Source organism: Phenylobacterium sp. P4_E10 (assembly GCF_056401675.1).
Genome location: NZ_JBFUIW010000002.1, coordinates 323673 through 366240 on the forward strand (window position 1 = coordinate 323673; position 42568 = coordinate 366240).

General features: G+C 68.3%; 41 protein-coding genes and 1 pseudogene (1 of these 42 running past the window's edge). 24 read left to right on the plus strand and 18 right to left on the minus strand.

All coding sequences use genetic code 11. The annotated features are described in order from the left end of the window. Positions 1 to 1204, minus strand: partial view of an ABC transporter transmembrane domain-containing protein gene (locus AC1DQJ_RS03685; RefSeq protein WP_477600376.1) — the 5' portion only. It extends 647 nt beyond the left edge of the window; 1204 of the gene's 1851 nt are visible here — the first part of the coding sequence; the start codon lies at positions 1202 to 1204; its stop codon lies off the left edge, out of view. Between the two features lie 118 nt (positions 1205 to 1322). Between AC1DQJ_RS03685 and rpmE the strand changes: the two genes are divergently transcribed. Further along, positions 1323 to 1547, plus strand: a complete 225-nt coding sequence (gene rpmE / locus AC1DQJ_RS03690) for a 50S ribosomal protein L31 (RefSeq protein ID WP_312160888.1) — start codon at positions 1323 to 1325, stop codon at positions 1545 to 1547. 144 nt (positions 1548 to 1691) lie between these two features. Here the strand turns inward: rpmE and rcdA are convergent, their stop codons facing one another. Together rcdA and AC1DQJ_RS03700 are read right to left on the minus strand one after the other, a co-directional pair. Beyond that, on the minus strand, positions 1692 to 2201 hold the full coding sequence (gene rcdA / locus AC1DQJ_RS03695; RefSeq protein WP_477600378.1) for a protease adaptor protein RcdA: 510 nt from the start codon (positions 2199 to 2201) through the stop codon (positions 1692 to 1694). Between the two features lie 136 nt (positions 2202 to 2337). After that, entirely contained in the window at positions 2338 to 2541 is a 204-nt protein-coding gene (locus tag AC1DQJ_RS03700) for a DUF1192 family protein (protein WP_477600380.1), read from the minus strand. 78 nt (positions 2542 to 2619) lie between these two features. Between AC1DQJ_RS03700 and AC1DQJ_RS03705 the strand changes: the two genes are divergently transcribed. The 6 genes from AC1DQJ_RS03705 (at position 2620) to AC1DQJ_RS03730 (ending at position 10270) form a co-directional block, all read left to right on the plus strand. Further along, on the plus strand, positions 2620 to 3594 hold the full coding sequence (locus AC1DQJ_RS03705) for an NAD(P)H-quinone oxidoreductase (RefSeq protein ID WP_477600382.1): 975 nt from the start codon (positions 2620 to 2622) through the stop codon (positions 3592 to 3594). A 383-nt stretch (positions 3595 to 3977) separates the two neighbouring features. After that, positions 3978 to 5480 carry an MFS transporter gene (locus AC1DQJ_RS03710; RefSeq protein WP_477600384.1) on the plus strand — a complete coding sequence of 501 codons (1503 nt, stop codon included), beginning with the start codon at positions 3978 to 3980 and terminating at the stop codon, positions 5478 to 5480. A 9-nt stretch (positions 5481 to 5489) separates the two neighbouring features. Next, positions 5490 to 7019: an MFS transporter gene (locus AC1DQJ_RS03715; RefSeq protein ID WP_477600386.1), complete on the plus strand. Its 1530-nt coding sequence runs from the start codon at positions 5490 to 5492 to the stop codon at positions 7017 to 7019. 108 nt (positions 7020 to 7127) lie between these two features. Then, entirely contained in the window at positions 7128 to 7253 is a 126-nt protein-coding gene (locus AC1DQJ_RS03720; RefSeq protein ID WP_477600388.1) for a hypothetical protein, read from the plus strand. Next, on the plus strand, positions 7250 to 8725 hold the full coding sequence (locus AC1DQJ_RS03725) for an MFS transporter (RefSeq protein ID WP_477600390.1): 1476 nt from the start codon (positions 7250 to 7252) through the stop codon (positions 8723 to 8725). Before AC1DQJ_RS03720 ends, AC1DQJ_RS03725 begins: the two co-directional genes overlap by 4 nt. A gap of 66 nt (positions 8726 to 8791) precedes the next feature. Beyond that, entirely contained in the window at positions 8792 to 10270 is a 1479-nt protein-coding gene (locus AC1DQJ_RS03730) for an MFS transporter (RefSeq protein WP_477600391.1), read from the plus strand. Between the two features lie 61 nt (positions 10271 to 10331). Here the strand turns inward: AC1DQJ_RS03730 and AC1DQJ_RS03735 are convergent, their stop codons facing one another. The 3 genes from AC1DQJ_RS03735 to AC1DQJ_RS03745 form a co-directional block, all read right to left on the minus strand. After that, positions 10332 to 11960 (minus strand): TadE/TadG family type IV pilus assembly protein, encoded by a 1629-nt coding sequence (locus AC1DQJ_RS03735; RefSeq protein ID WP_477600393.1) that lies wholly within the window; start codon positions 11958 to 11960, stop codon positions 10332 to 10334. 109 nt (positions 11961 to 12069) lie between these two features. After that, positions 12070 to 13869: a M2 family metallopeptidase gene (locus tag AC1DQJ_RS03740; RefSeq protein WP_477600395.1), complete on the minus strand. Its 1800-nt coding sequence runs from the start codon at positions 13867 to 13869 to the stop codon at positions 12070 to 12072. 89 nt (positions 13870 to 13958) lie between these two features. Beyond that, positions 13959 to 14132, minus strand: a complete 174-nt coding sequence (locus AC1DQJ_RS03745) for a hypothetical protein (protein WP_477600397.1) — start codon at positions 14130 to 14132, stop codon at positions 13959 to 13961. 173 nt (positions 14133 to 14305) lie between these two features. Here AC1DQJ_RS03745 and AC1DQJ_RS03750 point away from each other — a divergent pair, with 173 nt between their 5' ends. Then, entirely contained in the window at positions 14306 to 15775 is a 1470-nt protein-coding gene (locus tag AC1DQJ_RS03750) for an NAD-dependent succinate-semialdehyde dehydrogenase (protein WP_477600399.1), read from the plus strand. Here AC1DQJ_RS03750 and AC1DQJ_RS03755 read toward each other — a convergent pair. Both AC1DQJ_RS03755 and AC1DQJ_RS03760 read right to left on the minus strand, forming a co-directional pair. Then, positions 15772 to 16509: a CPBP family intramembrane glutamic endopeptidase gene (locus AC1DQJ_RS03755; RefSeq protein WP_477600401.1), complete on the minus strand. Its 738-nt coding sequence runs from the start codon at positions 16507 to 16509 to the stop codon at positions 15772 to 15774. The genes AC1DQJ_RS03750 and AC1DQJ_RS03755 overlap by 4 nt on opposite strands. An 87-nt stretch (positions 16510 to 16596) precedes the next feature. Then, complete coding sequence (locus AC1DQJ_RS03760; RefSeq protein ID WP_477600403.1) at positions 16597 to 17277, minus strand: DUF2726 domain-containing protein; 681 nt, start codon at positions 17275 to 17277, stop codon at positions 16597 to 16599. A 145-nt stretch (positions 17278 to 17422) separates the two neighbouring features. Here AC1DQJ_RS03760 and AC1DQJ_RS03765 point away from each other — a divergent pair, with 145 nt between their 5' ends. Next, positions 17423 to 17881: a GNAT family N-acetyltransferase gene (locus tag AC1DQJ_RS03765; RefSeq protein WP_477600405.1), complete on the plus strand. Its 459-nt coding sequence runs from the start codon at positions 17423 to 17425 to the stop codon at positions 17879 to 17881. On the opposite strand, the gene AC1DQJ_RS03770 is transcribed toward AC1DQJ_RS03765, so the two are convergent. Further along, positions 17878 to 18906 carry an MBL fold metallo-hydrolase gene (locus AC1DQJ_RS03770; RefSeq protein WP_477600406.1) on the minus strand — a complete coding sequence of 343 codons (1029 nt, stop codon included), beginning with the start codon at positions 18904 to 18906 and terminating at the stop codon, positions 17878 to 17880. The genes AC1DQJ_RS03765 and AC1DQJ_RS03770 overlap by 4 nt on opposite strands. A 191-nt stretch (positions 18907 to 19097) precedes the next feature. On the opposite strand from AC1DQJ_RS03770, the gene AC1DQJ_RS03775 reads away from it, so the two are divergent. Then, on the plus strand, positions 19098 to 20591 hold the full coding sequence (locus tag AC1DQJ_RS03775; RefSeq protein ID WP_477600408.1) for an arylsulfatase: 1494 nt from the start codon (positions 19098 to 19100) through the stop codon (positions 20589 to 20591). On the opposite strand, the gene AC1DQJ_RS03780 is transcribed toward AC1DQJ_RS03775, so the two are convergent. Beyond that, a complete protein-coding gene (locus AC1DQJ_RS03780; protein ID WP_477600410.1) occupies positions 20588 to 20911 on the minus strand; it encodes an ArsR/SmtB family transcription factor in 324 nt (107 codons plus the stop codon). The genes AC1DQJ_RS03775 and AC1DQJ_RS03780 overlap by 4 nt on opposite strands. 46 nt (positions 20912 to 20957) lie before the next feature. On the opposite strand from AC1DQJ_RS03780, the gene AC1DQJ_RS03785 reads away from it, so the two are divergent. From AC1DQJ_RS03785 to pbpC, 4 genes are all read left to right on the plus strand, one after another. Next, positions 20958 to 21407 (plus strand): SRPBCC family protein, encoded by a 450-nt coding sequence (locus AC1DQJ_RS03785; RefSeq protein ID WP_477600412.1) that lies wholly within the window; start codon positions 20958 to 20960, stop codon positions 21405 to 21407. Positions 21408 to 21423: 16 nt separating this feature from the next. Then, a complete protein-coding gene (locus AC1DQJ_RS03790) occupies positions 21424 to 21756 on the plus strand; it encodes a MazG nucleotide pyrophosphohydrolase domain-containing protein (RefSeq protein ID WP_477600414.1) in 333 nt (110 codons plus the stop codon). Positions 21757 to 21837: 81 nt separating this feature from the next. Then, the gene (locus tag AC1DQJ_RS03795; protein WP_477600416.1) at positions 21838 to 26865 is read left to right on the plus strand and encodes an alpha-2-macroglobulin family protein; all 5028 of its coding nucleotides are present in this window, start codon (positions 21838 to 21840) and stop codon (positions 26863 to 26865) included. A 200-nt stretch (positions 26866 to 27065) separates the two neighbouring features. After that, a complete protein-coding gene (gene pbpC, locus AC1DQJ_RS03800) occupies positions 27066 to 29042 on the plus strand; it encodes a penicillin-binding protein 1C (protein WP_477600418.1) in 1977 nt (658 codons plus the stop codon). Positions 29043 to 29202: 160 nt separating this feature from the next. Here the strand turns inward: pbpC and AC1DQJ_RS03805 are convergent, their stop codons facing one another. The 4 genes from AC1DQJ_RS03805 to AC1DQJ_RS03820 all read right to left on the minus strand — a co-directional run bounded on the left by AC1DQJ_RS03805 (position 29203) and on the right by AC1DQJ_RS03820 (position 31801). Continuing rightward, positions 29203 to 29826: a carbonic anhydrase gene (locus AC1DQJ_RS03805; protein ID WP_477600420.1), complete on the minus strand. Its 624-nt coding sequence runs from the start codon at positions 29824 to 29826 to the stop codon at positions 29203 to 29205. Continuing rightward, on the minus strand, positions 29819 to 30463 hold the full coding sequence (maiA, locus tag AC1DQJ_RS03810; RefSeq protein ID WP_477600422.1) for a maleylacetoacetate isomerase: 645 nt from the start codon (positions 30461 to 30463) through the stop codon (positions 29819 to 29821). Before maiA ends, AC1DQJ_RS03805 begins: the two co-directional genes overlap by 8 nt. Continuing rightward, positions 30460 to 31143 (minus strand): fumarylacetoacetate hydrolase family protein, encoded by a 684-nt coding sequence (locus tag AC1DQJ_RS03815; RefSeq protein WP_477600424.1) that lies wholly within the window; start codon positions 31141 to 31143, stop codon positions 30460 to 30462. The genes maiA and AC1DQJ_RS03815 overlap by 4 nt, the downstream gene beginning before the upstream one ends. A gap of 64 nt (positions 31144 to 31207) precedes the next feature. Beyond that, positions 31208 to 31801 (minus strand): DUF4142 domain-containing protein, encoded by a 594-nt coding sequence (locus AC1DQJ_RS03820; protein WP_477600425.1) that lies wholly within the window; start codon positions 31799 to 31801, stop codon positions 31208 to 31210. 104 nt (positions 31802 to 31905) lie between these two features. Here AC1DQJ_RS03820 and AC1DQJ_RS03825 point away from each other — a divergent pair, with 104 nt between their 5' ends. The 3 genes from AC1DQJ_RS03825 (at position 31906) to AC1DQJ_RS03835 (ending at position 35384) form a co-directional block, all read left to right on the plus strand. Next, positions 31906 to 33114 carry a CaiB/BaiF CoA transferase family protein gene (locus tag AC1DQJ_RS03825; RefSeq protein ID WP_477600427.1) on the plus strand — a complete coding sequence of 403 codons (1209 nt, stop codon included), beginning with the start codon at positions 31906 to 31908 and terminating at the stop codon, positions 33112 to 33114. Between the two features lie 2 nt (positions 33115 to 33116). Next, entirely contained in the window at positions 33117 to 33746 is a 630-nt protein-coding gene (locus AC1DQJ_RS03830; protein WP_477600429.1) for a histidine phosphatase family protein, read from the plus strand. A 102-nt stretch (positions 33747 to 33848) separates the two neighbouring features. Next, entirely contained in the window at positions 33849 to 35384 is a 1536-nt protein-coding gene (locus AC1DQJ_RS03835; RefSeq protein WP_477600431.1) for a M20/M25/M40 family metallo-hydrolase, read from the plus strand. Here AC1DQJ_RS03835 and AC1DQJ_RS03840 read toward each other — a convergent pair. Next, on the minus strand, positions 35377 to 35940 hold the full coding sequence (locus tag AC1DQJ_RS03840; protein WP_477600433.1) for a TetR/AcrR family transcriptional regulator: 564 nt from the start codon (positions 35938 to 35940) through the stop codon (positions 35377 to 35379). The genes AC1DQJ_RS03835 and AC1DQJ_RS03840 overlap by 8 nt on opposite strands. Before the next feature lie 79 nt (positions 35941 to 36019). Here AC1DQJ_RS03840 and AC1DQJ_RS03845 point away from each other — a divergent pair, with 79 nt between their 5' ends. Beyond that, entirely contained in the window at positions 36020 to 36451 is a 432-nt protein-coding gene (locus AC1DQJ_RS03845; protein WP_477600435.1) for a PaaI family thioesterase, read from the plus strand. Positions 36452 to 36508: 57 nt separating this feature from the next. Beyond that, positions 36509 to 37306, plus strand: a complete 798-nt coding sequence (locus AC1DQJ_RS03850; protein WP_477600437.1) for an alpha/beta fold hydrolase — start codon at positions 36509 to 36511, stop codon at positions 37304 to 37306. On the opposite strand, the gene AC1DQJ_RS03855 is transcribed toward AC1DQJ_RS03850, so the two are convergent. Beyond that, a complete protein-coding gene (locus AC1DQJ_RS03855; protein ID WP_477600439.1) occupies positions 37303 to 38715 on the minus strand; it encodes an HWE histidine kinase domain-containing protein in 1413 nt (470 codons plus the stop codon). The genes AC1DQJ_RS03850 and AC1DQJ_RS03855 overlap by 4 nt on opposite strands. A 172-nt stretch (positions 38716 to 38887) precedes the next feature. Here AC1DQJ_RS03855 and AC1DQJ_RS03860 point away from each other — a divergent pair, with 172 nt between their 5' ends. From AC1DQJ_RS03860 to AC1DQJ_RS03875, 4 genes are all read left to right on the plus strand, one after another. After that, positions 38888 to 39211, plus strand: coding sequence for a glycine zipper domain-containing protein (locus AC1DQJ_RS03860; RefSeq protein WP_477600441.1), 324 nt, complete (start codon positions 38888 to 38890; stop codon positions 39209 to 39211). Continuing rightward, on the plus strand, positions 39208 to 39597 hold the full coding sequence (locus tag AC1DQJ_RS03865) for a hypothetical protein (protein ID WP_477600443.1): 390 nt from the start codon (positions 39208 to 39210) through the stop codon (positions 39595 to 39597). The genes AC1DQJ_RS03860 and AC1DQJ_RS03865 overlap by 4 nt, the downstream gene beginning before the upstream one ends. A 70-nt stretch (positions 39598 to 39667) precedes the next feature. Then, positions 39668 to 40339, plus strand: a complete 672-nt coding sequence (locus AC1DQJ_RS03870; protein ID WP_477600445.1) for a superoxide dismutase — start codon at positions 39668 to 39670, stop codon at positions 40337 to 40339. A gap of 27 nt (positions 40340 to 40366) precedes the next feature. Next, the gene (locus AC1DQJ_RS03875) at positions 40367 to 40540 is read left to right on the plus strand and encodes a DUF1328 domain-containing protein (protein ID WP_183771352.1); all 174 of its coding nucleotides are present in this window, start codon (positions 40367 to 40369) and stop codon (positions 40538 to 40540) included. Positions 40541 to 40593: 53 nt separating this feature from the next. Here AC1DQJ_RS03875 and AC1DQJ_RS03880 read toward each other — a convergent pair whose 3' ends face one another. Beyond that, positions 40594 to 41376 carry a metallophosphoesterase family protein gene (locus tag AC1DQJ_RS03880; protein WP_477600447.1) on the minus strand — a complete coding sequence of 261 codons (783 nt, stop codon included), beginning with the start codon at positions 41374 to 41376 and terminating at the stop codon, positions 40594 to 40596. Beyond that, positions 41373 to 42254: a diacylglycerol/lipid kinase family protein gene (locus tag AC1DQJ_RS03885; protein WP_477600449.1), complete on the minus strand. Its 882-nt coding sequence runs from the start codon at positions 42252 to 42254 to the stop codon at positions 41373 to 41375. The genes AC1DQJ_RS03880 and AC1DQJ_RS03885 overlap by 4 nt, the downstream gene beginning before the upstream one ends. Before the next feature lie 129 nt (positions 42255 to 42383). On the opposite strand from AC1DQJ_RS03885, the pseudogene AC1DQJ_RS03890 reads away from it, so the two are divergent. Then, positions 42384 to 42568: pseudogene (locus AC1DQJ_RS03890) on the plus strand (hypothetical protein); the annotation flags it as partial.

Below are 42568 nucleotides of genomic sequence, written 5' to 3' on the forward strand. Positions count from 1 at the left end.
CGCCGGGCGCGACGTTCAAGGTCAGGCCGTCGAGGGCCAGCGCTTCGGGCCGACCGGGATAGGCGAAGGACACCGCCTCGAAGGCGACCTCGCCGCGGGCCGGCGTCGGCAGCGGCTTGGGATGCACCGGCGCGGCGATGGTCGGGGTAGCGGCGAACAGCTCGGAGATTCGCTCCATGGCGCCGGCGGCCTTCTGGACGTCGCCCCAGGTCTCGCCGAGCGCCCCGACCGACCCGGCGGCCATCACGGCGAGGAAGGCGAACTGGAACAGCGCGCCCCAGCTCATCTCGCCGCGCAGGCCCGCATGGACGCCCAGCCAGAAGATGAACACCACGCCGCCGAACACCAGGCCGATGACGAGGGCGGTCATGATCGCCCGCGCGGTCATCCGGCGCAGCGAGGTGCGGAACGAGGCCTCCACCGCGTCGCCGAAACGGGCGGCGCCGGCGGCTTCGCGCCCGAAGGCCTGCACGGTCTCCAGGGCGTCCAGAGTCTCGCCGGCATGGCCGACGGCGGCGGCGAACTGGTCCTGGGTCGAGGTGGTCAGCTTGCGCACGCGGCGGCCATATAAGAAGAGCGGCGCCAGCACGAACGGGAACAGCGCCACCACGAGGCCGGTGAGCTTGGGGCTGACGATCGTCAGCAGCACCAGCGCCCCGATCAGGGTCAGCAGGTTGCGCAGGGCGACCGAGATCGAGGTCGAGAGCAGGCTCTCGACGATCTGGATGTCGGTGGTGAGCCGCGAGAGCACCTCGCCGGTGCGGGTCTTCACGAAGAACGGCTGGTCGAGGGTCAGGATGTGGGCGTAGGCCGCCTTGCGCAGATCGGCGGTGATCCGTTCGCCCAGCTTGGTCACGAAGAAGTAGCGCAGGGCGCTGGAGGCGGCGAGCGCCAGGGCCACGCCGCCGATCAGCCAGAAGCGCGGAGCGACGGAGGCGTCGGTCGCGCCGGGCGCGGTCAAATGGTCGACCAGCTGCCGCACGGCGCCGGAGAGTCCGAGGGTCGAGGCCGTCGCGGTGATCAGGAACAGGCCCGCCCAGGCGGTGTCGCCCCAGTGATTGGCGAGGTAGGGGGCCAGACCGCCCAGCGCGCTCACATTGCGGCTGCGGGTCCGCTTCTGAGCGGCCTCGCTCAGATCCTGCGCCAGGGCGGCGCCGGCGCTGGGCCGCCCGTCGACGGGGGCCTCGACGGCCAAATCACTCATAGAAACTAGCGCCCTTGCTCTTACCGCGCCTTTTCCTGTATACGCGCGGCTTCCTTCGCGCCCGCCTCGTGGCTGACGTGAACTTTTCTGCCGCTCCTTTACGTCGGTTACCCTCGCGATGAAACAAGACACCCACCCCGACTACCATTTCATCACGGTCGTCATGACCGACGGTTCGAGCTACCAAACCCGCTCGACCTACGGCAAGGAAGGGGCGACCCTGAACCTGGACATCGACCCGAAGACGCACCCGGCGTGGACGGGCGGCAACCAGACCCTGCTGGACCGCGGCGGCCGCGTGTCGCGCTTCAACGCCAAGTTCGGCGGCTTCACCCGCAAGTAAGACCGCTGGCGCGCGCTGCGCGCCGGCTGGACTTCGCGAGCAGATACGAAAACGCCGCGCTCATCGCGCGGCGTTTTTTGCTGTGCCTGAATGGATGGCCGCCGCCTCCTTCTCCCGCGAGGGGTGAAGGACGGAGGTAGCTCTCTACGCCGTGCCGAACGCGGCCTGCAGGCGGCCGAACTGGGACAGCACCGGGTTGGCGTCTTCCTGCTCGGGATCTTCGATGTACATGCGGCGATCCAGGTGACGAACGCGCTCATAGAGGTGCTCGGACCGATCGAGCAGCATCAGCAGCCCCTCGGGCAGATCCTCGGTGGTGGCGCCGCGGCAGACGTCTTCGGCGCCCAGGCGATAGCGTTCCTCACGGGCGCCCTCAGGCGGCATGTCGCCTTCGCGCACAGCGCGCTGCACCAACAGCCAGGAAGCCACCTGCATCAGACGGGTGGTGAGGCGCATGCTTTCGGCGGCATAGGCCAGGGCCGCGTTGCGCGAGAGCAGCTTGGATTCCTGACGGCCGGAGCCGTCGAGATAGCCGGCGGTTTCCTCGACCAGGTCCATGCCTTCCTGGAAGGTCCGGTCGAACAACTCGGAGCGGGCGAAGTCGGCGATCACATCGGCTCGCCAGGCGCCGATCGGCGCAATTCCATCGATCATGAAACCACTTAGCCTCTAAAATCCTCGCCCGCGGACGGATGCGGTGCTCTGGCCGAAGGACTGCAACCCCCATGCCAGACGTAAGCGTCCGTTATCGATGATCGGCCGTTTACGTTCGGTTATCCGTACGACTCGATCAGCTTGGCCTTGAGAATAGCGCGTCGGCCTGCGCCCGCCCCGCGCGCTTACGCTCAATCTGGGCACGGCAGCGGGCGACTTCCGCTTCCAGCGCCTCGATCCGTTCCTCGAGTTCGGCGACCCCGTAGAGCTCAAGGTCTTCACGCATCGCCTCGGCGAGGCGTTGGCCCCGCAATACCCGGGCTTCTGCCGGTTCATCCATCGAAGGTCCTCCCATTCTCGGGCGCCATGCGGCATCTATCTGGAAGTTTACGCGCAAAAGCTGCCGGAGGGCGCCCCTATGAGCCAGACCATGACCGCGATCGCTGTGGAGGGCGGGCGTGGACCTGCGGAAAACCTGAGGGCGGAATCAATTCCGCGCCCCGATCCCGGTCCGGGCCAGATCCTCATCAAGGTCGAGGCGGCGGGAGTGAACCGTCCCGACCTGGCGCAGCGGATCGGCGCCTATCCGCCGCCGCCCGGCGCGCCGCCGACCATGGGGCTGGAGGTCGCCGGTGAACTGGTCGTTGGATCAGGACGCTGGAAAGCGGGCGACAAGGTCTGCGCGCTGTTGGGCGGCGGCGGCTACGCTCAGTACGCCGTCTGCGACGCACGGCACGCGCTGCCGATCCCCAAGGGCCTCAGCCTGCTGGAGGCCGCGGCCCTGCCTGAAACCGTGTTCACGGTGTTCGCCAACGTGTTCGAGCATGGGAGCCTGAAGGCCGGCGAGACGCTGATGGTGCACGGCGCGACGTCCGGCATCGGGACAACAGCGATCCAGATGGCCAAGGCCGCGGGCGCCAAGGTCATCGCCACCGGCCGGGGCGCCGGCAAGGCCGCAGAAGCGCTGAAGCTGGGCGCCGACGTCAGCGTCGACGTCACGACCCAGGACTTCGCCGAGGTGGCCAAGGCGCACGGCGGCGTCGATGTGATCCTCGACATGGTCGGGGGCGACTACTTCGCCAAGGGGCTGGACAGCATCCGCACCGGCGGGCGCATCGTCTACATCGCCAGCCAGGGCGGGGCCGAGGTTACGCTGCCGATCTTCCGGATCATGATGAAGCGGGCGGTGATCACCGGCTCGACCCTGCGTCCGCGCGATGCCGACGAGAAGGCCCGCCTGGCCGCCGCGGTCGAGGCGACCGTCTGGCCCTGGATCGAGGCCGGCAAGCTGCGGCCGCTGATCGACAAGACCTTCCCTCTGGAAGATGCCGCCCATGCGCACGCCTATCTCGAAGGCGGCGCCCATGTCGGCAAGGTGATGCTGACGGTCTAGCCACAGTTCCAATCCTGCTTCTAGGATTGGGAATGTCGCGGACGGCTCTGTCGGCGAAGTCGCCGGCGGGGCCGACCCGTCCGCAAGGAATGTTTCGAGAACATCGGTCGGAAATACCTGACCACGCCCCAACACCTTACGCAGTAAGGCGTTCATTGTGTCGTGGCTGAAAGACGAAAGCCGTTGACGATGGGGAAGCCGTCCCCCACGATTTGATTAATTGGACGTCGAGCGCCGGACACGCCCTTCAAGGGTGCGGTCTGGCGTCAATCATAATGGCGGCCGCGCAGCATATTCGCGCGGCGGGAGGAACACTTGGCCCGCGGCATTCACTCGCCGGACTGTGAACGAGCTTGCGTGCTTCAGGCCGGGGCGCCGGCCGCATGACCGCCCTGACCCGTCCACCTCTCACCTTCGCGACCAAGCTGCTCTATGCGGTCGGTTCGGTGGCCAACGCCGTCAAGCTCCGCGGCCTCTCGACCTTCCTGATGTTGTTCTACAACCAGGTGGTCGGTTTGCCCCCGCAGACCGTGACCTTCGTCTTGATGATCGCCCTGGTGTTCGACGCCGTCGTCGACCCGATGGTCGGGCAGATCTCCGACAACTTCAAATCGCGCCTCGGCCGCCGGCACCCGTTCATGTTCGCCGCGGCGGTCCCCGTCTCGGTCGCCTTCTTCATGCTCTGGAACCCGCCGCAGGGTTGGAGCGACGGCCAGTTGGTGATCTACCTACTGGCCTGCCTGCTGACCGTGCGCCTGTTCGACACCTTCTTCGAGCTGCCGCACTCGACCCTCGCGCCGGAACTGGCCAAGGACTACCACGAGCGCACCAGCCTGATTTCGCTGCGCATGCTGTTCGCGGTGATCGGCGGACTGGGCATGACGGTGCTGGCCTACCAGGTGTTCCTGAAGGAGAATCCCGACGGAACCGGCGGCGTCCTGGCCCGCGAGGGCTACTTCGCATACGCGCTCACCGCCTCGCTGGTGATCTTCACGGCCATCATCGTGTCGACGACCGGGACGATGAGCCAGATCCCCTATCTGCGTGCGCCGCCAGCCCGCAAGGCGACGTTCAAGGCCATGGCCAAGGAGGTCGCGGCGACCCTGAACAACCGCGCCTTCGTCATCGCCACCATCACCGGCATGTTCATCGCCATCGCCACCGGGGCCCGCAACGCGCTGGAGATCTATTTCGGTCTCTACTTCTGGGGACTGACCCAGGGCCAGCTCGCCGGGCTGGTGACGATCAGCGTGCTGGGCAGCGCAGTCGGGGTGATCGCCGCCCCGCATATCGCCAAGCGGCTGGGCAAGAAGCACGGCGCGCTGCTGCTGTTCACCACCGCCCTGACGATCGGCGTCAGCCCGGTGGTGGCCCGCCTGTTCGGCCTCATGCCGCCCAATGGGACCGGCCTGCTGTACAGCCTGCTGTTGGCCGAGACGGCGATCAACACCGCGCTGGCGGCAGGGACCGGCGTGCTGCTGGTCTCGATGGTCGCCGACGTGATCGAGGACGCCGAGGTCAAGACTGGCCGCCGCTCCGAAGGTCTGCTGATGAGCGCCGACAACCTGTTCAAGAAGATGGTCTCGGGCGTGGGGGTGTTCATCTCCGGCTCGGTGCTGGCCTTCATCCACTTCCCGGAGAACGCCAAGCGCGGCCAGGTCGACCCCGAGGTCATCCAAAACATGGGGCTGATCTACCTGCCGGTAGTCGGCGTGCTGTTCGGCCTGGGCATCATCAGCCTCAGCTTCTTCAACATCGACAAGGCCAAGCACGAGGACAACCTCCGCCGCCTGCGTGAGGCGGCGGAGGATTCCGGAATCATCGAGGAAGCCGGCGCCGCGCCGGGAGTTGCCGGGGGCGCTTCGCCGCTCGGCGTTAAAGCGTAAGAGATCGACATGACCGACGTAGCCGCCGGCCTGCCGCCGCGCCCGCCCATCACCTTCCGGACCAAGACGCTCTATGGTCTCGGGGCCGCGGCCAACATCATCAAGCAGCGGGGCATCACGACCTTCCTGCTGCTGTTCTACAACCAGGTGGTGGGACTGCCGCCGGCCATGGTGTCGACGGCGATCATGTTCGCCCTGATCTTCGACGCTTTCGTCGACCCGCTGGTCGGCCAGATCTCGGACAACACCCGCAGCCGCTGGGGCCGACGCCACCCGTTCATGTACGTGGCGGCCCTGCCGGTCTCGATCGCCTTCTACCTGATCTGGAATCCTCCGATCGGGTGGGAGAACGAGGCGCTGTTCGTCTACATGCTGGTCTGCCTGCTCACCATCCGGCTGTTCGACACCTTCTTCGAGCTGCCGTCATCAGCGCTGCTGGCCGAACTGACCCAGGACTATGACCAGCGCACCAGCATGATCGCCATCCGCTCGTTCTGCGGCGTGGCCGGCGGGCTGGTCATGCAACTGCTGGTCTATCAGGTGTTCCTGAAGAAGAACGCCGACGGCACCGGCGGGCTGCTCGAGCGCCACGGGTGGCAGACCTATTCCATCGTCGCGGCGATCACGATCTTCACGATCATCCTGATCTCCTCGGCCGCCACCCACCACCAGATCCCCTATCTCCGCCAGCCGCCGAAACGGAAGATCACCGTCCCGGCGATGATCAAGGAAGTCGGCGCGACCCTGAACAACCGCTCGTTCGTGGTGCTGACCATCTCGGGCATGTTCATGAACGTGTCGCTGGGCCTCAAGACCGCCCTTGAGCTGTACTTCAACCTCTACTTCTGGGGTCTCGCTCAGTGGCAGCTGGCGATCATGACCGTCACCGGCGTGGTGGCCAGCATCATCGGCGTGACCCTGGCCCCCATCATCGCGGCCAAAATCGGCAAGCGCCATGCAGCCATCATCATGTTCTTCGGCGCCGTCGTGGCCCTGCTGCTGCCGATCGGGCTGCGGATCATGGGCGTTATGCCCGCGAATGGCACCAACCTGCTGTTCGGCATCCTGATCATCGACTTCATGGCCAATGGCATCATGGCGATCATGACCGGGGTGATGCTGCAGTCGATGATCGCCGACGTGGTGGAAGACAGCGAGGTCAAGACCGGCCGCCGCTCCGAGGGCCTGCTGTTCTCGGCGGACAACCTGTTCAAGAAGATCGTGTCGGGGGTCGGGGTGTTCACCTCCGGCCTGCTGCTGGCCTATGTCGCCTTCCCGCAAGGCGCCAAGCCGGGCGATGTCGATCCGGACCTGCTTCGCAACCTGGCGCTCATCTATCTGCCGACCATCGGGGGCTTCTACGCGGTCGCGATCAGCTGCCTGTTCCTCTACCGGATCGACAAGACGACCCATGAGGAGAACCTGCGCAAGCTGCAGGAGGGCGTGCTGGAGACGCGCACCACCGACGCGCAGATCGAAGGCGCGACGCCGGCCGCCACCGGTCCCGCCGGCGACCTGAGCCCCGTTACGCCTCGCTGATGAATCTTCGGTCACGTTGCGCGGAGCGGCTTGCCACGGACGCAATCGTACCAAATATTCGAATCCAACCGCACGGGGCGCAGACCCCGCAAAGGTTGGGAGGACTGCATGGCGCAAGTCGGCGTGCCCGGCGGCATCAGCCGCCGGACGGAGTTGCTCTACGGTTCGGTCGCTGACGGCGTGACGCCGGGCGCCCGACCGGCGTTCGAGATCCCGCCGAGGTTCCGGCCATGACCGGACCTGCCGCCTCCCCGCTCAGCGTCCGCTCCAAGGTGTTCTACGGCTTCGGCTCGGTGGCGTTCGGCGTCGCCACGCTGGGCCTCTCCTCGGCGGTGCTGGCGCCATATCTGAACCGCGTCATCGGGCTGCCGGCGATGTGGGTCGGGACGGCGATCATGGCCACGCTGTTCCTCGACGCCTTCATCGACCCGGCGATCGGCCAGTGGTCGGACAAGCTGCGCACCCGCTGGGGCCGCCGCCATCCGCTGATGTACGCCGCCGCGCCGCTGGTCGCCCTGGCCTGCTATGCGTTCTGGAATTCGCCGGCCGACTGGCCGCCGGAAACGCTCGGCCTCTATCTGATCGGCGCCCTGGTGGCGCTGCGGCTGTGCGTCAGCCTCTATGAGGTGCCCAGCCAGGCGCTGGCGCCGGAACTGACCACCGACTACCACCAGCGCACCAGCCTGTTCAGCTACCGCTTCTTCTTCGGCGTCGTCGGCGGCTTCGGGATGAACGTGGTGCTCTACCAGTTCTTCCTCAGCCCCCAGAACGGCGGGATCCTGAACCGCGAGGCCTATGGCCACTACGGCATTCTGGCCGGGACGGTTATGGCGGTCTCGATCCTGGTCTCGTCAATCGGCACCCACCACCACATCCCGCGCCTGGCCGCGCCGCCGCAGCGCCAGGTCAAGCTCGCCCAGCTGCTGCGCGAGATCGGCGGCACCCTGACCAACCGCTCGCTGGTGGTGGTGATGCTGTCCGGCCTGTGCTCGGGCGTCGCCTCGGGCATGACCTTCGCGCTCAGCCAGTATTTCTACATCGAGCTCTGGGGCCTGACCGCCAGCCACATCTCCTTCCTGGCGCTGGCCTCGGTGCTGGCCTCGGTCTCGGGGGTGGCGATCGTCGGGCCGACCTCGCGGGCCTTTGGCAAGAAGCGCGCGATGCTCGGACTGTTCACCGTCTCGACCCTGACCGGGGCCATGCCGATCCTGCTGAAGCTGCTCGGCCTGATGCCGCCGAACGGATCGCCCTGGGTGTTCCCGATCCTCTGGGTCGACAGTTTCGTGGCCACCACCCTGGCCATTTCCGGCTTCGTCATCATCTCCTCGATGATCGCCGACGTGGTCGAGGACGCGGCCGTGCAAACCGGCGTGCGCTCCGAAGGCCTGCTGTTTGCGGCCAACGGCCTGCTGCCGAAGTTCACCGGCGGCATCGGCGTGTTCCTGAGCGGGGTTCTGCTGACGCTCGTCGCCTTCCCGACCAACGCGCCCGCCGGAACCGTGGCGCCGGAGATCATGCGCCACCTGGCGCTGATCTACCTGCCCGTGACCTTCACGATGAACTCCCTGTCGATCGCAGTCCTCGTCTTCTACCGGATCGACCAGGCGCGGCATGAGCAGAACCTCGCCGCCCTGGGCGATCCAGACCAGGTCGGGGATGAGACCGCCTCGGCCGATCCGGACGCGGTGATCGCCAGCGTCGGTTGAACTCGCCGCTTTCCTCGGGTTCCGGATCGCGTCTACAAATCGCGAAACAATATCGAGGAAAGCGCCGTGGCCGGAAGCGTACCAGAGGCTCAAAGTGATGGACGCCTGAGCGTTCCGACCAAGCTCTTCTATGGCCTCGGCTCGGTCGCTTTCGGGGTCAAGGACCAGGGGTTCTCGTACCTCCTGCTGATCTTCTACAATCAAGTTGTGGGGCTGCCTTCGGCGACGGTGGGCCTGGCGATCATGATCGCCCTGATCGTCGACAGCTTCCTCGACCCGATCATGGGCCAGGTGTCGGACAACTGGCGCTCGCGCTGGGGCCGCCGCCACCCGTTCATGTACGCCTCGGCCCTGCCCGTCGCGCTGTCCTACCTGCTGCTCTGGAACCCGCCCATGCACTGGTCGCATGAGGCGCTGTTCTTCTACCTGATCGGGGTGGCGATCATCATCCGCAGCTTCATCACCATGTACGAGATCCCCTCGGCGGCGCTGGCGGCGGAACTGACCACCAACTACGACGAGCGCACCAAGGTCATGTCCTACCGCTACTTCTTCGCCTGGTGGGGCGGGCTGACCATGACCCTGCTCGCGCTGAAGGTGTTCCTGACACCGGACGCCGAGCACCCGATCGGCCAGCTCAATCCCGCCGGCTATGTCACCTACGGCTATGTGGCCGCCGCGGTGATCTTCGCGGCCATCGTGATCTCGGCCATGGGCACGCACGGCCAGATCCCGCGGCTGCGCATCCCGCCGGCCCGCAAGCTGACCCTCGGTCAACTGGCCAAGGAGATGGTCGGCACCCTCAGCCACAAGTCGTTCATGGTGCTGATGGGCGCTGGCCTGTTCAATGCCATGGCCGGCGGCCTGGTGCTGTCGCTGAACCTCTACTTCAACACCTTCTTCTGGCAGCTGCCGTCGGCGCAGATCGCAATCCTGGCGGCCGCCAACTTCATCTCCGCGGCCCTGGCCTTCGGCTTCGCCGCCCCGCTGGCCAAGCGGCTGGGCAAGAAGCAGGCGGCGCAGATGACCAAGGTGCTGTCGTTCCTCATCGCCATCACCCCGATCACCCTGCGGCTGCTGGGCGTGTTCCCCGAGAACGGCTCGCCGACGATGCTGCCGATCCTGTTCGGCCAGGCGGTGTTCTCCACCGGCTTCTCGATTATCTCTGCGATCCTGATCTCATCGATGATCGCCGACGTGGTCGAGGACAGCGAGCTGCGCACCGGCCGCCGCTCGGAGGGCCTGTTCTTCGCCGCCGCCGCCTTCGTGCAGAAGGCGGTCTCAGGCGTCGGGATCTTCGCCTCCAGCATGATCCTGCTGGCCATCGGCTTCCCGCAGAACGCCAAGCCGGGCCAGGTCGCCGACGGCGTGGTCTCGAACCTCGGCTTCACCTACCTGATGGTCCTGGGCGGGCTCTATGGCGCGGCGATCCTCTGCGTCTCGCTCTACAAGATCACCCGTGAGGGCCACGAGGAGAGCCTGCGCAGGCTGGCGGCCCAGGCCGAGGCGGTGGAAGGCGGCGAAGGCCCCGGGCGGATCGGCTGACAAACGACAACGCGCCGGGCGTTGGCCCGGCGCGTCGCTTGTTCGTTCGTGGTCGCTGCGACTACTTGGAGATCCGCAGCGAGTTGATGTCCTGGGCGATGGCCCGGAAGGCCACCTTCAGCTCCGTGCCGCCCGACGGGGTATAGGCGTACTCCGCCGAGGTCGCGCAGGTCTTCATCATGTTGGTGATGTCGGGGTCGCTGCTGATGTTGAAGCCGACCGTGTAGACGATCACGCCCTTCTTCTTGATGTTCTCGCAGAGCTTGGCCGCCTGGACGAGCGGGTCGCCGTTGATCGAGTTGCAGTTGATGCGGCTGTCGTTGTTGGGCGCTCCGGTGTTGGGGTCGGCGTCCTTGGCGGCGACGCCGCGGCAGTAGGGCGTGTTGAACACGCCGTCGGTCATCAGGATCACGACTTTCAACAGCTGCGGCTTGGCGTAGGCGGCCGGAGCGCTGGTCCCGGTCCACACCGTGTTCCATTCCGGCGAGATCATGTACCAGCCCCAGGCCAGACCGATCTGACCGGCAGTGGAGCCGCTGTCGGTGAGCGTGCCGATGTGGTTCTTCAGCGCGGTTTTGTCGCTCGACAGCGGCATGACCGCCGCCGACGGGCAGGAGCCATAGTGCCATCCGACCTTGGCAACGCCCGGCGCGGCGTCGGTGTAGGCTTCGGTTCCCAGGCGTTCGGTGGCGCACTTGGTCAGGCCGAATGTCGTCACCTTGCTGGAGACGCTCGTAAACACGTGGGAAGCGCAGCCCTCCCCGAGGCACTGGACCGTGCCGCCCGACGTGTAGGGGCTGAAGGCGCCGGTGCCGCTATTGACCGTACCGTCGATATTGGCCGGAGAAGCGGCGTTGCTCTTCAGCTTGAAGGTGTTCTGGGTGACTGAAGTGGCGACATACGTGTTGCTGTTGAGCTGGGTCATCCCCTTGACCCCCGCAATTGTCACCCGCTCGCCCTCATAGAGGCCGTGGTTTGCGGAGGTGATCATGATCGGGTTGGTCTTGGTCGCGGCGGTGATGGCCGTCGTGCCTTTGGTCGTGCCACGCGCGGTCACGTCGTACGAGCCCATGTTCACCCCGACCGAGTACGGCACGATGGCCACCTTGGTGTAGTAGGGGTCCTGGACGTCCTTGACGACCAGGTCGACCAGGTCCTTGGCCGCGGTGCGCAGGTTGGCCATCTGGGCGCTCATCGAGCCGGTGGTGTCGAGCACCAGCGCGACTTCGACGTTGTTGGAGTTGCGCAGCACCTCGGAGTCGGCGGCGATGTCCGCCTGCTGCCACAGCAGCTTCGGGCCGATGCTGGGCGGCGTGACGGTGGCGTGGCCTTTGACCTTGATGCCGTCGAGCACGAAGGTCGAGGAGGTGATCTCCTGGCCTTCCGGCAGCTTGAGGTTGGCGCGCAGCGCCGCGTCCCCGACCACCTGGATCTCGGGGGTGGTCATCTTGTCCGAACGGGCCGCGTAGAGCGTCGCGGTGTCCAGCGCGTCCTGCAGTTGGCCCCGCTGGGTCGTGATCATGTAGATGTCGACCAGACCCATGGTGGCCGGCGCCAGCAACAGCAGCCCCACCGCGAAGAAGATCGCGGTGGCGCCCCGTTGGTCACGCAGTCCCGCCCTAAACCGGCCGCTCATGCGCCCGGCTGCGCCGCAAATACGCCCGGCCACTAGCTTGGTGATCTGTTCCACGCCTGAAGCCCCAGTCAGCTTAAGATTCCAGGGCAATTTCGCAGACCAGAGTAAATGAACGGGCGCCGAAGACGGTTAAGGCGAAGCTATATTTCGGCGCCCTTAACCATCACCAGCCGCAGGTTTCTCCCTTGTTCTGGACGGTGAGCCACGCATTCAGCGGCTTGAAGTAATCGGCCACGGCGCTGGCGTCGCCGGCCTTTTCGCCGGTGAAGGCCGCCATGGCTTCGGGCCACGGCTTGGACGCGCCCATCTCCAGCATGGCGTTGAACTTCTGGCCCATTTCCTTCTCGCCGTAGACCGAGCAGCGGTGCAGCGGACCCTTCCAGCCGATCTGCTGGCAGGCGGCGCGGTGGAACTGGAACTGGTAGATGTGGGCCAGGAAGTAGCGGGTGTAGGGCACGTTGGCCGGCACATGGTACTTGGCCCCCGCATCGAAGGCGTCGGCCGGGCGCGGTCCGGGCGGAGCCAGGCCCTGGTACTTGGTTCGCAGCGCCCACCAGGCGTCATTGTAATGCTCGGGCGTGGTTTCGCCGGAGAACACCTGCCAGCGCCAGCGATCGACCATCAGGCCGAACGGTAGGAAGGCGATCTTGTCGAGCGCCATCTTCAGCAGGAAGGGGATGTCCTCGTCCGCGCCGGGAGCCTTGTCGAGCAGGCCGATCTGCTGGAGGTAGGTCGGGGTCAGGGCCGAGAGGCCGACGAAATCGCCGATCGCCTCGTGGAAGCCGTCGTTCGCCCCGCCCTTGAACAGGAACGGCTGATCCTTGTAGGCGCGCTGGTAGAAGTTGTGCCCGAGCTCATGGTGGATCGTATAGAAGTCCTCGCCATTGACCTTGGTGCACATCTTGATGCGCACGTCGTCGCGGTCGTCGACGTTCCAGGCCGAGGCGTGGCAGACCACTTCACGGTCGCGTGGGCGGGTGATCTGGGAGCGCTGCCAGAAAGTCTCCGGCAGCGGCGACTGGCCGATCGAGGTGTAGAAGCTCTCGCCGGTCTTGACCATTTTCACCGGGTCATAACCCTTATCCACCAATAGCTTATCAAGGCTGTAGCTGGAGGTGGCGGTCTTCGGCTGGACCACGTCGTAGACGTTGCCCCACTGCTGGGCCCACATGTTGCCGAGCAGGTCGGACCGGATCGGGCCCTTACGCGGCTGCACCGCGTCGCCGTACTTGTCGTTCAGGCGCGCGCGCACGTAGCAGTGCAGATTGCGATAGAACGGCTCGACCTGTTTCCACAGACGGTCGGTCTCGGCGGCGAAGGCGTCCGGGTCCATGTCGTAGTTGGACCGCCAGAGCGCGCCGGTGTCCTTGAAGCCCAGGCCGCGGGCCCCTTCGTTGGAAAGCTCGGCCAGCTTGGCGTAGTCGCCGCGCATCTGCGGGGCGACCGAGTGCCAGCCCTCCCAGACCGCCTTCAGCTCGGCCGGATCGCGGCTCGAGGCAAGGACGTCCTCGGCGTCGTTCAGCGTCAGGGTCTTGCCGTTGTGCTGGAACTTGCCGGACGAGAAGGTCGAGTCCAGCCGGGTCGAAATGGTCGCCAGCTCGCCCGCCGCGCCCGGCCGGTCAGGGGCCGGCGAGACCAGGAACAGTTTGAGAAGCTTTAGCTTTCTGGCGGTCACCGGGTCGACGGCGACCCCGTCGAACCTGGCCGCCTCGCGGGCGTAGCGAGCGGTGAGCTCGTTCTGCTCGGCGGAGGCCTTGGCCTCCAGCCACTGAGTGTCTTCGGTGATGAAGGTCGCCCGCACCCAGGACGACTTGGCGACATAGGTATTGAACGCGGCGAGGTCGGCTTCGGCCTTGTCGACGAAGGACTTGGCCTCGGCCGGGGTCGGCCTGGGCGCCTGGGCGGCCGCAGGCGCAAAAGCGAACAGGGCCAGCGCGGTGGCGGCCAGAAGCTGGGATTTCATTCGGTCGGACGTCCCCAATGCGAAAATTGCGGCCTATGGAGCCGCACTATTGGGGAAGGAAACGCCTGCGGCGCCCAGCGTCAAGCAGCTTAGGCGCGCGCTTCCGAAGCGGCCATGCGGATGGCGGTTTCCACCGAGGCTTGGGCGTCGGATTGCGACAAATCCAGGCCCTGGGCGACAGTCTCGCCGTCCTCGTCGAAGATCCGCCAGGCCCAGCCACGCTCGGCGTGGGCGAGGGAGTAGGCGAACGGGGATTCCGTCACACGCGCCTCCAAACCAACTCATGCTGCAACGCAGTATGTCCGCGTAAAGACGACTCCAACGCCCGCCCGAGTCAAGGGTTGCCACGGGTGCGCCGCAACACGAAAAGTTTGACCGGAGCCCAAGAGCGCGCCCCGCGCTTATAGGACCGACGCCCGTGTCCGGAGAGATTTCCATGTCAGATCAACCGCCTGCAGCGCAGCTCAAGGCCAAGGCGGGGGCGCTGATCCGGCAGGCGGCGCTGGTCGCCGGCGCATGGATTCCGGCCGAGGGCGCTGACGTCATCGCGGTCGAAAATCCTGCCGACATGACGATAGTCGGCGCAGTGCCGAAGCTGAGCGCTGCGCAGGTCGATGTCGCGATCGAAGCCGCTGCGGCGGCGTTTCCGGCCTGGGCCGGGCTGAAGGGAAAGGCTCGCGGCGAGATACTTTCGAAGTGGGCTCAAGGGGTTAGGGCGAACGAAGAGGGCCTGGCCGCGATCATCAGCCTGGAAAACGGCAAACCCTGGAAGGAGGCGCTGGGCGAAATCCGCTATGCCAACTCGTTCATCGAGTGGTTCGCCGGCATGGCCGAACGGCTGGATGGAAAGACGATGGAGAGCCCCAACGGGCAGGATTTGATCCTCGCCTTCCAGGAACCTGTCGGTCCGGTGGCGGCGATCACGCCCTGGAACTTCCCCGCCGCGATGATCACCCGCAAGGCGGCGGCCGCGTTCTGCGCCGGATGCCCTGTCGTGCTGAAGCCCGCCTCCTCCACGCCGTTCACCGCGCTGGCTCTCGCCGCCCTGGCGCTGGAGGCCGGCGTGCCGCCCGGCTGCTTCTCGGTGCTGACCGGGGCGCAGGACGTGATCGGCGGGCGGCTGACCCGATCGCCGCTGATCCGCAAGCTGTCGTTCACCGGTTCGACTCAGGTCGGGCGGACGCTGGCCGCCCAGTGCGCCCCCACCCTAAAGAGGCTGTCGATGGAGCTCGGCGGCTCCGCACCGCTGCTGGTGTTCGACGACGCCGACCTGGAGACCGCGGTCGAGGGCACGGTGGCCGGCAAGTTCCGCGCCGGCGGCCAGACCTGCGTCTGCCCGAACCGCGTCTATGTCCAGGCCGGCATCCGTGACGCCTATGTCGAGGCGCTGGTCGCCAGGGTGGCGGCGCTGAAGGTCGGCGATCCCTTCGCACCGGACACGGTGATCGGGCCGCTGATCGACGCAAAAGGCGTGGCCAAGGTCGAGGACCACATCGCCCGCACCCTGGCCGCCGGCGGCAAGCTGCTGACCGGCGGCAAGCGCATCGAGGGCGCCTTCTTCGAGCCCACCGTCACCCTGGGCGGCGACGACGAACTGTTCTGCCACGAGGAGACCTTCGGGCCGCTGGTTCCGGTGTTCGAGTTCGCCAGCGAGGACGAGGCGATCGCGCGGGCCAACGCCTCGGAGTTCGGCCTGGCCGCCTTCGTGTTCAGCGACGACCTGAACCGGGCGATGCGCGTCGGCCGGGCCATCGAGGCCGGGATCGTGGGCGTCAATTCGGGCCTGATCTCCAACGCCGCCAATCCGTTCGGCGGGATCAAGCAGTCCGGCTATGGCCGGGAGGGCTCGGTCTACGGGATCGCCGACTACATGCAGACCAAGGCGCTGACCCTGGCCCTGCGCTAGCCGCCGCCGGCCGCAGCCGCCTGCAGAGCGCTGAGCGCGCCGAGATAGACCGCCGTCAGGCTGATGGTGTCGACCAGGCCGTGCAGCACGATGCAGGCGACGAGGTTCCCGCGCCCGGCGAGGCGGACGGCGCCGAGGACCAGGCCTGCGGCGCTGGTGACGGCGACCCCGGCCACCCCCTGATAGCCGTGACCGAAGCCGAAGATCAGCGCCTGGACGAGGAGCGCGCCGGCCACCGCCGCCCTGGTCCCGCCGAACAGGATTTCGAGCCTCGACTGCACGAAGCCGCGGAACAGCAGCTCTTCGCCGACCGCCGCCGTGGTCCAGGCGATGGCCAGCCAGTAGAGGTATTTCCAGGTGTCGCCTTCCAGCGAGGAGAAGGCCGCCACCGAGGAACCCGGCGCGAAGCCCAGCCTGGGCAGGACAAGCAGGTTCAGCATGGTTCCGACCGCGGCCAGACCCAGGTAGCCGAGCACCACCCGCAGCGCCACGCCGCCGATCGAGGCGGGCCGCGCCAGGCCGACGTCGCGCCAGGTCACGCCGCGCCGCTGCAGCCGCAGGGTCGCCAGCAGCACCAGGCAGAGGATCTTCAGCGGCGCCAGCAGGTAGGAGAGCGGCCCGGTCCCGACCGAGGGCAAAGCGACGATCAGCGCGAACGCCGCCAGCACCATCGTCAGGTCGACGAGCGCTTCCTGCCGTCGCGTCTGCCGCCCGATCGCCAGTTCATCCGCCATCGCCGGTCCCCCGAATGGATCTGCAACTGGTAGGGCGCGCCGCGAAGCTTGGCTAGGCGCGGACTTTTCCGGTCATCCCGGCGAGGGTCAGGGCACCGAAGGCGGCCGCCGGCCTTCGCCGGGATGAGCAGGAGCCGAAGCTGGACCTTGAAGCGGGGCCCCGAGATCGCGAGCGATCCGCGCGATCTCTCGAGCCAGGTCTTCGGCGCCGTGTGTGGGCGTCATCTCGAAGTAACGAACGCCGGCGCGTCGAAGCGCTTCCTTCTTCACGGCGTCGCGGGCGGGCGCCGAGCCCTGGTAGTGGCCGCTGCCCTGATACTCGATTGCGGCAATCGGCTCGCCGGTATTGGCGATCAGCAGTACGTCAACCCGCTTGCTGTTGATCGCGCTGAACGCCCTGGCGTCGGGCGACCACAGGATCTCGCCGAGATTGACCTGGGCCATGACCCGCCAGGGCAGCTTCTGCGCACGGATCGCACTCTCGGCCGTGTAGAAGACATGGGCCTCGGACTTCGACATCAACCGGCGGCGTTCGAAGTCGGCTCCCATCACCACGCGCAACTGCTCGACGGCGTCGGTCGGGTCTGACGTTGCCGGGAGCGCGGAAGGCGGGCGGCGGCGCCGGAACGGCAGAACCTTGGCGCGCCCGCCTCGCTTTGCACGTCGGGCCCGGGCGGCAAACCTGGCTCGCCAGCGCTCGCCGTAGAGGCCCGCCAGGAAGGCGACGCTGACCAAAACGAAGATCATGAACAACAGATCGTTCGACATCCGGAGCCCCCTGCCCGCGCCTGCGTCGACAGCCACGCTGGTGTCACTATAGGTTGATAGTCGGTTGGACGCGCGTCTTCCGCACTCTTCAATCACGAGGGGAAGACGTGACCTTTCCGTCCCGGCCGTCGGTTATCTGCCGACGATGACCACCGCCCGTGTCCTCAGGATCGCCACCGCGGACGACGCCGAAGCGATCGGCGCGTTGACGCGAGAGGCCTACGCCAAGTGGGTGGGCCTGATCGGGCGCGAGCCGCTGCCGATGACGGTCGACTGTGCCCAGGCGCTGACCCGCCACCGCTTTGACCTGCTGTCGGTGGGCGGCGAGCTGGCGGCGCTGATCGAGACGTTGGTCGAGGACGATGGGCTGCTGATCGTCAACATCGCGGTGCGGCCGGGTTTCCAGGGACGCGGCTTTGGCGTGCGGCTGTTGAAACTGGCCGAGGAGCTGGCGCGGGCGGCGGGACTGGAGCGCACGCGGCTCTACACCAACCAGCGCTTCACCGAGAACCTGCGGCTCTACGCTTCGCTGGGCTATCAGGTCGACCGCGAGGAGGCGCTGAACGGCGGGGTGGCGGTGCACATGTCGAAGGCGCTGGCCTAGCTCTCCAGCTCGTACCCCGCCTCGCGCCAGGCCTTGAGGCCGCCGTCGAGCGCGGCGGCGCGGGTGTAGCCGAGCTCGCGCAGGGTGGCGGCGGCCAGGGTGGAGATCTTGCCGAATTCGCAGCAGGCGAGGATGCGAAGGGTGGGGTCGGGCAGCTCGGTATTGACCCGCAACTCCAGCTGGCCGCGCGGCAGGTGGCGGGCGCCGGGGATATGGCCGGCGTCGAAGGCGTCCTTCTCGCGCAGGTCGAGGATCACCAGGTCGCGGCTGTTGCCGCCGATACGGGATTGCAGTTCGGCCAGCGACATGAACGGCACCTTGGCGGCGGCCTCGGCCAGCAGCTGGGCCACGGTCTTGCCGCCGCTCATATTGGTGCGCAGGGCCTCGGTCAGATGGGTCGGAGCCGAGAGGTCGAGGTTCTGCATCATCTCGACAAAGGCCGCACGCTCGGTCTTCTGCAGGCGCGGATTGGTGTCGATCTCGTCGCCGATGGTCGAGTGCGTGCGACCCTTGTAGTCGTGGGCTGGGAAGACCAGGGTCTCCCTCGGCAGCTTCAGCAGGCGGTCGAACAGGCTCTCGTAGAGGGCGTGCGGATCGCCGGTCGGCAGGTCGGTGCGGCCGGTGCCGCCGATCAGAAGGGTGTCGCCGGTGAACACCCGGTCTGACATCACCAGGCACATGGAATCGCGGGTGTGGCCGGGGGTGTGCAGGGCCTGCAGCTTCAGCCCGCCGGCGATCAGCATGTCGCCGTCGTCGAGCCGCAGGTCGGCGTAGGGCGCGGGACTGAGCCGGTTCATCACCACCGGGGCCGGCAGCAGCTTCTGCAGCTCGTGGCTGGCCGAGAAATGGTCGGCGTGAGTGTGGGTGTCGACCAGGTAGCGGATGTGGAGGCCGCGCTGGCCGGCGAGGCCGACATAGCGGTCGATCTGCGAGAACTCGGGGTCGATCAGCACCGCGGCGTGGGTGTCTTCGCAGCCGACGAGGTAGGACTGACATCCGCCCGTGGCGATCTGCTCAAATATCATCTGGCGACCCCTGTTATGCGACCGCACAGTCGCGCCGGGCCGCGCCTAGCGCAAGAGCTGCGCCACGGCCAAGACTAGGTAGTCGACCAGAGTCCGACCCTGGCTTCGGCCTGATAGCCGGGACCGCTCTACGCGCTCAGCCTGCCGCCAGCATCGGCGCGTACCGCGTCGCAACGGCAGCGGAGGACGCCATGCCCAAGCCCAACATCCTGTTCATCATGGGCGACGACATCGGCTGGTACAACATCAGCGCCTATAACCTGGGCGTGATGGGTTACCGGACGCCCAACATCGACCGGATCGCCAAGGAAGGTGCGCTGTTCACCGACTGGTACGCCCAGCAGAGCTGCACCGCCGGGCGCGCCGCGTTCCTGACCGGTCAGTCGCCGATCCGCACCGGCTTGACCAAGGTCGGGCTGCCGGGCGCGACGCTCGGACTCACTGCGGACGATCCCTGCATCGCGCAAGTCTTGAAGGCGCAGGGCTACGCCACCGGTCAGTTCGGCAAGAACCATTTGGGGGACCGCGACGAACACCTGCCGACCATGCACGGCTTCGACGAGTTCTTCGGCAACCTCTACCACCTGAACGCCGAGGAAGAGCCCGAGAACGAGGACTATCCGAAGGACCCTGAGTTCCGGAAGAAGTTCGGCCCGCGCGGCGTGCTGAAGTGCAAGGCCGACGGCAAAGGCGGCCAGACCATCGAGAACACCGGGCCGATGGACACCAAGCGGATGGAGACGGTGGACGAGGAATTTCTCGCCGGCGCCAAGGACTTCATCAAGCGCAAGAACGAGGCGGGCGAACCCTGGTTCTGCTACTTCAATTCGACCCGCATGCACGTTTTCACCCACCTGAAGGCGGAGTCGAAGGGCAAGACCGGGCTCGGCCTCTATCCCGACGGCATGGTCGAACATGACGGACATGTCGGCGAGCTACTGGCGCTGGTCGACGAGCTGGGCGTCCAGGACGACACGATCGTCGTCTACACCACCGACAACGGCGCGGAATGTTTCACCTGGCCGGACGGCGGCGCGACCCCGTTCAAAGGTGAGAAGGCGACCAACTGGGAAGGCGGCTTCCGCGTGCCGTGCGCGATACGCTGGCCGGGCTCGATCAAGCCGGGCATCGTCATCAATGAGATCTGCGCTCACGAGGACTTTCTGCCGACGCTCGCCGCGGCGGCGGGCGACGGCGACGTCGTCGACCGGATGCAGAAGGGCGGCAAGATCGGCGACAAGTCGTTCAAGGTCCATCTCGACGGCCACGACCTGGCGCCGTTCTTCAAGGGTGAAGTGGAGAAGTCGCCGCGGCCGGGCTTCGCGTACTGGAGCGACGACGGCGACTTGATGGCGATCCGCGTCGGGCATTGGAAAGTCGCCTTCATGACGCAGAACACCGAGGTCGATCCGAAGACTCCGCTAGGAGTCTGGCAGGGTGCGTTCACCGCGTTGCGGGCGCCCATGATCTACAATTTGCGATCGGATCCGTTCGAGCGCGGCCCGGAAAGCATCTACTACGCGGACTACGTCGCGCACCGGATGTTCCTGCAGGTGCCCGCGCAGGCGATCGTGGCCAAGCTGCTGGAGACCTTCAGGGAGTTCCCGCCCCGGGCCAAGGCGGCGAGCTTCACGGTCAGTGACGCGATGGAGAAGATCGCCACCGCCAGCCCGAACCAGAACTAGCCTTCCAGGTCGCTCTTGAGGCGGCCCAGCATGTCCACGGCGCGGGCGGCGTAGGGGCCGATCCAGCGCTCGTGGATGTGTTTGATGGGGAGCGGGTTGAGGTGGTTCCACCGCTCCCGCCCCTCGCGCCGGGCGATCACCAGGTCGGCCCGTTCCAGCACCTTGAGGTGCTGCATCACCGTGCAGCGGTCGAGATCGGCGAAGGCCGCGCAAAGCTGGCCGGTGGTCTGCGGCCGATCCTTCAGCGCATCCAGCAGCCGCCGCCGAATCGGGGCGGCCAAGGCCTTGAAAATCAGGTCATTTTCCGCATCGCTTGACACGTTATATTTTTATAACATTATTGCCGCCGAGACAAGGAGCAGGACCATGGATCTGACCTTCAAGGTGTCGGCGCATATCGCCAAACCGGTGGCCGAGGTGTTCGAGGCGGTGGTCGATCCGGCCAAGTTGTCCGGCTATTTCACCACCGGCGGCGCCAAGGGACGGCTGGAAACCGGCGCGACGGTAAGCTGGGACTTCGCCGACTTCCCCGGCGCCTTTCCGGTGCATGTGGTCGAGGTGGTCCCGCAGAAGAAGATCGTGCTGCGCTGGGCGGCCAACGACCCTGGCGAGAGCTACGAGACCACGGTGACCATGGACTTCGAGGCGCTGGAAGACGGCCGCACCCTGGTCTCGATCAGTGAGGCCGGCTGGCGCGAGAGCGAGGCCGGGCTGAAGGCCTCTTACGGCAACTGTCAGGGCTGGTCGCAGATGCAGTGCGCGATGAAAGCCTATCTCGAGCACGGCCTCAATCTGCGCGAGGGTATGTACAAATAGTCCCGGGGGACGCGGCATGGCCGAACTGAACGAATTGAGCGAGCGGGCCTGGCGGGTGCGCCAGCTCTACGCGCAGTTGGAGGCCACGCGGCACGGCCGCGCCTGGTCGCGCGAGGAGGTGGCCCTGGGCTTCGTCGGCGATGTCGGCGACCTGATGAAGCTGGTGCAGGCCATGGAGGGGGAGCGCGCCATCCCCGACGCGCCCGCCAAGCTGGCGCACGAACTGGCCGATTGCCTGTGGAGCGTAATGACCCTGGCGCGAATGTACGAGGTCGACCTGGAGGTGGCGTTCACCGCGACCATGGACGAGCTGGAGAGCAGCATCCAAGCCAAGCTGGGCGGCGGCTAGCGGCTTCCACCCCCGATTGACGGAGCCAGGGCTTTCGCGTCCCATCGCCGGTGCGACATTCTGTCAAGCCGGGAGGGGGCGATGGCCAGCGAAGAGGCGCCGGGCGAACAGGGTTGGCTGCAGAAGCTGCGGACCAGCCGGATGCCGGGACTGCTTGCCGCCGGCCTGGTGATCGCCGCGTTCGGCGGCGGCTTCCTGGCCGCCAAGGGCGTCGACGGCCTGTCGCTGATCAAGCCGGGCGCGCACGCCGCCCCTGAATCCCAGGGCTGGTCGCTGTTCGGCAAGCCTCGGGGCGCGAACGCCGCGCGGCGCGGCATCCCCAAGCCCGAAGGTTTCGCGGTCTGGCGTCACCGGATCGACACCAGCCGCGCCTCGCCGGCCGCCTGCATCGAGCTGACGCGGCCGCTGGACCCCGCCAAATCCTATGCCGACTTCGTGCTGGTCTCGCCGGACCTGGGCGGGAGCCCGGCGGTCTCGGTGAAGGGCTCCGAGCTCTGCGTGGCCGGGACCGGCTTCGCCGACCGGCGGGTGACCTTGCTGAAGGGGCTGCCCGCCAAGGGCGGCGAGACCCTGGCCGCCAACGCCGACGTCGACTTCGTGTTCGGCGACAAGCCGCCCTATGTCGGCTTCGCCGGCGAAGGCGTGATCCTGCCGCGCGAGGACGCCGACGGCATCGGCATCGAGACCGTCAATGTCAGCCGCCTGTCGGTCGAGGTCTGGCGGGTGGTCGATCGCAATCTGGTGCGCAAGTCGATCAGCGCCCCCGACCCCACAGGCGAAGGCGAGTATCCCAGCGACTACGGCTCGGACAGTCCCGACGACGAGGGCCGGGTGGTCTGGAAGGGCGACCTGAAGGTCAATGCGCAGGGCTCCGGAGAGCGGGCGACCACGGTGTTCCCGCTGGGCGCGGTGCTCAAGGAGATGAAGCCGGGCGCCTATGTGATCAAGGTGCGCGACGCCTCGGGCGGGCGCGACCTCAAGGGCCAGGGCGGCGAAGACGATTACGATCCCAACCCGCCGGCCCAGGCGCGGCGCTGGGTGGTGTTCACCGACATGGCGCTGCTGGCCTATGACGGCTCCGAGGCGCTGGACGTGGTGGTCCGCTCGCTAAAGACCGCCAAGGTGCTGCCGAACACGCGCGTGGCGCTGCTGGCCCGCAATGGCGAGGAACTGGCGAGCGCCAAGACCGACGCGCAAGGGCGGGTGAAGTTCGACCGTCCGCTGCTGGAAGGCGAAGGCGCGGCCGACGCCAAGATGGTCATGGCCTATGGCGACCAGGGCGACCTGGCGGTGCTCGATCTCGACCGCGCGCCGGTGGACCTCTCCAAGCAGGGGATCGGCGGGCGCACCGAGGATTCCGGCATCACCGGCCGCAGCGCGCTGAGCGCGGTGGACGGCTACCTCTATGCCGACCGCGGCATCTATCGCCCCGGCGAGACGGTGCACCTGAACGCGTTGCTGCGCGACCGCGAGGCCAAGGCGGTGAAGGACCGCAAGGGCCAGGTCGTCGTGCGCCGCCCGTCCGGCGTGGAGTTCAAACGCTATCCATTCGACAAGGCGCCGCTGGGCGCCGTGCCGGTGGACATCGCCCTGCCCAAGAGCGCGCCGCGCGGCCGCTGGAGCGCCAGGCTGGAGATCGACGGCCTCGACAAACCGGCCGGCGAGCTGTCGTTCTCGGTCGAAGACTTCGCGCCGCAACGGCTGGCGGTGACTGCGGTCGGCCAGGAGGCCGTGCCGCTGAAGGCCGGCGAGACCCGCAACATCGACGTCACCGCCCGCTTCCTCTACGGCGCGGCCGGCGCGGGCCTGCAGACCCAGGGCGAGGCGCGGCTGCGGGTCGATCCCAATCCGTTCCCGGCCTTCGGGGGCTATCAGTGGGGCGACCAACGCGAGCCGTTCGAGGAGAAGTTCCTGGAGATCGGCCAGACCGTCACCGACGGCGAGGGCCGCGCGGTGCTGGCGCTGTCCTCCGAGGAAGCCGGCGACACCCCGCAGCCGCTGACCGCCGCCTTCACCGCGAGCGTGTTCGAGCCGGGCGGGCGCCCGGTGCGCGAGGGGCTGGACCTGAAGGTGCGGATCAAGGGCGTCTATCTGGGCGCCAAGATCGACCAGGGCGACTCGTCGGGGTCGGGCGATCCGGTGATGGCCATCAGCCTGATCGCGGTGAACGCCGCCGGCCAGCGGATCGCCGCGCCCGGGACGACCTACACGCTGATCGCCGAGAACTGGGACTATGACTGGTTCCAGCAGGACGGCCGCTGGCAGTGGCGGCGGACCAGCCGCGACGTGGTGGTGGCGAAGGCCAATGTGAGCATCGCGGCCGGCCAGCCGGCGCGTATCAGCCGGCGGCTCGGCTGGGGCGACTACCGGCTGGAGATGACTGGCCCGGGGGGCGCCAGGAGCGTCATCCGCTTCGCCTCCGGCTGGGGCGCGCCGGCCAAGGATGTCGAGGCCCCCGATTTCGTGCGGGTCAGCGCCGGGACCAAGGCCTATGCGCAAGGCGACACCGTCGAGATCACCCTCAAGCCGCCCTATGCCGGCGAGGCGCAGGTGGCGGTGGCCACCGACCGGCTGATCGACTTCAAGACCGTGAGCATCGGCAAGGACGGCGCGACCGTGCGCCTGAAGACCAGCGCCGCCTGGGGCGGCGGGGCCTATGTGCTGGTCAGCGTGATCCAGCCGCGCGACCCGGTCGCCTCGCCCAAGCCGCGGCGGGCGCTGGGGCTGGTCTATGTCCCGCTCGATCCGAAGGGCCGCAAGCTGGAGGTGACGTTGGACACCCCGGCTAAGATCGACTCCAAGGCGACTATCGAGGTCCCGATCACCATCAAGGGCGCCGGGTTCGGCGGTCGCGCGCGGGTGACCCTGGCGGCGGTCGACGAAGGCATCCTGCAGCTGACCAAGTTCCAGAGCCCCGATCCGGTGAAGTGGTACTTCGGCAAGCGGGCCCTGACGCTGGACTATCGCGACGACTACGGGCGGCTGCTGGACCCCAATCTGGGCGCACCGGCCAACGTCAACTTCGGCGCCGACGGCATCGGCGGCGAGGGCCTGTCGGTGACGCCGATCAAGACCGTGGCCCTGTGGTCCGGCGTGGTCGAGACCGGGCTGGACGGCAAGGCGGTGATCAAGCTGCCTGCCGCTCAGTTCAACGGCGAGCTGCGGCTGATGGCGGTGGCCTGGACCGACACCGCGGTGGGGTCGGCCAGCAAGCCGCTGACCGTGCGCGAGGCGGTGGTCGCCGACCTCGCCCTGCCCCGCTTCCTGGCGCCTGGCGACAAGGCGTTCGCGACCCTGGAACTCCACAATATCGAGGGCAAGGTCGGCGCCTACATCGCCGAACTGACCACCGGCGGCGGGGTGCTGGCGCCGTTCAGGAAGGCGTTCCAGCTGGCCTTAGGCCAGCGGATCGCCGAGCGAATCCCGTTCAACGCTCCCGACCGGGCCGGCATCGGCAAGGTCGGCTTCAAGGTCACTGGACCCGGCTTCTCGACCGGGAAGGACTATCCGATCCAGACGCGGCTGGGCTGGAGCGCGATCACCCGGACGACCTTCGAGCTACAGGCGCCTGGGACTTCCTACACGCCCGCCTCGAGCCTGCTGGCCGGATTGGCGGCGGGCGATGTCAGCCTGCACGTCAGCTACTCGCCGTTCCGCGGCTTCGACCCGGCGCCGATCGCCTCGGCGCTGTCGCGCTATCCCTACGGCTGCACCGAGCAGACGGTGTCGGCGGCCTATCCGCTGATCTACGCCGCCGAGGTCTCGGCCGATCCGAAGTTGAAGCGCTCGTCGGCGGCCCTGGCCGGCGCCGTCGGGCGACTGCTGGATCGCCAGACCCTGGACGGAGCCTTCGGGCTCTGGCGGGTGGGCGACGGCGAGGCCGATCCGTGGCTGGGCGCCTATGTCACCGACTTCATGATCGAAGCGCAGAAGGCCGGCGCGCCGGTGCCGCAGGAGGCGATCGACCGCGCGCTCGGCGCCATGCGCCAGATCTCGCGGCCGGACGGCTGGGCTTCGGTGTCCTATCGCATGGAGTATCCGACCTGGTGGGCCGGCTCGGAGGACGCCTCCAAGAACGCCACCGAGCGAATGCGCAGCCGCGCCTCGGCCTATGCGCTCTACGTGCTGGCCAAGGGTGGCCGCGGCGACCTGGCCCGGCTGCGCTGGTGGCACGACGTGCAGATGAAGAACGAGGCCTCGCCGCTGGCCAAGGCGCAGGTGGGCGCCGGTCTGGCGATGATGGGCGACCGGGCGCGGGCGCGCTCGGCCCTGCGCCAGGCGGTCGGCTCGCTCGGCTGGCGTGACGAGGCCGACTGGTACCAGAGCCCGCTGCGCGATATCGCCGCCGTCACCGCGCTTGCCTACGAGGCCGGCGAGGCCGACCTGGCCCGCGGGCTGCAGAGGCGCCTTGAGAACGCGGTGAAGGACCCCGACGCGCTCAACACCCAGGAACAGGCGCGGTTGCTGCAGGCGGCGCACTGGATGTTGAAGGCGGCCGGGGCGATCCGCATCGACGCCAAGGGCGCGGTCCCGCTGAGCGCCACCGGCGGCGCCCCGCGCTGGGCGGTGGGCAAGCTCGCCGGGGCGAGCTTCGTCAACGCCGGCAAGGGCGCGCTGTGGCGGACGGTGACGGTGACCGGCACGCCGGTCGCGCCGCCGAACGCGGAGGACAACGGCCTGACGCTCTCCAAGCGGCTGGTCGGGTTCGCCGGCGGGGCGGTCGATCCTTCGGCCCTGAACCAGGGCGACCGGGTGATCGTCGTGGTCTCGGGCCGTTCAAGCCAGGCGCGGTCGATGGCGCTGGTGGTCGACGACCCGCTGCCGGCCGGTTTCGAGATCGAGACCGTGCTGGGGCCGGACGATGCGCAGAACGGGCCGTTCCGGTTCCTGGGCGAACTGTCCAGCGCCGATGTCCAGGAGGCGCGGGACGACCGCTATGTCGCGGCCATGGACCTGGCCGGCAAGGACAGCTTCGCCTTCGCCTATGTGGCGCGGGCGGTGACGGCCGGCGACTTCTTGCTGCCGGGGGCGCAGGCCAAGGACATGTACCGTCCGAGCCTCAACGCCCGCACGGCGGCGAGCCGCACGGTGATCGCGCCGGGACAATGAGTACGGACGCCAGTTCCTCCCCCCCTGGGGGAGGTGGATCAGCGCGCAGCGCCGAGACCGAGGGGGACCGCTCTCACGCAACAGCGTCAAAGTCCCCCTCAGTCGGCCAGGCGGCCGACAGCTCCCCCAGAGGGGGAGCAACTGGGCGGGCGCGCACCCTGACCCTCTCGCTGATCGCCCTGCTCGGGGTCGAGACGGCGGTGTTTGCGCTGGACGCCGTCCTGCCGCCGGACCTAAGCCGGGCGGCGCGGTCTTCGCCGGTGGCGCTGGATCGGCGCGGGAGTTGGCTGCGGGCGCTGCCCGTGGAGGACGGGCGCTGGCGGATCCGGGCGGACCTGTCGCGCACCGACGAGAGTTTTCAGCGGCGCTTGGTCGCCATCGAGGATGCGCGGTTCTGGCTCCATCCTGGCGTCGATCCGCTCGCGGTCTTGCGGGCGGCCGGATCCGCGGCGGCGAGCGGCCGAGTCAGCTCGGGCGCCTCGACCTTGAGCATGCAGACCGCACGGCTGCTGGAGCCGCGGCCGCGCACCCTGACCGCCAAGCTGATCGAGATGGCCCGCGCGGTGCAGATCGAGGCGCGGCTCTCCAAGCGCGAGATCCTGGCCCTCTATCTGACCCTGGCCCCGTATGGCGGCAACCTGGAGGGCGTGCGGGCCGCCAGCCTCTCCTATTTCGGCCACGAGCCAGAGACGCTGACGCCGGGCGAGCAGGCGCTGCTGATCGCCCTGCCGCAGTCGCCGGAGGCGCGGCGGCCCGATCGCCGGCCGGAGGCCGCGCGGGCGGCGCGGCGGGCGGTGCTGGACAAGATGATCCGTGCCGGCGCCCTGACCGAGGTTGAGGCGGCCGAGGCCGAGCAGGAGCCCCTGCCCAGCCGTGCGGCGTTTCCGGCCCTGGCCTGGCATGTAGCCGGCGAGCTGGCGCGGGCGGCGCCGACCGCGCAGGCCTCGGTGCACACCACCTTGGACTCCGGACTGCAGGCGCGCCTCGAGCCGCTGGCCGCGCGAGCGGCGCAGGCCCAAGGACCGGAGGCGACCGCCGCGATCCTGGTGGTGGAGATCAGGAGCCGGGCGGTGCGCGGGGCGGTCGGCTCCGGCGGACTGGCGCGGCCGGGCGGCTGGATCGACATGACCCGGGCGGTGCGCTCGCCCGGCTCGGCGCTGAAGCCGTTCATCTATGGCTTTGCGTTCGACGATGGGATCGCCGCGCCCGACACCGAGATCGACGATGCGGCGCGGCGGTTCGGCGACTATCAGCCGGAGAACTTCGACCGGGTGTTTCGCGGCAAGGTGACGGCGCGCGAGGCCCTGACCTATTCGCTGAACGTCCCGGCAGTGGAACTGCTGGACAAGGTCGGCCCGGCGGCGTTCGAGGCGCGGCTGGATGGGGCCGGGGTCAATCTGGTGCGACCTCGGGCCCAGACTCGCGAGGCGGGCCTGGCCATGGCTCTAGGCGGAGTCGGGATCAGCCTGCGCGACCTGGCGGTGCTCTATGCTGCGCTGGGCGACGGCGGCGTGGCCAAGCCTCTGGCCTGGACGCAAGACGAAGCCCAACGGCGCGAGCGCCAAGGCGGACGTCGCCTGATGCGCGCCGAGGCCGCCGACCAGGTGCTGGCTATCCTGCGCGAGACGCCCCCGCCGGCCGGCGTGACAGCCGCGGCCCTGACCAAGGGACGGCCGGTGATGGCCTTCAAGACCGGCACCTCCTACGGCTTTCGCGACGCGGTGGCGGCCGGGGTGGTCGGGCCCTATGCGATCGTCGTCTGGACCGGACGGGCCGACGGCGGCGCACGGGGCGGACTGACCGGGCGCGACGCCGCCCTGCCGCTGCTGTTCGACGCCGCTGACCTGATCGACGCCCCGGTCTCGGCCCCCCGACCGATCGCCCCGCGCGCCGCGCCGCAGGCCCTGGCCAGGCTGGAGCCGCGTGAGACCGGCCCACGGCTGATCTTCCCTCCCGACGGGGCCAGCGTGCAGGTCGAAGCGTTCGGACCGGCGTCGCGCGGCCTGGTGCTGGCGGCCGGCGGCGAGGACCTCAACTGGTACGTCGCCGGCGAACCGCTCGCGGCCGACCCGGTCAGCGGCCGGGCCGTGTGGCGGCCGAAAGGGCCGGGCTTCTACCGGCTGACGGTGGTCGACGGCGAAGGCCGCAAGGCCTCGGCCCGGGTTCGGGTGAGGTGACGTGTCAGTAAGTGTCATCCCGGTTTCGGCTGAAGGCCGAAGACCGGGACCCATTCGCGCCGGATAGTCGGAATGAGGCGAGGTCGGCGCGAGGCCGGAACCATCAGGTGTTCATGGGTCCTGGACAAGCGCTGCGCGCTTTCCGGGATGACACCCCGGCCTACTGCCCTTCGTCGCGGGCCTTGTCCAAGGAGTCGGGGCCGGAGATGGCGCAGTTCATGTCGGTGACCAGGCCGTTGGCGATCGAGTAGACCCAGCCGTGGACGCAGAGCGACTGGCCGCGGGCCCAGGCGTCCTGGACGAAGACGTCGGAGGCGACGTTGCGGACCTGGCGCAGGACGTTGAGCTCGATCAGGCGATCGAGGCGCTCGTGGTCATGCAGGGCTTCGAGCTCGTCGCGGTTCTCGGCGTAGACCTCGCGGATCGGGTGCAGCCAGTGATCGACGAGGCCGCGGCGCTTGCCGTCGACCGCGGCGGCGACGCCCCCGCAGCCATAGTGGCCGACGACCATGATGTGCTTCACCTTCAGCACGTCGACGGCGAACTGCAGCACCGACAGGTAGTTGGCGTCCTGCGGCGGCGCGAGGTTGGCGACGTTGCGGTGAACGAACAGCTCGCCCGGGTCGAGATCGACGATCTCGTTGGCCGGCACGCGGCTGTCGGAGCAACCAATCCAGAGGTATTCGGGGCTCTGCTGGTTGACCAGGCGCTCGAAGAAGCCGGGGTCGACGGAGAGCTTTCCCGCCGCCCAGCGGCGGTTGTTGGCTTTCAGGTCCTCAAGCATGCACGGCGTCCGGTTGCTGATCGGGGGCGGCGGCGATGAAAGCCGGGTGCTGGGCGGCGTGCTGCGCCGCCGCGACGATGGCCGGGAACGCGGTCAGGTCGACCTTGTAGCGTTGGGCCGAATAGACCTGGGGGACCAGGCAACAGTCGGCGAGGGTCGGCGCGTCGCCAAAGGCGAAGCCCTGGCCGTGGCGGGCGACCATCGGCTCGAGTGCGGAAAAGCCGTCGACGATCCAGCGCTGAGTCCAGGCCAGGCGGCCGGCGTCGTCGACGCCGAACTCCTCCAACGCCTTCTGGATGCGCATGTTGTTCAGCGGGTGAATGTCGCAGGCGACGATCGCCGCCATCGCCCTGACCGTCGCCCGGTCGAACGGGTCCTTGGGCAGCAGCGCCGGCGTAGGATGGGTTTCCTCCAGCCATTCGAGGATGGCCAGGGACTGGACCAGAACGTGGCCGTCGACCTCCAGGGCCGGGGTCAGGTGCTGGCGGTTGTGCTTGGTCACGTAGTCGTCGGCGTGCTGCTCGCCCTTCAGCAGGTTCACCCCGACATAGCCGTAGTCGAGGCCCTTGAGCTGCAGCCCGATGCGCACGCGGTAGGGCGCCGTTGCGCGCCAGTAGGAGTGCAGGGTCAGGCTCATGCGGTCACCGTGAACTGAAGTTGGCCGACGCCTTCGATCTCGCCCGACACCACGTCGCCGGCGGCGATCGGCCCGACGCCCTCAGGGGTGCCGGTGAAGATCAGGTCCCCCGGGGCCAAGGTCCAGAGCTGCGAGGCCTCGGCGATGATTTCGGCGACGTTCCAGATCATGTCGGCGACCTGGCCATCCTGGCGGAGCTGGCCGTTGACCGAGATGGCGATGCGGCCCCGGGGCGGATCGCCGGACCACTTGCGGATCGCCGAGATCGGGGCCGAGGCGTCGAAGCCCTTGGCGGCGTCCCAGGGATGGCCCTTGTCCTTGGCGGCGTTCTGCAGGTCGCGGCGGGTGAGATCAACGCCCACCGCGTAGCCGTAGACGAGGTCCAGCGCCCGGCCGACCGGCACGTTTGCGCCGCCGCCGCACAGCGCGATCACCAGTTCGATCTCGTGATGCAGGTTGGCGGTGCGCGGCGGATAGGGAACGACGCCGCCCGGCGGGACCAGGGCGTCGGCCGGCTTGGCGAAGAAGAATGGCGGGTCGCGGTCGTCGCCGCCCATCTCGCGGCGGTGGGCGGCGTAGTTGCGGCCCACACAAAGAATGCGACGAACGGGAAAGGCGCCAGCCTCCCCCTCCACGGGCACGACCACTTGGGACGGCGGGGTCAGGACATAGGCGCTCATAGCGCCGCCTTACGCCCGGCGGCGGGCGTTGTGAACCCCCGCCGCCTGACGAGAAGGCGCGAGGTTACTTCTTCACAGCGTCGCGCAAGGTCTTGGCGTGGTCGTAGTGCTGCTGGACCACCGGGGCGGTGGCGGCGGCGAACGACTTGATGGCCGGGACATCGCCGTCCTGAGCGTAGCGCTGCATCAGGTCGAGCGCGGCCTGGTGGGCGTCGACTTGGTTGTCGAGATAGGCGACGTCGAAATTGTCGGCCTTGGTCAGGTCGTCGAGCTTGCCTTGCAGGTCGCCCGGCAGAGCGGCCGGAGGCGCCAGGGCGGTCTGGCCAGAATCGGCGATCGCCTTCTTCAACCCAGCGGTGGACTTGGTGTGGGCGCTGATCATCTCGGCGGCGAACTTCTTCACCTCGGGGTTCTTCGAGCGCGTCTCGGCGATCTTGGCGGCCTCGACCTCGAACATGTCGCTGGCGCCGGCCTTGGCGACGAAGTCGGGCGCGGCCGCTTCATTGGCCGGAGTGATGATCGTGGCGGCGGGATTGGCGTCAGGCGTGGCGGCCTGTTCGCTTGGCGTGGCCGCGCCTTGGGTTTCGGTCTTCTGGCCACAGGCGGCCAGCGACAAGGCAGCCAGGGCCGCGCCCGCGATCAGCAGGTGACGGTTCATTCGAACGCTCCTCGAGATTGACTAAGATGTTTCGCGCAGGTCCAACGGACGGCGCACGGGTCCAGAACTCACGGACCTGTGATCAGTTCCGAGGGGATCGAGACGTGAACCAAGCCGCCGCCAACAACGGGCCGCTCAAGGACCTGAAGGTCGTTGAGATGGGCACCCTGATCGCCGGCCCGTTCTGCGGCCAGATCCTGGGCGACTTCGGCGCCGACGTGGTCAAGATCGAGGACCCGAAGAGCGGCGACCCGATGCGGCAATGGGGCCGCAGCCTGCCCAAGGGGCTGTCGCCCTGGTGGCCGGTGATCGGCCGCAACAAGCGCTCGGTCGGCCTGGACCTGCGCACGCCCGAGGGCCGCGAGATCGCCGGCAAGCTGATCGACCAGGCCGACGTGCTGATCGAGAACTTCCGGCCCGGCACGCTGGAGAAGTGGGGCATGGGCTATGAGGCGCTGAGCGCCCGCAACCCGCGGCTGATCGTGGCGCGGGTGTCCGGTTTCGGTCAGACCGGGCCCTACGCCAAGCGGGCCGGCTATGGCCTGATCGGGGAGGCGATGGGCGGGCTGCGCTATGTCACCGGCGAACCGGACCGGCCGCCGGCGCGGGCCGGTATCTCGATCGGCGACAGCCTCACCGCCATGCATGCGGTGATGGGAATCACCATGGCCCTGCATGCGCGCGAGCGGACCGGCCGCGGCCAGATGATCGACGCGGCGCTGTACGAGAGCGTGCTGGCGGTGATGGAGAACCTGGTCACCGAGTACGACCTGACCGGCTATGTCCGCGAGCGGTCGGGCTCGATCCTGCCGGGCATCGCGCCGTCGAACGTCTATCCCTGCGCGGCGGGCGAGATGGTCCTGATCGGCGGCAACGGCGACACGGTGTTCGCGCGGCTGGCGCAGGCGATGAGCAAGCCGGAACTGGCGGCCGACCCGAAATATCTCAGCCATGCGGCGCGGGGCGAGAACCAGCACGAACTGGACGCGATCATCGGCGCCTGGACGGCGGGTTGGACCCTGGACGACCTGATCGTCCACCTGGAGGAGAACGGCATTCCCTGCGGCCGGATCTTCCGCGCCCCGGACATGCTGGAGCACGAGCAATACAAGGCCCGCGAGGCGATCGTGGAATTGGGCCATCCGGTGTTCGGCAAGGTGAAGATGCAGAACGCGTTTCCAAAGATGTCGGAGACGCCCGGCGCGGTGCGCTGGCCGGGGCCGGACCTTGGCCAGCACACCGACGAGGTGCTGGGCGAACTGGGGCTGGATCCCGACGCCGTGGCGGCGCTGCGGACCAAGGGGATTGTCTAGCCGTGAAGGACATCTTCGTCGTCACCCACGCGGAGTCGCTGCACCACGTGCAGGGCGTCGTCGGCGGTTGGCACGACACCTCGCTGACCGAGCGGGGGCGGCGGCAGGCGGTGGCGATTGCGGCGCGGGTCGCCGAGCTCGTCGGTGGCCGGCCCGTCGAGGTCCATGCATCTGACCTCAAGCGCGCCTACGAGACCGCCGAGGCTGTTGCGGCGAGGCTGGGCGTCCCCCTCACCGCGGACCCGGACCTGCGCGAGAACAGCTACGGCGTCGCCGGCGGCAAGCCGCAGGCCTGGCTGGATGAGCGCATCCGGTTCCCGCCGCGCGACGGCGACCGGCTGGACAACCGCATGGGCGTCGAGGGGGCCGAGACCAAGCGCGAGTTCGCCACCCGCGTCTATCGCGGCGTCGACCGAGTGATCGCAAGCCCCTCGCCGGTCTCGGTGATCGTCACCCATGGATTTGCGATGACTTTCGTGGTCGCCCGCTGGATCGGCCTGCCGATCGAGAACGCCGGCCACGTCAACTTCCGGGCCGGATCCGGCGGGATCACCCACCTGCGCGAAGAGGACGTGCTGCAGAACCGCGGCGTGCAGTTCCTGAACGACCTCAGACACATCGCCGGCCTCTAGCCGCTGCGGTTCGCCGCCGGGGTTGCGTCTGGACTAGGAGCGGTCTTGCAGGCTGCGCCATGGCGCCGTCCTATGCGGCCAAGTGTTTTTCGGGGGACCAGTATGTCGATGACGCAGCGGGGCGCGAGCCTCATCCACAACCGGCGCACCCTGCTGACCGGCGCGGCCGCCGCCACCCTGTTCACGCCCGGCCTGACCTTCGCCGCCAGCGGAGACCTGAGCGCGGTCCGCAAGGCGGCTGACGCCGGCTACGACGCCTCGGTCAAGCGCATCCAGGAATGGATCGCCCTGCCCTCCATCGCCGCGGAGAACCGCGACATGGACAAGGGCTGCGAATACATGATGGCCCTGGCGCGCGACGCCGGCTTCCAGCACGTCGAGAAGGTGCCGACCGACGGCTTCCCCGGCGTGTTCGCGACCCTGGACGTAGGCGCCAAGCGGACCATCGGCATCTACTTCATGTACGACGTGAAGCAGTTCGATCCGGCCGAATGGACCTCGCATCCACTGGAGGCCAAGGTCGTCGACAAGCCCGGCTTCGGCAAGGTGATCGTCGGTCGCGGGGCGGTGAACCAGAAGGGTCCGGAAGCGACCTTCCTGGCCGCGCTGCACGCGCTGCGCGCCGCCGGCAAGAAGCCGCCGGTCAACATCGTGCTGGTCTGCGAGGGCGAGGAGGAGATCGGCAGCCCGAACTTCCGCCAGATCGTCACCCAGCCCAAGGTGCTGGCCGCGCTGAAGCAGTGCGAAGGCGTGGTGATCCCGGCCGGCTGGCAGAGCCCGAGCAACGGCGGGGTCAGCGTCAATCTCGGCGCCAAGGGCGTGGTGGAATTCGAGCTGGTCGCCAGCGGCGCCAAGTGGGGCCGTGGCCCGAAGACCGACATCCATTCCAGCGAGAAGGCCCGCGTCGACAGCCCGGCCTGGCGCCTGGTGCAGGCCCTGGCGACCCTGGTCACTCCGGACGGCAACACGCCTGCGGTGGACGGCTATTTCGAGAAGGTTCGGCCGCTGACCGCCCGCGAGAAGGAACTGCTGTCGCTGGCCGCCCAGCAGATGAGCGAAGCCGACGCCAAGAAGGCGCTGGGTGTCGAGCACTGGGTAGACGACCTGCCTTGGGAAAAGACCCTGGAACGGCTGGCCAGCCAGCCGACGATCAATATCGAAGGGCTGGTCTCGGGCTATACCGGCCCCGGCGGCAAGACCATCCTGCCCGGCCGAGCAGTGGCCAAGATCGACACCCGGCTGGTGCCGAACCAAACCAAGGACGACGCGGTGGCCAAGATCCGCGCTCACCTGGACAAACGCGGCTTCACCGACATCGAGCTGAACGTCACCGGCGGCTACGACCCGACTGAGACCGATGAGACCAGCCGGCTGATCAAGGCCGAGATCGCCACCTACAAGAAGGCCGGCGTGCCGCTCAGCGTCTATCCGCGCCTAGCCGGATCCTGGCCGGGGGCGGTGTTCACCTCCGCGCCGGTCAGCCTGCCGGCCGGCCAGTTCGGCCTGGGCCACGGCAACGGCGCCCACGCCCCGAACGAGTACTATGTGGTGGAGTCGAGCAATCCGAAGGTCGAGGGCCTGGTCGGCGCGACCATGGGTTATGTCGACTTCCTCTACGAGATCGCCGCGATCAAGTAGCGGTCGGCTCGCGGCCGGCCTCGACCAGGCGCACTAGCGCGTCCTCGAAGGCCGGGTCGTGCAGGTGCGGATAGCCCTCCAGCACAGCCGCGCGGATGACGCCGAGCACCGCGCGGGTGCGAACGAAGTGGTCGAGGTCGGCCTGGTTCGGGCGGCGCAGCAGCGCCAGGGTCTCGTCGCTCTCGTCGGCCAGGGACTTGCTGGCGTCGGCGTGCAGCATCGCCTTGAGCGCCGCGCGGCGGGTGTTGGGCTTGTCGGCCCAGATGCCGATCTGGGCGCGGATGGCCCGGCGGGTGCGGCCGGGCGATTCGCCGATCGCCGCGCGCACGGCGGCGTTCTCACGCAGGGCCATGGCGATGAGGATCGCCTGCTTGTTCGGGAAGTACTGGTAGAGGCTGCCGATGCTGACGCCGGCCACCTCGGCGATGCGGTTGGTGGTCAGGCGCGCCTCGCCCTCCGCCTCCAGAATCTGAGCCGTGGCGCCGAAGATGGCCTCGCGGGTGGCGTGGGCGCGCGCCTGTTTCGGCGGCCGTCGCTGGGGTTTGCGCCGATCCACTTTCGCACCTCTGGAACGCGAGTCGTCAAAGCTGAGCCTAGCTCGGATTCTGCGGCCGACGCCAACGAGAGACACGCCAATGACCTTTTGGACCGACCAGCTCGACCTGATCACCGCCAGGAAGAACAACCCGCCGCCGGTGGTGACGACGCTGAAGCTCGGTCTGGCCGAGGAGTGGGGACCCGGCTGGGTTCGCAAAAGGTGGGAGCCGGATCCGTCGATCCTCAACAGCGACGGATCGCTGTTCGGCGGTTACCTGGCGGCCCTGGGCGATCAGATCCTGTCGTTCGCGGCCATGACCGTGATGCCGGACGGGGTGAGCTATCGGACCGTGAACCTGCAGATGCAGTTCGTAAGGGTGGGCCGCGCCCACCCCTTGCTGATCGAGGGCCGCGTCACCGCGGCCAGTAGGCGGCTGATCACCGTGGAGGCCGATTTCCGGCGAGAGGACGGCGAGTTGATCTCCCGCGTCAACGGCCAGCAGATCATCCTCCACCCCGAGCACGGTTGACCGGCGCGCGGCGGCGATGGTCCATGGCGCAGACAAGAGACTGCCGGGGGAAAGACCATGCCGACCGCCAACCTGAATGGGCTGAACATCTATTTCGAGCGCGCGGGGACGGGTGAGCGGCTGTTGTTCATTTCCGGCACCGGCGGCGACCTGCGCGCCAAGCCCAACCAGTTCGACGGACCGCTGCCCAAGTCGTTCGACATGATCTCCTACGACCAGCGCGGACTGGGGCGGTCGGACAAGCCCGACGTCGCCTATTCGATGGCCGACTATGCCGATGACGCCGCAGCGCTGATGGAGAGCCAGGGCTGGGACGACGCCCATGTGATCGGCGTCTCGTTCGGCGGCATGGTCGCCCAGGAGCTGGCGCTGCGCCATCCGGGGCGCGTGCGGCGGTTGGTGCTGGCTTGCACCTCGCCGGGCGGCGCAGGCGGGGCCTCGTTTCCCTTCCATGAGATCGAGCACCTGAAAGGCGAGGCGCGGGCGCGGTACCTGACGCCGATCTCCGACACGCGCCGCGACGCGACCTGGGCGGCCGCCAACCCCGAGACCTACGAGAAGATCATCGCTCTGACCGCAGCCGACCCGTTCGACGGCGAGCCGGGCCGGGCGATGGGCGCGCACCGACAGCTGGAGGCGCGCGCGGCGCACGACACCTGGGAGCGGCTGCCGCAAATCGCGATCCCGACCCTGATCGCCGCCGGGCGATATGACGGAATCGCGCTACCGCAAACCCAGGAGAAGATGGCCGCGCGCATTCCCGGGGCGGCGCTGGCGTTCTTCGAAGGCGGCCACCTGTTCATGATCCAGGATCGCGCCGCGGTTCCGGCGATGATCGCCTTCCTGGCGGGCTAGCTGGACGCCAGGATCCCGGCCACCGCCGCGGCCACCTGGGTGACGTCGTAGGGCTTGCGGATGATCGGGGCGTCAAAGCCGAGCGGCGCGCTGGCGTCGCCATAGCCGGTGGCGAAGACGAACGGCACGCCGCGCGCGGCCAGGGCTTCGGCGACCGGCGTCACGGACAGGCCGTTCAGATTGGCGTCCAGCACCGCCGCATCGATCGGCTGGTCGAGGAGGTTCATCGCCTCCTGAAGTTCGTAGGCCGGACCAACCACTTCGGCCCCGGCGTCGGAAAGCCCGGTCTCGAGTTCCAGCGCCAGCAGAACGGCGTCTTCGACGATCAGCACCCGAGCGCCGCGCAGGTCCGTGGGTCCCTGAGGCGATGGCGTGAGCTCGATGGGCCGCGGGGCGGGCGCCTCGGGCAGCTGTTCGGGGCGGGCGACCACGGCGGCGGGTCCGGCCCGCAGCCGCACGCTGACGCCAGCGCGGCGGTACTCGACCTCGGTCTCGCCGTTCAGCTCGCGGCTGGTGACCTGGTTCAGCAGGGTGGAGCCGAAGCCGCGATGGGTCGGCTGGCTGACCGGCGGGCCGCCAGTTTCGGTCCAGAAGAGTTCAAAGCCGCCGTCGGCGATCCGGGTCCAGCGCAGATCCACACGGCCGGACTCGGTGGACAGGGCCCCGTACTTCACCGCGTTGGTGGCCAGTTCGTGCAGGGCAAGCGACAGTGCGTTGGCCGCCCGCGGCGTCAGGAACAGCTCAGGCCCCTCCCAGCGGGTCTGGCCCGGCGCGATGCCGCCCAACTCGGCGGAAGCCAGGTGCGCGATGGCCGCGCCGCGCCAGCGCGCGGCGGTGAGCAGTTCGTTGGCCGAGGCCATCGACTTCAGCCGGCCGGCGAAGGTGGCCAGGAAGCTGTCCAGCGACGTGGTGCGCTTGCCGGTCTGGACGGCCAGGGCCTGAACCGCGGCCAGCACGTTCTTCACCCGGTGATCGAGCTCGGCCATCAGAGCGTGGCGGCGGTCTTCCTCGGCCCGGCGCTCGCCGATGTCCTGCACGACGCCGCAGGTCCGCACCGGGCGGCCCTGATCGTCGCGGACCAGCAGGCCCGAGGTTCGCATCCAGACCGTGCGCCCGTCGTCCTCGCGGATGCGCCGGTACTCGGCCTCGAACCGGCCCTCGCTCCGCATCGATCTGTCTATGAATTCCTTGGTTTTTTCACGGTCCTCCTCGTGCAGCCCACGATAGAGGAAGTCGCCGCCGGCAGCCGGCCATTCGCCTGCGGGAAGGCCGGTGAGATCCGACATCCGGGCGCTGATGGTGATGACGTCGCGCACCATGTCCCAGTCGTACTCGCCCAGGCGCGCCGACTGCAGCGCCAGTTCGAGGCGCTCACGGACCAGGTTTGTTTCTTCGGCGGGGGGCGCCATGGCGTGACCATAAAGCCAGGTTCGCGTCGAAGCGACAGGAACCAGAAGTTGTATGGCCCGATTTGATCCAGGAGTCTTCCGCGCTCTGTCGGAACTCCCTATTGTCTTTGACGTTCCGGCAAGGCTTCCATGCGATCCCTGCGATACCTGCCGAATACTTGGAGAGACAGACATGGCCTCGAACACCGTCGACCACGCGAAAGATGAAGCCAAGGCCACGGCCCAAGCGGTGGCCGATTCCGCCTCGCGGCTGTCGGCTGAAGCCCAACGCACGTTCGGCGAGGCGGCCAAGCGCTTCGAGAAGATCGTCGCCGAAGGCCTTGAGCAGATCCGCGCCCAGAGCCGCACCTATGCCGACGACGCCGGCGAACATTTTGACGAGGCCCAGCGCTACGTGGTCGAGCGGGTGAAGGAACGCCCGCTGGTCGCCACCGGCGCGGCGCTCGGCGTGGGCCTGCTGATCGGCCTGCTGCTGGCCAGCGGCCGCAAGAATTGATCCTCAAGCGCGCGATCTATTACGCCACCATCGTCGTCGCTTTCGCGACGGCGGCGGTCACCTGCGTGGTGTTCCTGGCGCTGGCCCTGCATGCAGCGTTGGCGCCGTTGGTCGGCTCGGCCTGGGCTTCAGCTCTGGTCGCGGGCGCCGCTGCGCTGCTCGCCGCCGGCGCTGCGGCCCTGACGCTGCTGGGCGGCCAGCCTCGCCGCCAAAAGGAACGCCCGCAGGATCGCGACATCACCTCGCGCATGTTCGAGTTGGCCCAGGCCAAGCCCTGGGTCGCCCTCGGCGTCATCGGGGCGATCGCCGCCGTGGCCTTCAAGAATCCACGCACCACAGCCACCGTGGTCTCGGCCCTGATGGCCGGCCGGGCGACCAAGAAGTAGCGAACCAAAGCAGGCGTTCGGGGTTTTCCTGGGGTCGCGGGCCAAGCTCGCCTCCTCCCAGGAAACTGTCATGTTCGAACTGCCCGACCTGCCCTATGACCACGCTGCATTGGAACCCACGATCTCGCGGGCGACCATGCACCTCCACCACGACAAGCATCACAAGAAGTACTTCGACACCACCAATCAGCTCATCGAGGAAAAGGGTCTGACGCCCGCCAGCCTCGAGGACTTGGTGCGCACCGCCGCGGCCGATGCGAACGCGCGCAAGCTGTTCAACAACGCCGCCCAGGCCTGGAACCACACCTTCTTCTGGGAGTGTATGACCGCGGCCAAGCAGGCGGCGGACGGCGACCTGGCCAAGGCCATCGAGCGCGATTTCGGCGGGCTCGATGGGCTGAAGACGGAGTTCGTCGCCAAGGGCGCGGCCCACTTCGGCTCCGGCTGGGTGTGGCTGGCCGCGGAGGGCGAACACCTCAAGGTGATCGACACCCATGACGGCGAGAATTTGCTGACCAAGGCCGGGACGGTTCCTCTGATCGTCTGCGACCTCTGGGAACACGCCTATTACTTGGATCACAAGAACGACCGCGAGGGCTTCCTGAAGGCTTGGTTCGACGCCCTGCCCAATTGGAAGTTCGCGCAGGATCAGTATGCAGCGGCGACTTCCGGTAAGTCGGGTTGGCGACATCCAGGGCCAGTCGAGCTTTCCGGAACACCTGCCGCCGCCAAGCGTTCTTAAGGTCGGTACGAAATCCGGAGGAACGACATGCTCGGTTGGGCTTTGACTTTTCTGGTGGTCGCCTTGATCGCCGGTGTTCTTGGTTTTACCTCGATCGCCGGCGCCGCGATGGGCGTCGCCAAGATTCTGTTCTTCGTCTTCCTGGTGCTGTTCGTCGTGTCCCTCGTCATGCATCTGGTTCGAGGGCGCGGCGCGCTATAGCCCGCCTGGAAGGCTGAACTGGTAACGCCCGCTCCGTCACCGGAGCGGGCGTTTTACTGCGCGCGGTCCAGCGACCAAGTGCGCGAGGGCTCGAAGTGCGAGCCGGTCCAGGACTGGGCCACGATGCGGATCTCCGCCGCGTCGGCCTCGATGAGGTTGAAGCTGGGCGCTACGCCGCGCTCGCGCACCGACAGCGTGCCGGCCCCCACCGCATGACAGCGCCCGGCTCCGAACGGATAGGGCCAGACGAAGGGCGCATGGATATGGCCCGACAGCACCAGGTCGACGCCCCCCTCGGCGAAGGCTCGCGCCGCCGCCTCGCCGCCCCAGGTGCGGCCGGTCATCGGGCCGCTGATCATCTCGGCCAGCGGATGGTGGCAGACGACGATCTTCAGGGTTCCGGCTGGCTCGCCGCCCAGGGCGGCTAGGGCGTCGCGCGTCTGGGCGGCGGAGACCTGGCCCTTTGACCAGTTGGCCCGCGGCTGCACCCCACGGGCGCTGTTGAGGCCGTGAACCGCCAGGCCGGGCGCCCGGAAGTCCTGGCGTGCGGCCGGGCCGATCAGGCGCTCGAAGCGCCCGAACGGCGCGGCGAAGCGCTCCCACCAGGCGAGGTACGGGGAATCATGATTGCCAGGGCAGACCAACTGCGGACCGGGCAAGGTCGCCAGCCATGCGGCCGCGGCCTGGAACTCGGCCACCTCGCCGAACTGGGTCAGGTCGCCGGAGACGATGATCAGGTCGAAGCCGCCTGCGGCGACCAATTCGGCCGCGCCGGTGACGGCCGCGACGTTCTCACCCCCGAAATGGATGTCGGACAGGTGGGCGATACGGATCAAACACCATTCTCCTGGGGCGGCGCCAGCATCCGCGCCACCTTCGGACGCCAGTCGACCGTGGAGGCGGCCGAGACCCAGGCCGGCTCGCCGTCCAGCACGGCGGGCACGCGGCGGGCGGACCAGACCCGGGCGCTGGTGCAGGCTGTGGTGCAGACCGAGGGATCGTTGCGCCAGTCGTCGACCAGAGCGTTGAAGCCGATGCGGGCGGCGTCTGCGAGGTTGCGCGGGTCGATCACCGCGGCCTCCAGCGCCTGCTCATGGTCGGGCAGCGCCTTGGACGCCAGCGGACAAAGGAAGGCAAGGGCCTCGGCCTTGCCGCGGGGCCCGCCGTCCAGCGAGTAGCGGAGGCGACCGGAAAAGGCGCGGCCCCAGGCGCGCCGCACCCGCCCCCAGGCCAGGCGGAGTTCGCCCTGGCGGACCGCCTCGCGCGCCGGGGCCCAAAGAGCCGGCGCGCCGAGAATCGAGGCGACCAGGAAGCTGCGGCCGTCGATGCGACCGCCGCCGATGCACTTTTCCCGCCCGTGATCGAGGGCGCTGCGCAGCGCCTCCTCCCATCCGACCTGGCCGTAGATCGCCCGTGGCAGCATGTTCATGGTCCCGCCAGGCAGCGGCGCGATCAGCGGACCGTCAGCGCCGGCCATCTCGACCGCCGCACGAGCCGTGCCGTCGCCGGCCAGCACCACCAGCAGGTCGGGCGCGGCGTCGATGGCGTGACGCAGGCGATGGGCGATGTCGGCGCCCTCGGCGGCCTGGACATTGGCGGTTACGCCGTACTCGGCGAGCAGGGCCCGCATCTGTTCGACGGCCTCAGGCGTGGCGCTGCCGGAGGCGACGTTCACGACGGCTTCGATACGCGAAATTTTTGGACGGTCGGCCATTCTTCCTCGGCGGGCATGGCCCTAACGGCGGCGGTTCACGGCGGTTCCGACCGGAACTTCACCTTGGAGGACGCGTTGGGGTCGGCGGGATAAAGTAAGGAGAGCCAAATGACCAAGGCCAAATCTCTCATGCCGATTGCTGCGCTGGCCGCAGCGACCCTGCTGGCGGGCGCTTGCACCACCAGCGGCAACGTCGAACGCAACGCTGCGGGTGGCGCTGCGCTGGGCGCCTTGGCGGGCGCGGTGATTGGCAACAACGTCGGCGGCGGCGACGCCGGAACGGGCGCGGCGATCGTCGCGGCCCTCGGCGGCGG

What these genes read in the sequence shown, in the direction of transcription:
- AC1DQJ_RS03760 (WP_477600403.1), bottom strand. Translation starts at nt 17,277, where the DNA reads ATGTCGAACGATCTGTTGTTCATGATCTTCGTTTTGGTCAGCGTCGCC.
- AC1DQJ_RS03740 (WP_477600395.1), bottom strand. Translation starts at nt 13,869, where the DNA reads ATGAAATCCCAGCTTCTGGCCGCCACCGCGCTGGCCCTGTTCGCTTTT.
- rcdA (WP_477600378.1), bottom strand. Translation starts at nt 2,201, where the DNA reads ATGATCGATGGAATTGCGCCGATCGGCGCCTGGCGAGCCGATGTGATC.
- AC1DQJ_RS03755 (WP_477600401.1), bottom strand. Translation starts at nt 16,509, where the DNA reads ATGGCGGATGAACTGGCGATCGGGCGGCAGACGCGACGGCAGGAAGCG.
- AC1DQJ_RS03775 (WP_477600408.1), top strand. Translation starts at nt 19,098, where the DNA reads ATGCCCAAGCCCAACATCCTGTTCATCATGGGCGACGACATCGGCTGG.
- AC1DQJ_RS03770 (WP_477600406.1), bottom strand. Translation starts at nt 18,906, where the DNA reads ATGATATTTGAGCAGATCGCCACGGGCGGATGTCAGTCCTACCTCGTC.
- AC1DQJ_RS03710 (WP_477600384.1), top strand. Translation starts at nt 3,978, where the DNA reads ATGACCGCCCTGACCCGTCCACCTCTCACCTTCGCGACCAAGCTGCTC.
- AC1DQJ_RS03850 (WP_477600437.1), top strand. Translation starts at nt 36,509, where the DNA reads ATGCCGACCGCCAACCTGAATGGGCTGAACATCTATTTCGAGCGCGCG.
- AC1DQJ_RS03870 (WP_477600445.1), top strand. Translation starts at nt 39,668, where the DNA reads ATGTTCGAACTGCCCGACCTGCCCTATGACCACGCTGCATTGGAACCC.
- AC1DQJ_RS03805 (WP_477600420.1), bottom strand. Translation starts at nt 29,826, where the DNA reads ATGCTTGAGGACCTGAAAGCCAACAACCGCCGCTGGGCGGCGGGAAAG.
- AC1DQJ_RS03875 (WP_183771352.1), top strand. Translation starts at nt 40,367, where the DNA reads ATGCTCGGTTGGGCTTTGACTTTTCTGGTGGTCGCCTTGATCGCCGGT.
- rpmE (WP_312160888.1), top strand. Translation starts at nt 1,323, where the DNA reads ATGAAACAAGACACCCACCCCGACTACCATTTCATCACGGTCGTCATG.
- AC1DQJ_RS03715 (WP_477600386.1), top strand. Translation starts at nt 5,490, where the DNA reads ATGACCGACGTAGCCGCCGGCCTGCCGCCGCGCCCGCCCATCACCTTC.
- AC1DQJ_RS03820 (WP_477600425.1), bottom strand. Translation starts at nt 31,801, where the DNA reads ATGAACCGTCACCTGCTGATCGCGGGCGCGGCCCTGGCTGCCTTGTCG.
- AC1DQJ_RS03765 (WP_477600405.1), top strand. Translation starts at nt 17,423, where the DNA reads ATGACCACCGCCCGTGTCCTCAGGATCGCCACCGCGGACGACGCCGAA.
- AC1DQJ_RS03845 (WP_477600435.1), top strand. Translation starts at nt 36,020, where the DNA reads ATGACCTTTTGGACCGACCAGCTCGACCTGATCACCGCCAGGAAGAAC.
- AC1DQJ_RS03785 (WP_477600412.1), top strand. Translation starts at nt 20,958, where the DNA reads ATGGATCTGACCTTCAAGGTGTCGGCGCATATCGCCAAACCGGTGGCC.
- AC1DQJ_RS03815 (WP_477600424.1), bottom strand. Translation starts at nt 31,143, where the DNA reads ATGAGCGCCTATGTCCTGACCCCGCCGTCCCAAGTGGTCGTGCCCGTG.
- AC1DQJ_RS03855 (WP_477600439.1), bottom strand. Translation starts at nt 38,715, where the DNA reads ATGGCGCCCCCCGCCGAAGAAACAAACCTGGTCCGTGAGCGCCTCGAA.
- AC1DQJ_RS03795 (WP_477600416.1), top strand. Translation starts at nt 21,838, where the DNA reads ATGGCCAGCGAAGAGGCGCCGGGCGAACAGGGTTGGCTGCAGAAGCTG.
- AC1DQJ_RS03725 (WP_477600390.1), top strand. Translation starts at nt 7,250, where the DNA reads ATGACCGGACCTGCCGCCTCCCCGCTCAGCGTCCGCTCCAAGGTGTTC.
- AC1DQJ_RS03705 (WP_477600382.1), top strand. Translation starts at nt 2,620, where the DNA reads ATGAGCCAGACCATGACCGCGATCGCTGTGGAGGGCGGGCGTGGACCT.
- AC1DQJ_RS03835 (WP_477600431.1), top strand. Translation starts at nt 33,849, where the DNA reads ATGTCGATGACGCAGCGGGGCGCGAGCCTCATCCACAACCGGCGCACC.
- AC1DQJ_RS03700 (WP_477600380.1), bottom strand. Translation starts at nt 2,541, where the DNA reads ATGGATGAACCGGCAGAAGCCCGGGTATTGCGGGGCCAACGCCTCGCC.
- AC1DQJ_RS03750 (WP_477600399.1), top strand. Translation starts at nt 14,306, where the DNA reads ATGTCAGATCAACCGCCTGCAGCGCAGCTCAAGGCCAAGGCGGGGGCG.
- AC1DQJ_RS03720 (WP_477600388.1), top strand. Translation starts at nt 7,128, where the DNA reads ATGGCGCAAGTCGGCGTGCCCGGCGGCATCAGCCGCCGGACGGAGTTG.
- AC1DQJ_RS03860 (WP_477600441.1), top strand. Translation starts at nt 38,888, where the DNA reads ATGGCCTCGAACACCGTCGACCACGCGAAAGATGAAGCCAAGGCCACG.
- AC1DQJ_RS03885 (WP_477600449.1), bottom strand. Translation starts at nt 42,254, where the DNA reads ATGGCCGACCGTCCAAAAATTTCGCGTATCGAAGCCGTCGTGAACGTC.
- AC1DQJ_RS03790 (WP_477600414.1), top strand. Translation starts at nt 21,424, where the DNA reads ATGGCCGAACTGAACGAATTGAGCGAGCGGGCCTGGCGGGTGCGCCAG.
- maiA (WP_477600422.1), bottom strand. Translation starts at nt 30,463, where the DNA reads ATGAGCCTGACCCTGCACTCCTACTGGCGCGCAACGGCGCCCTACCGC.